We start from the raw sequence: 55,904 nt of genomic DNA, 5'->3' as shown, positions 1-55,904 counted from the left end.
GGGGTACGGCGACCTGAAGAAGGACCTCGCCGAGGCCGTCGTCGAGTTCGTGACCCCGTTCCGCGAGCGGACCCTGGAGCTGCTCGACGACCAGGCCCACCTCTCCACGGTGCTCAAGCAGGGCGCCGAGCAGGCGAACGCGGTGGCCGAGGCCACACTCAAGGACGTCTACCAGAGGGTCGGGTTCGTCGCCCCGGCTCAGTAGGGTCGGGGCATGCCGACCATCGGCGTGGCCGTGGCGATCCCCGAGCCCTGGGCCACGGAGCTCCAGGACTACCGCACCTCCGTCGGCGACACGACGGCGACGATGATCCCCACGCACATCACGCTGGTCCCGCCGACCGAGGTGCCCGACGACGAGCTCGGTGCGGTCGAGAAGCACCTGGCGGCGGTGGCCGACGACTTCCCCGGCTTCCCCGTGCACCTGCGCGGCACCGGCACCTTCCGGCCGGTCTCGCCGGTGGTGTTCGTGACTCTGGCCGAGGGCATCTCCCACTGCGAGCAGCTCGCCGCGGCGGTGCGGAGCGGCCCGCTCGACGTACCGCTCGACTTCCCGTACCACCCGCACGTCACGATCGCCCACCACCTCGACGACGACCGCCTCGACGAGGCGTTCGCCGGGCTGGCTACCTTCGAGTGCGAGTTCGACGTCGCGGCGTTCCACCTCTACGTGCATGACGCCGCCCTCGGCTGGCAACCCACCAGGGTGTTCACCCTCCACGAAGGACCTGACACGAGGCGGTAGCCCGGATGCCGGCGATCATCGACCGCGTCACCACGAAGGTCGACGACGTACGCCGGCGGCGTCCGTGGGTCGACCACGTCGTGCTGATGCAGGAGCACTTCGGCTCCGTGAAGGCCGCACAGCAGGCCGGGGCGGTCACGTACTTCGCGTTCTTGTCGTTCTTCCCGATCCTGGCGCTGGCGGTGTTCGCGCTCGGCCGTCTCTCGGCGCTCTACGACGGTCCCGACCCCGACCTGGCCCGCACCATCAACTCGGTGGTGCCGGGGATCGTCGGCAACCGGGACGACCAGGTGTCCCTCGAGGACATCCGCACCTACTCGGGCTGGGCCGCGCTCGTCGGCCTCGCCGGCGTCCTCTACACCGGGCTGGGCTGGATCTCGGCGCTCCGCGACGCGCTGCAGACGGTCTTCGTGACGCCCGCGGGCGAGCAGCCGGGCTTCGTCGGGGGCAAGCTGCGCGACCTGCTGACGCTGGTGGTGCTCGGCGTGGTGCTGCTGGTGGCGGTGGCCGCGACCGGGTTCATCGCCGGCTTCTCCGGTGACGTGCCGCGGTGGTTCGGGGTGGACGCCGACCTCGGCTGGCTGGTCAAGCTGGTGGGCGTCCTCCTCGGCCTCCCGGCGAACGCGCTGCTGTTCTACCTGATGTACCGGATGCTCGCGGAGCCGCACGTGCCGCGCCGGTCGCTGTGGTCCGGCGCGCTGCTGGGGGCGGTCGTCTTCGAGGCGCTCAAGCAGGCTTCCGGGCTGCTGCTGGAGTCGACCCGCAACCAGCCGGCGTTCCAGGCCTTCGGCATCGCGCTGGTCCTGGTGGTGTGGATCAACTACACCTCGCGCGTGATCCTCTACTCCGCGTCGTGGGCGTACACCACCGAGGAGGCGCGCGCCTCCCGGTGGGTCGAGCCCGCCGCCCCGGTGCAGGGGCCCCGGATGCCCTCGCAGGAGGAGCAGGAGGAGGCCTCCGACGACGCCCCCGGCGGCAGCAGGGCGGCGTTCGCCGCCGGCGCCGTCGCCGGCGCCGCAGCCGCCGCCATCGTCCGCAAGGTCACCGACGACGACTGAGCAGTACGCCGAGTCGGCGCTTGTGTCCGCGCTGCGCGGAGCCGGACGTCATGCGTGGTGGCTGCGGTAGCGACCACGGCGTACGACGTCCGACGCGCGGGCCTCGGGGAGACCAAGCGTCGAACCCCGAAATGCCCAGTCGGCGCTTGTGTCCGCGGACACAAGCGCCGACTCGGCGTACGACGGGTGGTGCGGGTGGGTCAGTGACCGTTGCGGAGAGCGGTGCGCAGGTCCCGGTTGAGCTGGGAGATCACGTCGAGCGGGATCTCCTTGGGGCAGGCGGCGGTGCACTCACCGATGTTGGTGCAGCCACCGAAGCCCTCGTGGTCGTGCTGGGCGACCATGTCGACGACGCGGGTGTCGCGCTCCGGCTGGCCCTGCGGCAGCTCACCGAGGTGGGTGATCTTGGCGCCGAGGAACAGCGAGGCCGAGCCGTTCGGGCACGCCGCCACGCACGCGCCGCAGGAGATGCAGGTCGCCGCGTTGAAGGCGCGCATGGCCTTGTCGCGGGGCGCCGGCACCGAGTTGGCCTCGGGGGCCGAGCCGGTGTTGGCGGAGATGAACCCACCGGCCTGGATGATCCGGTCGAAGGCGCCCCGGTCGGTGATCAGGTCCTTGAGCACCGGGAACGCGTCGGCGCGCCAGGGCTCGATGGTGATCGTGTCGCCGTCCTTGAACGAGCGCATGTGCAGCTGGCAGGTCGTGGTGACCTCCGGCCCGTGCGCCTCGCCGTTGATCATCAGGCTGCACGTGCCGCAGATGCCCTCGCGGCAGTCGGAGTCGAACGCGACCGGGTCCTCCCCGACGGCGTTCAGCTGCTCGTTGAGCACGTCGAGCATCTCGAGGAAGCTCATGTCGGAGGAGATGTCCTCGACCTGGTAGGTGTGCATGGCGCCGGCGGTCGCAGCGTCCGGCTGCCGCCAGATCTTCAGGGTGAGGTTCACTTGTAGCTCCGCTGCTTCATCTCGATGGCGGTGTAGAGGAGTTCTTCCTTGTGGAGCACGGGCTGGCCGTCGTCGCCGCCCCACTCCCAGGCGGCGACGTAGGCGAACTCCTCGTCCTGACGCAGCGCCTCGCCGTCCTCGGTCTGCGACTCGGCACGGAAGTGGCCGCCGCAGGACTCGCGACGGTTCAGCGCGTCGATGCACATCAGCTCGCCGAGCTCGATGAAGTCGGCCACCCGGCCGGCCTTCTCGAGGCTCTGGTTCAGGCTGTCAGCGGTGCCGAGCACCTTCAGGTCGCTCCAGAACGCCGCCTTGAGCTCGCGGATCATGTCGATCGCCTTGCGCAGGCCCTCCTCGGAGCGCTCCATGCCGCAGTACTCCCACATGATGTTGCCGAGCTCCTTGTGGAAGCTGTCGGCGCTGCGGGTGCCGTTGATCGTGAGGAAGCGGTGGACCCGCTCCTCGACCGACGTACGGGCCTCGACCACGGCCGGGTGCGACTCGTCGAGCTTCTCGAACGGCCCGTCGGCGAGGTAGTCGCGGATGGTGTTCGGCAGCACGAAGTAGCCGTCGGCCAGGCCCTGCATCAGCGCCGAGGCGCCGAGCCGGTTGGCGCCGTGGTCGGAGAAGTTCGCCTCGCCGGTCACGAACAGGCCGGGGATCGAGGACTGCAGGTGGTAGTCGACCCAGAGGCCGCCCATCACGTAGTGCACGGCGGGGTAGATGCGCATCGGCACCTGGTAGGGGTTCTCGCCCGTGATCCGCTCGTACATGTCGAAGAGGTTGTCGTACTTCTCGCGGACCGCGTCCTCGCCGAGGCGGGCGATCGCGTCGGTGAAGTCGAGGTAGACGCCGCGGCGGAAGTCGCCGACCAGCGGGCCGACGCCGCGGCCCTCGTCGCACATGTTCTTGGCCTGGCGGGAGGCGATGTCGCGGGGGACCAGGTTGCCGAAGGACGGGTAGATCCGCTCCAGGTAGTAGTCGCGGTCCTCCTCGGGGATGTCCCGCGGGTCCTTCTCGCAGTCCTCCTTCTTCTTCGGCACCCAGATGCGGCCGTCGTTGCGGAGGGACTCCGACATCAGCGTCAGCTTCGACTGGTGCTCGCCGGCGACCGGGATGCAGGTCGGGTGGATCTGCGTGTAGCAGGGGTTCGCCATGTAGGCGCCCTTGCGGTGCGCGCGCCAGGCGGCCGTCACGTTGGAGCCCATGGCGTTGGTGGAGAGGTAGAAGACGTTGCCGTAGCCGCCGTTGGCGAGCACGACGACGTCGGCGAGGTGGGTCTCGATCTCGCCGGTGACCAGGTCCCGGGCGATGATCCCGCGCGCCTTGCCGTCGGCGACGATCACCTCGAGCATCTCGTGGCGGGTGTACTGCGTGACCGTGCCGGCGGCGACCTGGCGCTCCATGGCCTGGTAGGCGCCGATGAGGAGCTGCTGGCCGGTCTGGCCGCGGGCGTAGAAGGTGCGCGAGACCTGCACGCCGCCGAAGGAGCGGTTGTCGAGCAGGCCGCCGTACTCGCGGGCGAACGGGACGCCCTGGGCGACGCACTGGTCGATGATGCTGGCGCTGACCTCGGCGAGGCGGTAGACGTTCGACTCCCGCGAGCGGTAGTCGCCGCCCTTGACGGTGTCGTAGAAGAGGCGGAACGTCGAGTCGCCGTCCTCCTTGTAGTTCTTCGCCGCGTTGATGCCGCCCTGGGCGGCGATCGAGTGCGCCCGGCGCGGGGAGTCCTGGTAGCAGAAGGACTTCACGTTGTAGCCGGCCTCGCCGAGCGTGGCGGCGGCGGCGCCACCGGCCAGGCCGGTGCCGACGATGATGATGTCGAGCTTGCGACGGTTGGCCGGGTTGACCAGCCGGTTGTCGAACTTGCGCTGGGTCCAGCGCTCGGAGATCGGCCCCGTGGGGGCGACCGGGTCGACGAGGGGCTCGCCCGGGACGTAGTACCCGCGGGCGTCGTCCGAGACCTGCTTCGAGGGCTGGTTCAGCGGCGTCGCGTGCGACGGGTCGGTGGCTGCCATGGAGGTGAGGCCTTCCCTTACTTGGTGATGACGCCGAAGAGCGTGAACAGCGGGACCAGCGAGAAGCCGACCCCGATGACGACCGCCAGCACCCAGCCGGCGGTGCGGGCCCGGGCCCGGGAGCTGGCGGTGTTGGTGAAGCCGAGGGTCTGCAGGGCGCTGAACGTGCCGTGGTGGATGTGCATGGCGAGGGCGAGCATCGCGGCCAGGTAGATGAGGGTCATCCACCAGGTGTCGAAGGTGTCGACCATCAGGTTGTACGGGTCCTCGCCACCGGTGTCGCCGTTGGCGGGGTTGATCTTGACGATCGTGAAGTTCAGCAGGTGCCAGATCAGGAACAGCAGCAGCGTCACCCCGCCCCACCGCATGGTGCGCGAGGACAGGGAGGAGCGGACGTTGCGCTTGACCTGGTACTTCACGGTGCGGGCCTGGCCCGCGCGGCGCCAGAGCGCGGCCGCCGCGGCGACGTGGACGACGAGCGCCACGATCAGCAGGAGCCGCATGATCCAGAGGAAGCCCTCGTGGGGGAGCATCGGCTCGCCGAGCTCGCGCAGGTGGTGGGCGTACTCGTTGAACGAGTCGTGCCCGCCGAAGGCCTTGAGGTTTCCGTACATGTGGGCCAGCAGGTAGCCCACGAAAATCAGGCCGCTGACCGCCATGGCCATCTTGAGGGCGATCGTGGAGCGCGTCGCGCGCGCTCCCTTGACGAGGGTCGGGGTTGCCACGGCGCCACGCTACCTGTCGGCACGGGTCACGGAGTCGACCGGGAGTGTGACAAATGCCTGGTTGCGGGGAGGGGGGAACTTCTGGGGTGTCACCGAATAGGTCACACCGGGTGGCCGCTGTCTCCCACGCGCTCCTATCCTTCGGCGCATGACGCAACCCGAAGGTGCGGTCGACGGCGGGCTCGACGAGCCGACCGACCTGGAGCCCGAGCAGGGCTCGCTCGACCTGGCGGCGCCGGAGGACCGGCACACCCGCGAGGAGTGGGAGGCGGCCACAGCGGCCGTGCTCCGCAAGACCCGCCGGCTCTCCGAGGACGACCCCGACGCGGCGGTGTGGGAGAAGCTCACCCGCACCACGCTCGACGGCATCGAGGTCACGCCGCTCGGCACGCCCGACCTGCTCGACGGCCTGGTGACCGCCGGCCGGCCCACCCGGGTCGGGGCCTGGGACGTCCGCGCCCACCTCGGCGCGGGAGCGGCCACCCTGCTCAACGAGGAGGCGCGGGTCGACCTCGAGGGCGGCGTCACCTCCCTGTGGGTCGGCACCGACGGCACCGACCTGGCCACGCTGCTCGACGGCGTCCTCCTCGACCTCGCTCCCGTCGTCCTCGACGCCCCGGACGCGCCGCTGGAGGCCGCCCGCGCGTTCCTGTCGTACGCCGGGGGGCGCGAGCTCGCCGTCGGCACCAACCTCGGTGTGCCCGCGACCGCCGCCGACGACGTCCTGGTCGAGGCGGCCGGGCTCGCCCGGGACGCCGGCACGCTGGCGTTCGTGGTCGACGGCACCGCCGTCCACGACCGCGGCGCGTCCGACGTCCAGGAGCTGGCGCAGTCGCTGGTGCTGGGGGTGCGGGTGCTGCGCGCGCTCGAGCTCGCCGGCGTGCCGGCCGACGAGGCCGCGCGTCTCGTGGAGTTCCGGTACGCCGCGACCGACGAGCAGTTCCCGACGATCGCCAAGCTCCGCGCCGCCCGCCGACTCTGGGCGCGGGTGCTCGAGCTGAGCTCGACCACCGGCGAGCCCGTCGACCAGCGGCAGCACGTGGTCACCAGCCGGCCGATGATGACCCGCTACGACCCCTACGTGAACATGCTGCGCACCACGGTCGCCGCGTTCGCCGCGGGCGTCGGCGGCGCGGACGCGGTCACGGTGCTGCCGTTCGACAGCCCGCTCGGTCGGCCGGACCTCTTCGGCCGCCGGATCGCGCGCAACACCTCGCACCTGCTCGTCGACGAGGCGCACGTCGCCAAGGTCGCCGACCCCGCCGGCGGCGCGTACGCCGTCGAGCGGCTCACCGACGACCTCGCCGTCGCCGCGTGGGAGCTGTTCGGCCGGCTCGAGGACGGGGCCGACCTGGACGCCGAGATCGCCGCCACGGTGGCCGCCCGCGAGAAGCAGGTCGCGCAGCGCAAGCGCCCGATCACCGGGCTCTCGGAGTTCCCGAACCTCGCCGAGACGCTGCCCGACCGCGAGCCGGACGGGAGGTGGGCCGAGGTCCGGTCCTACGGCGCGAGCTTCGAGGCGCTGCGGGACGAGCCGGCGGCTGCCCACGTCTTCCTCGCGACGATGGGCCCGGTGGCCGCGCACACGGCGCGCGCCACCTTCGCCACCAACCTCCTCGCCGCCGGCGGGGTCGCCGTCGACGTCGCGGGACCGACCGCCGACGCCGACGACCTGGTCGCGGCGTACGACGGCCAGCCGGTCGTCTGCCTCGCCGGCGCCGACCCGGCGTACGCCGCCTGGGGCGCCGCCGCCGCGGACGCCCTCCGCGCCGCCGGGGCGTCGTACGTCGTCGTGGCGGGCAAGCCGGCCGACCACGCCGACGACTCCTGCGCGATGGGCGTCGACGCCCTCGCCTTCCTCACCCGAGTCAGGGAGCAGCTCGCATGACGATCCCGAAGTCCTTCTCCGGCCTCCCGCTCGCGGGTGGTCCCGCCTCCCCGGCGGGAGCGACGGCTGCGCAGCCCTGGACCTCGCCCGAGGGCATCGAGATCAAGCCGTCGTACGGGCCCGAGGACCTCGCGGGCCTCGACGCCCTCGACACCTGGCCCGGGCTGAGCCCGTTCCTGCGCGGTCCGTACCCGACGATGTACACGACCCAGCCCTGGACGATCCGGCAGTACGCCGGGTTCTCGACGGCCGAGGAGTCCAACGCCTTCTACCGCCGCAACCTGGCCGCCGGCCAGAAGGGGCTGAGCGTCGCCTTCGACCTCGCCACCCACCGCGGCTACGACTCCGACCACCCGCGGGTGCGCGGCGACGTCGGCATGGCCGGCGTGGCGATCGACTCGATCTACGACGCCCGCACGCTCTTCGACGGCATCCCGCTCGACGAGATGTCGGTGTCGATGACGATGAACGGCGCGGTGCTGCCGGTGCTGGCGCTCTACATCGCGGCGGCCGAGGAGCAGGGGGTGAATCCGGAGCAGCTCGCGGGGACCATCCAGAACGACATCCTCAAGGAGTTCATGGTCCGCAACACCTACATCTACCCGCCGGCGCCGTCGATGCGGATCATCTCCGACATCTTCAGCTACACCTCGGCGAGGATGCCGCGCTTCAACTCGATCTCGATCTCCGGCTACCACATCCAGGAGGCCGGGGCGACGGCCGACCTCGAGCTCGCCTACACGTTGGCGGACGGCGTCGAGTACATCCGCGCCGGCCTCGAGACCGGCATGACGATCGACCAGTTCGCGCCGCGGCTCTCGTTCTTCTGGGCGATCGGCATGAACTTCTACATGGAGATCGCCAAGATGCGCGCCGCCCGCGCGCTCTGGTCGCGCCTGGTGCGCCAGTTCGACCCGCAGAACCCCAAGTCGCTCAGCCTGCGCACGCACAGCCAGACCAGCGGCTGGTCGCTCACCGCGCAGGACGTCTTCAACAACGTGGGCCGGACGGCGATCGAGGCGATGGCCGCCACCCAGGGCCACACCCAGTCGCTGCACACCAACGCCCTCGACGAGGCGATCGCGCTGCCGACCGACTTCTCGGCGCGGATCGCCCGCAACACCCAGCTGCTGCTCCAGCAGGAGAGCGGCACCACCGGCACCATCGACCCCTGGGCCGGCTCCTACTACATCGAGCGGCTCACCCACGACCTCGCCGAGCGGGCGTGGGCGCACATCCAGGAGGCCGAGCAGGCCGGCGGGATGGCGAAGGCGATCGAGCAGGGCATCCCGAAGCTCCGGATCGAGGAGGCGGCGGCCCGCACCCAGGCGCGCATCGACTCCGGCGCGCAGAAGGTCATCGGCGTCAACACCTTCCGCCTCGCGGCCGAGGACAAGCTCGACGTGCTGCGCGTCGACAACGACGACGTCTACCGCCAGCAGATCGCCAAGCTGGAGCGGCTGCGGGCCGAGCGCGACGACGACGAGGTACGTCGGACGCTGGAGGCGCTGACCAACAGCGCCGACCGCGGCGCCGAGCGGGGCTCCCTGGACGGCAACCTGCTCGCGCTGGCCGTCGACGCCGCCCGGGCCAAGGCCACCGTCGGCGAGATCTCCGACGCGCTGGAGAAGGTGTACGGCCGCCACCAGGCCGTGATCCGTACGATCAGCGGCGTGTACCGCGACACCGCCACCGAGGGTGACGGCACCCTGCTCCAGCAGGTGCTCGACGCCACCGAGGAGTTCGAGGAGGCCGAGGGCCGCCGGCCCCGCATCCTGGTCGCGAAGATGGGCCAGGACGGCCACGACCGCGGCCAGAAGGTCGTGGTCTCGGCCTTCGCCGACCTGGGCTTCGACGTCGACGTGGGGCCGCTGTTCTCCACGCCGGAGGAGGTCGCCCAGCAGGCCGTCGACGCTGACGTGCACATCGTCGGGGTGAGCTCGCTCGCGGCCGGCCACCTCGCGCTGCTGCCCGCGCTGCGCCAGGCGCTCGCCGACCAGGGACGCCCCGACATCATGGTCGTCATCGGCGGCGTCATCCCGCCGGACGACGTCCCGACGCTGCGGGAGATGGGCGCCGCGGCGGTGTTCCTGCCCGGCACCGTCATCGCCGAGTCGGCGCTCGACCTGCTGGCCGCGCTGCGCGAGCAGCTCGGGCACGATGCCGGCTCCTGACGTCGACGCCCTCCTCGAGGGCATCCGCGAGGGCCGGCGCGCGTCGGTCTCGCGGGCGATCACGCTCGTGGAGTCCTCCCGTCCGCAGCACCGCGAGCTGGCCCGCGACCTGCTGACCCGGCTCGCCGAGGGCGGGGGCGCCGGCGTGCGCTCACCGGCGGTCCGGGTCGGCATCTCCGGCGTGCCCGGCGTCGGCAAGTCGACGTTCATCGAGGCCCTCGGCGGCCGGCTGACCGCGGCCGGCCACCGGGTCGGCGTCCTCGCCGTCGACCCCTCGAGCGTGCGCACCGGCGGCTCGGTGCTCGGTGACAAGACCCGGATGGCCCGGCTCAGCGTCGACCCGGGCGCGTTCATCCGCCCCTCCCCGAGCGCGGGCACCCTCGGCGGTGTCGCGCGGGCGACCGTCCAGGCGATGGCGGTCCTCGAGTCCGCGGCGTACGACGTGGTGCTGGTCGAGACCGTCGGCGTCGGGCAGTCCGAGGTCACCGTCGCCGGGATGGTCGACACCTTCCTCTTCCTCACCCTGGCCCGCACCGGCGACCAGCTCCAGGGCATCAAGAAGGGCATCCTGGAGATCGCCGACGTGGTCGCGGTCAACAAGGCCGACGGCGACCGCGAGCAGGAGGCCCGCTCCGCGGCGCGCGAGCTCGCCGGCGCGCTCCGGCTGGTCCGGGGCAAGGACGAGTGGGCGCCGCCCGTCGTCACCTGCTCCGGCCTCACCGACGTCGGCGTGGCGGACCTGTGGGACCGGGTGCTGGCGCACCGCGACCACCTCGGCGCCGACGGCCTGGCCGCGAAGCGGGCGCGCCAGCAGCTGGACTTCACCTGGGCGCTGGTGCGCGACGAGCTGGACCAGCGGCTGCGGCACTCGCCCGGCGTGCGTGCGATCCGCGACCGGGTGCGCGAGCAGGTGCTGGCCGGCGAGCTGCCGGCGCCGGTCGCCGCCGACCAGGTCCTCGCGGCGTACGACGCCCGGTGAACTAACCTCGGGGGTGATGGCCCTCGACGACTCCCTCCCCTCGCTCCTGGCCGGCGTCGTGGACACGCACGAGGCCGAGCTGGTCGGCCTGCGGCGCGACCTGCACGCCCACCCCGAGCTCTCCTGGGCCGAGACCCGCACCACGGACGTGGTCGCGCGCCGCCTCGAGGAGATCGGCTGGCGGGTCACCCGGCTGCCCCGCACCGGCCTGGTGGCCGAGCTCGGCACCGGCGACCGCGTCGTCGGCCTGCGCGCCGACATCGACGCGCTGCCCGTGCAGGACGCCACCGACGACCCGTGGCGCAGCGTGACGCCGGGCGTCGCCCACGCCTGCGGCCACGACGTGCACACCACCGCCCTGGTGGGCGCCGCGCTCGCGCTGACCGAGGCGAGCCGCCGCGGCCGGCTCCCGGGCCGGGTGCGGCTGTTCTTCCAGCCCGCCGAGGAGGTCATGCCCGGGGGAGCGGTGCACCTGATGAAGCTCGGCTACCTCGACGACGTCGAGCGGATCTTCGCTCTGCACTGCGACCCGGGCGTCGACGTCGGCCGGGTCGGGCTGCGCCTCGGCCCGCTCACCAGCGCCGCCGACCGGGTCGAGGTCCGCCTGGAGGGCAGTGGCGGGCACACCTCCCGCCCGCACCTCACCGGCGACCTCACCTTCGCCCTCGCCAAGGTCACCACCGAGCTCCCCGCCGTCCTGTCGCGGCGGATGGACCCCCGGGCGGGCGTCAGCGTGGTGTGGGGGATCGTGCGCGCCGGCGCGGCGCCCAACGTCATCCCCGACCACGGCTCGCTCTCCGGCACCGTCCGGATCCTCGACGCGGTGGCCTGGGCGGACTGCGAGAAGCTGGTGCGCGAGGTCGTCCACGAGATCGTCCGGCCGTACGGCGTGCGCGCCCACGTCGACTACCAGCGCGGGGTGCCCCCGGTGGTCAACGAGTCGGTCTCGAACCGGATCCTGGCGCAGTCCGTGCTCGACGCGCTCGGCGACCGGGGCCAGGTCGTCGCGCCGCAGAGCCTCGGCGGCGAGGACTTCGGCTGGTACCTCGACCAGGTGCCGGGGGCGATGATGCGGCTCGGCACGCGCACGCCGGGCGGCACGACGTACGACCTGCACCAGGGGAACCTGCGCATCGACGAGCGGGCGATCGCCATCGGCGCCCGGCTGCTGGCCGGGGCCGCGGTGCTCGCGCTCCGCGAGGCCTGACCCTCCCTGGGCCACAGGAAGGTCACAACTTCGTCACGCCCGGTGCCGAGGATCGCGGTGCCCCCTAAGGTCAGGGGGTTCGCGCCCGACCGGGGGTGGGAGCCATCAGCAACCAAGGAGGCGTCTTGCGACGCAGCAACAAGCTGGCAGCACTGCTGACCGCCGGCATCCTCTCGCTCGCGGTCACCGCGTGCGGGAGCGATGACGAGGGCAGCGACGAGCCGAGCGGCGAGAACACGAGCAAGTCCGACATCAAGGTCGGCATGGCCTACGACGTGGGTGGCCGGGGCGACCAGTCGTTCAACGACTCCGCCGCCAAGGGCCTCGACCAGGCGGTCGAGGAGTTCGGCATGAAGTCCCAGGAGTCCGAGGCCGAGGACGGCGAGCCCGAGACGGCTCGCGAGGAGCGCCTGCGCACCTTCGCCGAGGCGGGCTACGACCCGATCATCGCCGTCGGCTTCGCCTACGCGGCCTCGGTCGGCAAGGTCTCCGAGGAGTACCCCGACGTCCACTTCGCGATCATCGACGACTCCAGCCTCGCCGACGCCGAGAACGTCGCGAGCCTGGTCTTCGCCGAGGAGCAGGGCTCGTTCCTCGCCGGTGCGGCCGCGGCCATGAAGTCGGAGACCGGCAACGTCGGCTTCGTCGGCGGCGTCGAGACCCCGCTCATCCAGAAGTTCGAGGCCGGCTACACCGCCGGTGCCAAGGCCGTCGACCCGGAGATCGAGGTCCAGTCGACCTACCTGACCCAGGTCCCCGACTTCTCCGGCTTCAACGACCCGGCCAAGGGCAAGACCGCGGCCGAGGGCATGTTCCAGAACGGTGCCGACATCGTCTACCACGCTGCCGGTGGTTCCGGTGGCGGCGTCTTCGAGGCGGCCTCCGAGGCCGGCGCGATGGCGATCGGGGTCGACTCCGACCAGTACAACACCGCGGAGCCGTCCCTCCAGGACGTCATCCTGACCTCGATGCTCAAGAACGTGGACGTCGCGGTCTACGAGTACCTCTCCGAGGTCGCGGACGGCACCTTCCCGGCCGGCGTCACCACCTACGACCTCTCGGTCGACGGTGTGGGCTACTCCGAGAGCGGCGGCAAGGTCGACGACATCAAGGCCGACCTCGACGAGTACAAGCAGCAGATCATCGACGGCGAGATCACGGTCCCGACCGCTCCCTGATCGAGTCCCAGCAGCACCCTGCAGCACCGGGACCGCGGGCACGCCACGAGCGTGTGCCCGCGGTCCCGTCTCACGTCCCGGGCGAGTAGCCTCTCCCGGAACCCGCCGTCCCAGGAGGTCACCGCGCCGTGTCCCACCCCGCTCCCGCCGTCCGCCTGCGCGGGATCGGCAAGCGCTTCCCCGGCGTGATCGCCAACCACGACATCGACATCGACGTCCAGCGCGGCACCATCCACGCGATCGTCGGGGAGAACGGTGCCGGCAAGTCCACGCTGATGAAGATCCTGTACGGCGTGCAGGCCCCCGACTCCGGCACCATCGAGATCGACGGCACCGAGGTCACGCTCTCCTCGCCGGCCGACGCGATCCGCCACGGCGTCGGGATGGTCTTCCAGCACTTCATGCTGGCCGACAACCTCACGGTCCTCGAGAACGTCGTCCTCGGCGCGGAGAAGCTGCACGGGATCGGCGCCGGCGCCCGGGCCGAGATCCGCAAGATCTCCGACCAGTACGGCCTCGGCATCGAGCCCGACCGCCTCGTCGAGGACCTCGGCGTCGGTGCCCGCCAGCGGGTCGAGATCCTCAAGGTCCTCTACCGCGGCGCCCGGATCATCATCCTCGACGAGCCCACCGCGGTGCTGGTGCCCCAGGAGGTCGACGAGCTGTTCGGCAACCTGCGCGAGCTCAAGGCCGAGGGCCTCTGCGTCATCTTCATCTCCCACAAGCTCGACGAGGTGCTCTCCGTCGCCGACGAGATCACCGTCGTCCGCCGCGGCACCACCGTCGCCACGGTCGAGCCGACGGGGGTCACCGCCCGGCAGCTGGCCGAGCTGATGGTCGGCTCCGAGCTGCCCTCGCCCAGCACCGAGACCTCCACGGTCACCGACGAGGTGCTGCTCTCCGTGCGGGGCCTCCACCTGTCCGGCGGCACCGGCCGTGCCGTGCTCGACGACGTCTCCTTCGACATCCACAAGGGCGAGGTGCTCGGCATCGCCGGCGTCGAGGGCAACGGCCAGGCCGAGCTCGTCGAGGCGATCATGGGCATGCGTCCCGGGGTCGGCGGCACGGTCGTGCTCGCCGGCCGCGACATCTCCCACGCCTCCACCCGGGACCGGCGCGAGAGCGGCATCGGCTACATCCCCGAGGACCGGCACCGCCACGGCCTGCTCCTCGACGCCCCGCTCTGGGAGAACCGGGTCCTGGGCCACCAGGGGCGGCCGCCCAGCAGCAAGCGCGGCCTGATCGACAAGCGCGGCGCCCGCGCCGACACCGAGCGGATCATCGGCGCGTACGACGTCCGCACGCCCGGGCCCGACGTCCTCGCCCGGGCGCTGTCCGGCGGCAACCAGCAGAAGCTGATCGTGGGGCGCGAGATGAGCGGCGACCCGGTGCTGCTGATCGCGGCGCACCCGACGCGCGGCGTCGACGTCGGCGCGCAGGCCGCCATCTGGGACCACATCAAGAACGCCCGCCGCGCCGGCCTCGCGGTGCTGCTGATCTCGGCCGACCTCGACGAGCTGATCGGCCTCTCCGACACCATCCAGGTGATCCTCCGCGGACGGCTGGTCTCGTCCTTCGACCCCGCCTCGGTCACCCCCGAGCAGCTCGGCTCCGCGATGACCGGCGCCACCCAGGAAGGGGAGGTCGCATGACCAGGGCCCGCATGATCCGGCTCGCGCTGGCGCTGGCCGCACCGGTGCTGGCGCTCGTCGCGGCGTTCGCGATCACCAGCCTCGTGCTCATCGTCGCCGGTGACCCGGTCGGCGAGGTGTGGAGCTCGATCCTCTCGGTGCCGGAGGAGCGCAACGTCGCCAACATCATCAAGAACGCGACGGTGCTCTACCTCTCCGGCCTCGCCGTCGCCGTCGCCTTCCGGATGAACCTGTTCAACATCGGCGTCGACGGCCAGTACCGCGTCGCGGCGTTCACCGCCGCCGTGGTCGCCGGCGAGGCCTGGCTCCCGGGCTACCTCAACACCGCGTTCGCGATCGTCTGCGCGATGGCCGTCGGCGCCCTGTGGGCGGGCATCGCGGGCGTGCTGCGCGCCTCCCGCGGCGTCAGCGAGGTGATCTCCACGATCATGCTCAACTTCATCGCCACCGGCCTGGTCGCGTACCTGCTGCGCAAGCTGGCCGTGCGCGAGGAGGGCAGCAACGAGATCGGCACCCGCGAGATCCCCGAGGGCAGCCGGATCCCCAACATCTCGATCGGCGAGGGGCCGACGTCCGAGATCTACGGCTTCATCGTGATCGCGGCCGCCGCCGGGTTCCTGTTCTGGTTCGTGCTCAACCGCACCCGGTTCGGCTTCGACCTGCGGGCCACCGGCCAGTCGACCACCGCCGCCGTCGCGAGCGGCATCAACGTCAAGCGGATGACGATCGCGGCCATGATGGTCTCCGGCGCGGTCGCGGGCCTGGTCGGTCTCCCGATCCTGTTCGGCGACTCCTACGCCTACGGCTCGACGTTCCAGTCCGGCCTCGGCTTCGCCGGGATCGCGGTGGCCCTGCTCGGCCGCAACAACCCGATCGGCATCGCGGTCGGCGCCCTGCTCTTCGCCTACCTCGACGAGCAGTCCAACCCGCTGCAGATCCTCGTCGGCGTCTCGCCCGACATCGTCGCCATCACCCAGGGCGTCATCGTGCTCACCGTGGTGATCTCCTACGAGCTGGTCCGGCGCTACGGCGTCCGGCTCGAGCAGCGTGAGGTCGCCCGCGCGCTGGAGAACCCGACCTCCCCCGACCGCCACGACGCCCAGGAGGCCTCGGTATGAGCGTCCCCGCCACCGCCTCCGGCACGACCGCCGGCACGGGCACCGAGACCGTGAAGGCCGGCCGCGGCCGCAAGCTGCCGCGGTACTGGGTCCTGCTCGCCGTCGTCGGCGTGGTCCTGGTGCTCTCGCTGCTGCGGGTGATCACCGGGGCCGAGGACCTGACCTCCTCCGGCACCATCATCGCGGCGCTGATCGCGATCGTCCCGATCATGCTGGCCGGTCTGGGCGGCCTCTGGTCCGAGCGGGCTGGTGTCGTGAACATCGGCCTCGAGGGGATGATGATCCTCGGCACCTGGGGTGCCGGGTACTTCGGCTACCACCACGGGGCGTACGCCGGCGTCGCCGGCGCGATCCTGATGGGCATGCTCGGCGGGCTCGTGCACGCCGTCGCGACCGTCATCTTCGGGGTCGACCACATCATCTCCGGTGTCGCGATCAACATCATCGCGCTCGGCGCCGTCCAGTACCTCGCCGCGCTGACCTTCATCGGTCTGCCCGGCGGCGGCCAGACGCAGTCGCCGAAGATCGGCGACGTGCCCACCGTGACGATCGGGCCACTGAGCGACGCGCTCAAGGACGTCGAGGACACCGACATCTTCTTCGTCGCCGACGTGGCCGCGATCCTGCGGGCGCTGTGCACCAACCTCTCCTCGCTCGTCATCGTGGCGATGCTGCTGCTGGTCGCGACCTGGTACATCTTGTGGCGGACGTCCTTCGGCCTCCGGCTGCGCTCGGTCGGCGAGAGCCCGGCCGCCGCGGAGTCGCTGGGCGTCAAGGTGATGCGCTACAAGTTCGCCGCGGTGCTGATCTCCGGCGGGCTCGCGGGACTCGCGGGCGGCTTCCTCGCGATGGTGGCGTCCTCGAACTACCGCGACGGCCAGACCGGCGGCCGCGGCTACATCGGCCTCGCCGCGATGATCTTCGGCAACTGGCGGCCCAGCGGGCTGCTCGCCGGCTCCGGCCTGTTCGGCTACACCGAGACCCTCGGGCTGCGGCAAGGCGGCACGTCCGTGCACGCGCTGCTGCTCGCGGTCGCCGTCCTCGCGCTCGCGGGCGGCGTCTGGCAGCTGCGCCGGGGCCAGGCGGTCAGCGGCGCGGTGATCGTCGGGGTCGGCGCCTTGGTGGGCGCGCTGTACTTCGCGATCGACGAGGTCCCGCGCGACTTCTCCTCGATGACGCCCTACGTCATCACGCTCCTGGTGCTCGCGTTCGCCTCGCAACGACTACGGATGCCGGCGGCCGACGGACAGGTCTACCGCAAGGGGAGTGCCGGGTAGTGGGCGTCGCCGAGGACGTCACCGGGGACACCACCGAGGACTTCGACTGGGAGTCGCTCAAGGCGGAGGCGGTCGCGGCGATGGAGCACGCCTACGCGCCGTACTCCCAGTACCGCGTGGGCGCCGCGGCCCGCGTCGACGACGGCCGGACCGTGACCGGCTGCAACGTCGAGAACGCGGCGTACGGCGTGGCGCTGTGCGCCGAGTGCGGGCTGGTCTCCCAGCTGCACCTCACCGGTGGCGGTCGGCTGACCCACTTCGTGTGCGTCGACGGCGCGGGGGAGATCATCATGCCGTGCGGCCGCTGCCGCCAGCTGCTCTGGGAGAACGGCGGCCCGTCGCTGGTGTGCTGGACGGTCTCCGGTCTCAAGACGATGAAAGAGGTTCTGCCCGATGCCTTCGGTCCCGACGACCTCGCTTGACCTGACCGCCCCCGAGGTCGTCGCCGACCCGTACCCGTTCTTCGCCGAGGAGCGGGCGCGGCACGGGGTCGCCTGGCACGAGGCGTCGGGGATGTACCTCACCTTCGCGCACGCCACCGTCGGCGCGGTGCAGCGCGACCGCCGGCTCGGCCGGCTGTGGCGCGACAAGGAGCCGCTCGACTACCTCGAGCCGTTCAACCTGCTGCACCGCAACCAGATGATGGAGAACGAGCCGCCGGAGCACGCCCGGCTGCGGCGTCCCGTCGCCTCGGCGTTCAGCCGCGGTCACGTCGAGCGGCTGCGCCCGCGCGTCCGCGAGCTCGCGGCGGGCCTGCTCGCCGAGGTCGACCCCGCGGGCTTCGACGTCGTCGGCGAGTACGCCGAGCCGCTGCCGGTGCTGGTGATCGCCGAGCTGCTCGGCGTCCCGGCGGTGCACGCCCCCGAGCTGCGGGACTGGTCGCAGGCGATCGTGCGGATGTACGAGGCGGCGCCGTCCGAGGCTGTCGTCGACGCCGCCGTCCGCGCCGCAACCGACTTCGCCGCGCTGGTGCGCGACCTGGTCACGCACCGCCGCGCGCACCCGGGCGACGACCTGGTGACCGACCTGGTGGCGACGGAGCTGACCGAGGACGAGGTGGTCGCGGCCGTCGTGCTGCTGCTGAACGCCGGCCACGAGGCCTCGGTCAACGTGTTCGGCAACGGCCTGGTCTCCATGCTGCAGCGCGGGCTGCGCCCGGGGCCCGACGTACCGGCGTGCGTGGAGGAGATGCTGCGCTTCGACTCGGCGCTGCAGCTCTTCGAGCGCACCGCCACCGAGGACGTCGAGGTCGGCGACGTGGTCGTCGAGAAGGGCCAGAAGATCGCGGCACTGCTCGGGGCGGCCAACCGCGACCCGGCCGTCTTCAAGGACCCCGACGACTTCGACGTCGCGCGGGCGGCGAACCCGCACCTCGCCTTCGGGGTGGGCGTGCACTTCTGCCTGGGCGCGCCGCTGGCCCGGATGGAGCTGGCCGAGTCGGTCGCGGCGCTGTGGGGCAGGTTCCCCGACCTCGCGCTGGCGGGGGAGCCGGTGAGCCGGGGGACGTTCGTGTTGCGGGGGTACCACTCGGTGCCGGTCGAAGGGAGTCTCGGATGAGCAGGCACGACGCGGTCGAGGTCATCGCCGCCAAGCGGGACGGCGGCCGGCTCTCCGACAGCCAGGTCGACTGGGTGATCGACGCCTATACCCGCGGTGAGGTCGCCGACGAGCAGATGTCGGCGCTGGCGATGGCGATCTTCCTCAACGGCATGGACCGCGCGGAGATCGCCCGCTGGACCGCGGCGATGATCGCCTCCGGCGAGCGGATGGACTTCGGGTCGCTGTCGCGCCCGACCGCCGACAAGCACTCCACCGGCGGCGTCGGCGACAAGATCACGCTGCCGCTCGCGCCGCTGGTCGCCGCGTGCGGGGTCGCCGTGCCCCAGCTCTCCGGGCGCGGCCTCGGCCACACCGGCGGCACCCTGGACAAGCTCGAGGCGATCCCCGGGTGGCGCGCGACGCTCTCGAACGCCGAGCTGATGGCGCAGCTGGAGTCGGTGGGGGCGGTCATCTGCGCGGCCGGCGACGGCCTCGCGCCCGCCGACAAGAAGCTCTACGCGCTGCGCGACGTCACCGGCACCGTCGAGGCGATCCCGCTGATCGCCTCCTCGATCATGTCCAAGAAGATCGCCGAGGGCACCGGTGCGCTGGTGCTCGACGTCAAGGTCGGCTCGGGCGCGTTCATGAAGGACCTCGACCGGGCCCGCGAGCTCGCCGAGACGATGGTCGCGCTCGGCACCGACGCCGGCGTCCGCACCGTCGCGCTGGTCACCGACATGGCCACGCCGCTGGGCCGCACCGCCGGCAACGCGATCGAGGTCGCCGAGTCGGTCGAGGTGCTGGCCGGCGGCGGTCCCGCCGACGTCGTGGAGCTGACCCTCGCCCTGGCCCGCGAGATGCTCGCCGGCGCCGGGGTCACCGACGTCGACCCGGCCGACAAGCTGGCCGACGGCTCGGCGATGGACGCATGGCGCGCGATGATCTCCGCCCAGGGCGGCGACCCCGCCGCGGACCTCCCGGTCGCGCGGGAGTCGCACGTCGTGACCGCTCCCAGCAGTGGCGTGCTCACCCGCCTCGACGCGATGGCCGTCGGTCTGGCCGCCTGGCGCCTCGGTGCGGGCCGCGCCCGCAAGGAGGACCCGGTGCAGGCCGGCGCCGGCGTCGTCTGGCACGCGCGGCCCGGCGACGAGGTCACCGAGGGCCAGCCGCTGTTCACGCTGCTCACCGACGAGCCCGAGCGCTTCGACCGCGCCCTGGCCTCCCTCGAGGGTGGGTACGACGTCGCGCCCGCGGGCACGGCGTACTCCCCGGACCCGCTGGTGATCGACCGGATCGGCTAGCTCCTCGCGACCGGGTCAGAAGCAGACGGGGCTCCGCCTGCGCTGAGCCGGACGGAAGACCACCTCACTCTCCAGGCCGGAGGCCTTGAGCACCACGCGGTCCTCGGATGTTCGTGTGGCGGGTCCGGTGGTCAGGTCGGTCCCCGTCGGGGACGACCCGCGGCCGCGTGGCCTGGTCTTCCAGAGCGCCCCGTCGATCGTGGCGTACCGGAGCCCGCAGTGGGTGTGGACCACCACCCGGGCTGTCTCGCCGACATCGAGCCTCCGGTTGCCCACGTCCGACCACGCCGTGACCTTGGAATTGACCACGGCGATGGTCGCGCCCTCAGGCAGGCACGGGTGCGGCACGGTGGCGCTGTGTCCCGCAGGCCAGAGCACGTGGGTCCGTCGGCCGCCGCCATCACCGAGGACGACGCAGCCGCTCTCGTCCAGGACCAGGGTTCCGGAGACCATCGCTCCCATGCTGATGTCGCCGGGCTTCCACGTGCTGGTGGGGAGGTCGAGGGGCTTCTCTTCGTCGTGGTCGACGACGGCGGCCGTGCCGAGGCCGATCGCGAGGACCGCGGCAGCCACGGCCGAGCGGGTCACCCAGCGCGCTCCTGCGGAGCGGGAGATGTCCTCGTCGATGTCCATCGGTGCTCCTGTCGCGGGTGGCACCCCGTACGACGTGGTGGCACCCGCTCGGGTTCCGACGACGGAGGCACGTCAGGCGTCAGGGCTGGACACCCAGGACGACGTTCGTGCGACGGGAGTCCTCGACGTCCACCTCGGCGTACAGGTTCACGGTGACCTCGTGACCGGCGACCGAGCAGGTGACTTCGTCGCCCCTCTCGTAGACGTGGACGGCGTCCTCGCTGCAGGTCCACGTCTGCGCGAGCACCGTCAGCGCCGCGGTGGGCTCGAGCGCCGAGTACGTGGAGACCGTCGGGGCGCCGGTGGTGCTGCAGGACTTCCCGGTCGTGAGCTCGACGCGTGCGGTGCGCTCGGGGACGTCTCGCGACGCGGCGGCCTGCACGCTGCGGGCCGTCTCGACAGAGGCACGCGTGCACCCGTTCCACTCGGCGAGGTGGAGCCGCCAGTCGACGGCCTGGCTGGCCACCGGGACCGAGACCAGGAGGGCGCTCGCCAGCACGACGAGGGGCGGGATCCAGCGGCGCCGCTTCCGGGCAGCAGCCGGGGTGTCATCGGTCGGCACCGCGTCAGTATGACCAGGCGACCCCACCCCGCGCCGTACCCTCGACCCGTGTCGGACCCCCTGAAGTACGCGGTGGTGGAGCGGGAGCGTCGCTATCTCCTGGCGCGCCTGCCGGACGGCGTCACCAGCACGAAGGAGATCGTCGACCGCTACGTCACGGGGACCCGGCTCCGCCTCCGCGAGGTGCGCGAGGGCGACGGCACCGTGATCCGCAAGCTCGGGCACAAGGTGCGCCTGACCGAGGGACCCGACGAGATCGCCTGCACGAACTTCTACCTCGACGACGAGGAGTGGGCGGTCCTGGTCGCGCTCCCCGCCCGGACGCTCCGCAAGAGGCGACACATGGTCGCCAGGGACGGTTGGCTCGTGGCGATCGACGAGCACGAGGACGGCACGCTCGTCGCGGAGATCGACGACCGCGACGAGCCCTCCGACCGGGTTCCGGACTGGCTCGACGTCGTGCGGGACGTGACCCGCGACGAGGCCTGGACCGGTGGGCGACTCGCGCGTTAGGGACGCACGGATCGGGCGATGGGACTACCTTGCCCGCATGCGATCGAGGCAGCAGGCGCGCGTGCTGGACCTCGCCGTCGTCATCGTGATCGCCACGTTCACGCTGACGACCGGCGCCGGGGCGGTCGTGGCCGCCGGCGACGGTGCTCTCCTGTCGTGCGGCTTCGGAGTCCTCGCGCTGCTGGTCTTCGCCGGGGTGCTGCGGGGACTCTGGGTCAGGCCCCGTTCGTACCCGCTGCAGGCGCTGGGGCTGGTGGGGTGCGTCGCCGTCGACGGGGCGGTGTCCGCAGCCGTCCTGCTCGTGGTGGTCTCGGCCCGCGAGGTCTTCGACCGCCACGGCGTCCGTGCCGCGCCACGAGCAACCCGCCAGCCGAGCCCGTCCCTCTGACGACAGGATCACTTCATGACCGAGGAATGGTCGAAGATCGCCAGCCTGTACGACGGGCCCCGAGCAGTCGGAGGCTCCCTCCAGGTCGGCGCAGGCCGTCTGCGGTTCCGGGCGCACGCCATCGACCGGGCCCTCAAGGGGCGGGAGATCGACGTGCCGCTCGACGCGATCTCACGGTTGACCCTCACGGACCGCTCGCTCCTCGCGCCCCGCCGCCACGTGCTGGTCGAGACGTACGACGGCGTGCGTGCCCGCTTCCTCGTCAACGGGGCGAAGAAGGTGATCCACCGCCTCTCGCGCGACGTGAGCGAGGCGACGGGCACTGCAGTCGAGGTCGTCGGGCTCGACTAGGGAGCACCGGCGAATTGCGTGAGATGGCGGCGAGGAGGCTGGCGCCGACCTACCGATCCGAGCTGGCAGAACTGCTGAAGGGCGCCGCGGCGGCCGTTCAGGTCGCGCTCGCGACTCCCGCGGCGATCAGGGCCTGGCCGGCGGTGTACGTCGTCATCACCACTGCCTCGAGGGCGGGCCGGGGCTCGGGGAGCAGGAACTTCTGGGCCGCGAGGACGGTGTCGGAGACGAGGAACAGCGCGGTGCCGGCCTGCAGGGTCCTTCGCGCATCCTGCGGCAACGCCGGGTCGAGCATCCGCGAGCTCGCGAACATCGCGGAGAGGATCGTCGCGTAGGCCGCGACCGGCACCCCGAGCGCCGGGTCCTTGCGCCCGGCCGCGACGCCCAGCACGGGAGCAGCGGTCAGCCAGAGGCCGAGCGCGACCTTGAGACCTGCCGTGTCGTAGTCCTTGCTCTCGCCGCGGACGGACAGGAACGCCGCGACGTACGCGACGTGGGCCCCGAAGAAGGACCCGACACCGGTCAGGAAGGACCGCTTGCTCGTGCCGAGCAGCGCGACGTCACCGCCCCAGGAGAACGCCTGGGCCACGGCCGTCGCGGTGTGGAGCAGCTGGGTATCGGGGCCGGCCCCGCGGTCCGCGGTGCGGCTGTGGAAGGCGGCCGCCAGGGTCGGCATCAACGCCGGCTTGAGGACGCGCCTCCACCGTCGGGCCCCGACGCTGGTGCTCTTCTTGCCGGCGGCGATGCTGTCGGCGATCGCGAGGGCGACGTAGGCAGCGCTGGGCAGCAACGTCCTGGCACGGGGCATGCCGCACATCCTGAAGGCTGCCGGTGGTGCTCGCCAATTCATCCCGGATCGCGGCGGAATCGGTCGACCGCGGACTGTCGGTGGTCACGTCTAGCGTGGGCACCACACCAGGAAGCACGTCACCCACGGGGATCCAGATGACCGACGCCACCGCGACGCCCACGCCGGGACCGGCTCTGGACGAGTGCGGTGCGCGGGCGGTGCTGGGCGCAGCGTCCGGGGCGCTGCGGGCGCGCCGGCTGGCCGAGGTGGCCGAGATGGAGATCGCCGCCCAGTGGGCGGTGCTGCACGGCCACCCCGATCCGGGCCGCGAGGGCCGGGACCCGATGGTCCAGCCCGGCGGGGACGGGACGCCGGAGGTGCGGGAGCACGCGCTGCCCGAGCTGGCGATGGCCCGCGAGACCCACCAGGCCACGACCCGCGCGCTCGTCGCGGACACCCTCGACCTCGTGCACCGGCTCCCACGCGTGTGGGCGGTCGTCCGGGCGGGGGAGTGCGAGCCCTGGGTGGCCCGCAAGGTCGCGACGCAGTCCCGCCATCTCTCGCAGGACCGGGTCGCCCTGGTCGATCGGGCGGTCGCCCGGATGATCCGTGGGCACGCGCCGGCCACGGTGCTGCAGGCCGCTGCTGCCCGCATCATCGAGGCCGACCCGGAGAGCCACGCGATGCGGCGCGAGATCGAGCGCCGCCGCCGCTACGTCACCCTGTCGCGCTCCGACGAGTACGGCTACCGCACCATCATCGCCAGGATCACTGCCGGCGACGCCGCCTGGATCGACGCGATGGTCGACCGGGTGGCCGACATCCTGGTCGCCGAGCACGGCCACGACCACCACCGCGACGAGCTCCGCTCCCGTGCCCTGGGCTGGCTCGCCCGACCGGCCGACCTACTCCGGCTGCTCCTCGACCACACCTTCCCGGCTGACGACCCCGGGGAGCCGGAGGAGCCGGACGGCGAGCCGTCGCGTCCGGTGTGGCAAACCGAGCACCTCGACCGGACCCTCGGCCGCCTCGCGGCGCTGAGCGTCCGGCAGCTCGCGGCCCTGCGCGGCAAGGGGACGGTCTACGTGCACCTCGCCGAGTCCGCCCTCCGCCGGCAGGCCGGGCTGGCCCGTGTCGAGGGTGACGGACCGATGCTCGTGCAGGCCCTCTCGGAGCTCCTCGGGCACGCCGATGTCCGCCTGATGCCGGTCCTCGACCTGCACCTGACCGGGCGCGGCGATGCCTACGAGCATCCGGAGCCGGTCAAGGACCAGGTGTGGCTCACCGCGGGAGGCGACGCCTTCCCGTTCAGCCCCGCCACCGCGACGAGGGCCGCGGTCGACTTCGACCATGCGGTGCCCTACCTGCCACCCGACCGCGGCGGCCCGCCCGGCCAGACCGGCACCCACAACTCCGCGCCGTTGCGCCGGCGACATCACCGGTGGAAGACCCACGGCGGCTACCGCGTCCGACCGGCCGGTCCGGGGCGCTACGTCTGGCAGACCCCGCACGGGCTCTGCCTCCTGCGCGACCACCACGGCACCCGCCGGCTCACCGACGGCGAGGCCGAGCTCATCCTCACCGCGCCGCCGGGCGTCGACATCTACCCGGGAGTCGAGCTCGCCTACGAGCCCGCCTAGCCCTGGACGGGTGCGCGCAACCGCGACCCGGCCCTGATCCGGTCGGGGTCGTCGATCGCGGGGTTGGCCTTCACGAGCTGGCTGACCGTGACCCGGGTGTACGGCTTGAGCGCGCGGGCGATCCCCGTGAGGGTGTCGCCGGCCTCGACCCGGTAGATCAGGTGCCCCTGGGAGTCAGGGAAGCAGATCACCTCGACCTCGCGGGTGTGGAAGCCGGGGCTGGGTCCCTCGTCGGGCAGCCCCGGGTTGTCGCCGAAGACCTGCACGGTCAGCCGGGTTCCGGCGCGGGGCGGGTCCGGCAGCCGCACCTCGGCGGAGAAGTCGCCGACGCCGATGCCACCCCCGCTGGACTGCGCGAACGCGGTGGTGAGCAGCTTGCCGCCCGGTCCCAGGACCCGGATGCCGATCGTCCCCTCGAACCCGCCGCCGATCCCTGCCACGACGAAGCGCCGGCCGACCAGGTCGTTCGCGCGGGGCTGTCGTACGCGCACGTCGGAGACCAGACCCATGGCCACATCCTGCTGGCGCGGCCGAGGCTTGTCGAGGATCAGATCGCGGGCCGCCGGTCCCACCACGGCGCGGCCTGCTCGAGCTCGGCCGCGAGGCGGAGCAGCCGTGCGTCGCTGCCCAGGGGACCGACCAGCTGCACGCCCATGGGCAGGCCGGCGGGGGTCCAGTGCAGCGGGACGCTCATCGCCGGGCGCCCGGTGAGGTTGGCGAGCTGGGTGTAGGGCACCCAGCCGAGGTTCTCGCTGATCAGCTGGTCGACGATCGGCGTGAACCGGAGCACGCTGCCGGCACGGGCCGCCAGGAGCACCCGCTGCGCGAGCGCGACCGGCGCGGGCAGGTCGAAGGCGCCGACCCGCGGGGGCGGGGTGGCGGTGGTCGGCGTGAGCAGCAGGTCGTGGTCGGCGTGGAAGGCGGCGAGCCGGCGTACGTGGTGGTGCCGCCCCTCGACGGCCCGCACGTAGTCGGTGGCGCTGGTGGCCCGGCCGAGGGCCGCCATCACCCGGGTGTCCGGCTCGAAGGCGTCCTCGCCGGCACCGGAGGCCTCGCGGGCCTCGGCCACCGCGACGGCGCAGTGCACGAACCAGGTGGTGAGGAACTCCTCCGCGAGCCGGGCGTCGTCGACCGGGCTGGCCACCTCGACGACCTCGTGGCCGAGCTCGGTGAGCAGGTCCGCGGCCCGTCGTACGGCGGCGCGCGCCTCCGGGTCGGGGTCCGCGTTGATGGCGCTGTCGGAGGTCACCCCGATCCGCAGCCGACCCGGGTCCCGGCCGACCTCTGCGGCGAACCCGTCTCCGGGGATCCCGCCGCCCAGGTAACCCGACACGTCGGTCGGGCCGGCGAGCACGTCGAGCATCGCCGCGGTGTCGCGGACGCTCCGGGAGACCACGCCGTCGGTCGCCGTGCCGCCCATCGGCTCGCCGTGGGCGGGACCGTGCGGGAGCAGGCCGCGGCTGGTCTTGAGCCCGAACAGGCCGCAGGCGGACGCCGGGATGCGGATCGAGCCGCCACCGTCGCTGGCCGCCGCGCATGGCACCACGCCCGCGGCCACCGCCGCGGCGCTGCCGCCCGAGGACCCGCCCGGGGTGTGCTCGGGGTTCCACGGGTTGCGTGCGGGCCCGAAGGCGTGCGGCTCGGTGATGCCCTTGGCGCCGAACTCCGGGGTGTTGGTCTTGCCGAAGATCACCAGCCCGGCCTCGACCCACCGCTCGACCACGGCGGCGGTCTCCGCGGCGGGGAGGTCCTTCAGGGATCGGCTGCCCCCACTGGTGGGCACGCCGCGCAGGTCCTGGTGGAGGTCCTTGAGCAGGAACGGCACGCCCTCGAAGGGCCGGCCGCCCTCGGGCGCAGGACCCTGGGGGGCCGGGGGGTCGACCTCCCGGATGATCGCGTTGAGGCGGGGGTTGACCTCCGCGGCTCGGGCTCGCGCGGCGGCGAGGAGCTCCTCCGGGGTGGTCTGCCCGCTGCGTACCAGCTCGGCCAGGCCGACGGCGTCGTGGTCTCGGTAGTCCTGCACGCCGCGAAGGGTAGCGGTGGCTACGAGAGCAGCAGGACGACGGTCTCGGCGACGCAGGCGGGCTTCGGCTCGCCCTCGATCTCGACGGTGTAGCGGATGATCAGCTGCGTGCCCGCGGGCACGTCGGTGACCTCGCCGAAGGCGACGTGGCCGCGGACCCGCTTGCCGACGAGCAGCGGGGCGGGGAAGCGCACCTTGTTGACGCCGTAGTTGAGCTTGGCGCCCGGGGTGTCGAGCTCGAAGACCTGGCTGCCGAGCCACGGCACGAGCGACAGCGTGAGGTAGCCGTGGGCGATGGTGCCGCCGAACGGCCCGTCCTTCGCGCGCTCCACGTCGACGTGGATCCACTGGTGGTCGCCGGTCGCCTCGGCGAAGCGGTCGACCCGCTCCTGGTCGATCTCGATCCAGTCGGTGCTGCCGAGGTCCTGCCCGGCGGCCGCCGCCACCTCGTCCAGGCTGGTGAAGACGCGCATCGTGGGGTTGCCCTCCGCTTCGGTGGTCTGTGGTGGGATGACGCCATGAGCGCCACCGCCGCCGAACCTACCGCTCTCTCCCGCGACCTGGTCCTGCGGGCGCCGAAGGTGCTCCTGCACGACCACCTCGACGGTGGACTGCGTCCGCAGACCATCGTGGAGCTGGCCGCCGACTGCGGGCACGAGCTGCCGGCGGCCGACGCCGAGTCGCTCGGCAGGTGGTTCCGGGAGTCCGCCGACTCGGGCTCGCTCGAGCGCTACCTGGAGACCTTCGACCACACCGTCGCGGTGATGCAGAGCGGTCCGGCCATCACCCGCGTGGCGCGGGAGTGCGTCGAGGACCTCGCCGCCGACGGGGTCGTGTACGCCGAGGTCCGCTACGCGCCCGAGCAGCACGTCGCCGGCGGGCTGACGCTCGACGAGGTCGTCGCCGCGGTCCAGGAGGGCTTCGACCAGGCCACCGAGGCGGCCGGGGGCCGGATCGCCGTACGGCAGCTGCTCACCGCGATGCGCCACCAGGCCCGCTCCATGGAGATCGCCCAGCTCGCCGTCGCCTGGCGCGAGCGCGGCGTGGCCGGCTTCGACATCGCGGGCGCGGAGGCGGGCTACCCGCCCACCCGCCACCTCGACGCGTTCGAGTACCTCCAGCGCGAGAACTCCCACTTCACCATCCACGCCGGCGAGGCCTTCGGGCTCCCGTCGATCTGGCAGGCGATCCAGTGGTGCGGCGCCGACCGGCTCGGCCACGGCGTCCGGATCATCGACGACATCACGGTCGGCGACGACGGCGAGGTGGTCCTGGGCCGGCTCGCGGCGTACGTCCGCGACAAGCGGATCCCGCTCGAGATGTGCCCGGCCTCCAACGTGCAGACCGGGGCCGCCGCCTCCATCGCCGAGCACCCGATCGGGCTGCTCCGGCGGCTCCGCTTCCGGGTCACGGTGAACACCGACAACCGGCTGATGAGCGGCACCTCGATGACCGACGAGCTCTGGTCGCTGGTCGAGGCCTTCGGGTACGGCGTGGGCGACCTGGAGTGGTTCACGGTCAATGCGATGAAGTCGGCGTTCCTGCCCTTCGACGAGCGCTTCGACCTGATCCGCCGCGTCCTCAAGCCGGCGTACGCCTCGCTGGCCGCCGAGCTCGACTAGCGGGGAGTCGCCGCCGCGGCCAGCTCGCGGGAGGCGGCCAGCGCCTCCTCGGGAGTCACCGGCACGCAGCCGAGCGCGACCGCGTGGTCCACGACGCGCCGCTGGTCGCGCAGCAGCGCCAGGCCCCGGCGTACCAGGACCAGCGGCGGCTTGCGGTGCTCGCGCAGGTCGCGGGTGAGCCGTCGCCAGAAGGTGACCAGCGGGTGCTGGCGGACGCAGTACGCCGCGGCCAGCAGCCCGGCCTCCCGGGCGACGGGCACGACCTCCTGGGCGAAGATCCCCTCCGCCACGAACAACGGGCCGCCGGCGAGGTCGAGCGTGCGGACCCCGCACCGGCCGTCGTGGGCGATGTCGTAGATCGGGACCTCCGCGTGCCCGGTCCGGCACAGCTCGGTCATCGCGGCCACGGCGTCCTCGAGCACCCAGGACCGCGGGTCGTCCCAGTCGACGAGCCCGGCATTGGCGCCCTCGCGGATGAGGGGGAGGGTCGGGTCGCCCGCGCTCTTGTAGAAGTCGTCGAGGCGGAGGATCGGCAGCCCGATCCGCTCGGCGAGCCGGGACTTGCCGGCGCCCGAGGGGCCGGCGAGGACGATCACACGGGCGCGCACCGGGACAGTCTGCCCGAGCGCGCCCGCGCGTCGTCGGGGGCCCTCAGGCGGGCTGGGGGACCCAGGCGCCGCCGTCGTTCATGGTGTCGCTGGCGCCCTCGGAGATCAGCGGCCACTCGTTGTTCGCGACGCCTCCGGAGGTGTTGGCCAGCGCCTGCCAGTTGATCGTGTCGGTGGTCGCCTGGGCGTTCATGAACTCCAGGAGGAGGTCGGTGATGTTGACGACCTTCTGCCACACCTTGGCAACCGCCTCGATGATCGTCGGCACCTCGAAGGAGATGATCTTCGAGGCGTCGGTCGCGCTGGCGAGGATGTCGAGGATGTCGGTGCCGAACGACGCGAACTCGTAGATCAGCTTGCGCCACAGCTCGAGGATCTTGTTGGCGGCCGCGCTGGTCAGCTTGCCGCCCTCCTCCAGCGCCTCGCCGAGCTTCTCGAGGTGGGAGTGCTGGACGTCGGAGACGGCCTTGTACTTGTCGTACGCCGCGCCGGACCACGCCCCCTCGACGTCGCTGGCGATCTCGACCTCGTTGCGCTGCTTGAAGATCATGCCCTGGGCGTCGACGTAGTTCTGGGCCCAGATCTGGAGGTTCCCGGGGTTGCCGGCGAGCCTGTTCACCGCGTCCTCGAGCTTCTCCTGGATCTCGCGCATCCCCTTCGTGAGCGCGGGCTCGATCTCGTCGTTCCACTTCTTGATCGCGTGCTCGACCTCGTTCTTCCCGGGAAGGATGTCGTCGAGGAACTGGCCGAAGGAGGCGGCGGCGCCGTTGAGCATGTCGATGATCTTGTTGTAGGAGTCCCAGAACTGGTCCTGGAAGTCGCCGTACTTCTCGTTGAACTGCTCGAGGAGGTCGGCGAAGGTCTTCGGGTCGCCGCTCACTGCTCGATCATCCTGTCCAGGGTCTGCATGTCGGCGGCGACGGTGCTGTCGGTGCCGTCGTAGTCGTTCGCCGTGGAGACCAGCGCGGCGTCGAGGTACTCGAAGTTGCTCTTGCCGGTCTGCAGCGCCTTCTGCATCTCCCTGCTCCACTCGTCGTAGTGCCCCGAGACGCCGGAGGACCCCGCGAGGACGCCGAACGAGTCGCCGCCCCCCACCCCCGGCCCGATCTCGGTGAGGGCCTTGCCCATGTCGGTGGCGGCGGTGGCCCACATCGCCGCGGCGCGGCGCAGCGCCTCGCTCTGGACGTTGAAGGATCCCCGGTCGGTCATCGGTCGTCTCGCTTCCGGTAGGCCTGGTCGAATGCCTGCAGCACGGCGCGCTCGAGGTGGGAGGTGCGGGCGTTGGCGAGCCAGCCCGGGTCGGCGGTGACGATGCCCCCGGCGCTCGCGAGGCCGAGGGTGACGCTGACGCAGTCGTTGTCGGAGACGCCGGTGGTCGGCCCGAGGTCGTCGGTGTCGTAGTGGTGGGGGACCAGGTCGGCCGGGTCGGGCCGCCAGCCGGTGCCCATCCAGTTCTGCACCGCCACGACCGGCTGGTGCGTGGCGCGCACGGCCTCGGGCATGCCGCTCCCGACCGCGACGTCGGGCCGCCCGGCGTCGCGCCGCGCGACCCGCGCCGCGCGCGCCGCCTCGTCGACGGCGGCCCGGAGGCCGTCGGGCCGTCGGAGACGGGGCGCGTCGGTCACGACGTGGACCTCGACGACGCGGTCGGCGCCGTCGACGGTCACCGACAGGCAGCCCTCGTCGTCGAGACCGCTCGCGGTCTGCTGGTCAGGGATCGTGTCGCCGGGCACGAGTGCCTTCCTACCGCCGTCGTCCCCAGGTCAAACGCCCCGGCGTCCAGGTTTCCGCGGGAGAGGCGCCGGGTACGCCGGAGCCATGGTCCGGACCCCTGCCCTCGCCCTGGCCACGCTGCTCGGCGCCCTCGCGCTCACCGGCTGCGGCGACGACACGGACGCCGGCGCGACCCCGGGCACCGACACGGTCGAGTCGGCCGACCCGACGCCGGTCTCCTCCGAGACGTGCGACCAGCTCGTCGACGACGAGGTGGTCACGGCCCTCGGGTGGACGCCCGGCGGGACGGCGGGGGAGTCGGTCGGCCGCTGCGAGTGGTCGGGCGGTGGCGACGTGCTCACCGTCGGCGAGCGGCAGGACCTCGCGGCCGGCTACGACGAGGACTCGCGGACGGCGTACCGGGAGGCCTGCTCCGGCCTCGAGCAGGAGTCCGGCGGCGTCCTCGACGAGGAGACCACGTGGCTCGGCGAGACCGAGGCGTGCCTCCTGGAGCTCGAGGAGGGCTCCGAGACCGGCGTCGCGCGGATGTACGTGCTGACCGACGACCTCGCGCTCGTGGAGGTGCAGGTCGTCGCCTCGACGCCGACCCCGGTCGAGTCCCTGCGTGCGGGCCTCACGATGCTGACGGAGCGGGTCGAGCAGACCTGGTGAGGTTCAGCCGGGACCGTGCTGGGTAGGTCCGCACGCGTGAGTCCTGCAATGTTCCGCCACGCGGTCGCGACGGCGGCCACCCTGACCCTCCTCCTGGGCGGGTGCTCCGACGAGGCCGACGAGCCCACCGCCCCGACCGACGACCCGACGAGTGCCGCCGACTGCACCGATCTGGTGCCCCCCGCGGCACTGGACGCGGTCGGCTGGAGCGCGAGCGGCGGTCCGCTCGTCGAGGACGGGACCTGTCGGCAGGAGACGGACGGCGGGGCGGTCACCGTGCAGCGGCGTCCCGTCCCGGCGACCAGCGAGGACGAGGTCCCCGCCTCCGCCACCGAGCAGTTCGACAAGCGGTGCGCCGTGCTCGGCAGCATCGTCGACGACGTGCCGGGCGAGGAGGTCGACTGGCTCGGGCCGGAGCGCCGGGCGTGCGCAGCGCTCCCGGACGACGGCGCCGCCGGCACCAGCTCGATGGTCGCGCTGGTGTCGGAGTCCGTGCTGATGGAGTTCCGGCTCGAGTCCGACGCGCCGCTGGCCGCGGGCGACGTGCAGGCCGCCATGACCGAGCTGGCGGACGCCGCAGCGTGGCGCTAGACCCCGATCGGGTGCCAGACGGTCTTGGTCTCGAGGAACGCGGTCATCGAGCCCAGTCCGGGCTCCACGGCCCAGTCCGGCTCGGCGGCCGGCGCGCGGCGTACCCGCTTGAGGTTGTCGGCGGCCGCGACCTCGAGCTCGGCGGCCAGCGCCGGGTCGCCGGCGACGCCGACGAGGTCGATCGCGTTGACGTCCATGTGCGAGGCGAGCCACGGACCGATCGTCGCCGCGGAGCCGGTGAGGATGTTGACCACGCCGCCGGGGACGTCGGAGGTCGCGAGGACCTCCGCGAAGGTGACCGCCGGGAGCGGGCGCTCGAAGGAGGAGACGACCACCGCGGTGTTGCCGGTGACGACCACGGGCGCGATCACGCTGACCAGCCCGAGCAGTGAGGACGCCTGCGGCGCCAGCACGGCGACGACGCCGGTCGGCTCGGGGGTGGAGAGGTTGAAGTACGGCCCCGCGACCGGGTTGGCGCCGCCGACGACCTGGGTGACCTTGTCGGCCCACCCGGCGAACCAGACCAGCCGGTCGACGGCCTCGTCGACGACGCGGTCGGCGTCCTTGGCCCGCAGCCCCTCGGACTGCTGGACCGCCTGCACGAACTGCGGGCGGCGGTCCTCCATCACCTCGGCGACGCGGTAGAGCACCTGCGCGCGGTTGTACGCCGTGCGGCCCGACCAGCCGCCGAACGCCTTGCGGGCGGCGACGACCGCGTCGCGGCCGTCCTTGCGGGAGGCGAGCGCGGCGTTCGCCACGAACGCGCCGCCGGCGTCGCGCACCTCGTAGGAGTGCCCGGACTCCGAGCGGGGGAAGGCCCCGCCGATGTAGAGCTTGTAGGTCTTGCGGACGTCGATGCGGTCGCTCACGCCTCGGCTCCCTTCAGGTACGCCGCGAGGCCGTGCCGGCCGCCCTCGCGACCGTGGCCGGACTCCTTGTAGCCACCGAAGGGGCTGGTGGGGTCGAACTTGTTGAACGTGTTGGCCCACACGACGCCGGCCCGCAGCTGATTGGCGATCGAGAGGATCAGCGAGCCCTTGTCGCTCCACACGCCGGCGGAGAGGCCGTACGGCGTGTTGTTGGCCTTCTCGACCGCCTCGGCGGGGGTGCGGAAGGTGAGCACCGAGAGCACCGGGCCGAAGATCTCCTCGCGGGCGATCCGGTGGGCCTGGGAGACGCCGGTGAACAGCGTCGGCGGGAACCAGAAACCCTTCTCGGGGAGGTCGCACGGGGGCGCCCAACGGCCCGCGCCCTCGGCCTCGCCCACCGCGGAGAGCTCGTGGATGCGAGCCAGCTGCTCGGCGGAGTTGATGGCGCCGAGGTCGGTGTTCTTGTCCAGCGGGTCGCCGACGCGCAGCGTCGTCATCCGGCGCTTGAGGCGGGCCAGCAGCTCCTCGGCGATCGACTCCTGCACCAGCAGCCGCGAGCCCGCGCAGCACACGTGGCCCTGGTTGAAGAAGATGCCGTTGACGATGCCCTCGACGGCCTGGTCGAGCGGGGCGTCGTCGAAGACGATGTTGGCGGCCTTGCCGCCGAGCTCGAGGGTGACCCGCTTGTCGGTGCCCGCCACGGTGCGGGCGATCGCCTTGCCGACCTCGGTGGAGCCGGTGAACGCGACCTTGTCGATGCCGGGGTGCGCCACCAGGGCCTGCCCGGTCGCGCCGGCGCCCGTGACGATGTTGACGACGCCCGGCGGGAGGTCGGCCTGCTGGCAGATCTCGGCGAACAGCAGCGCGGTGAGCGGCGTGGTCTCGGCCGGCTTGAGCACGACGGTGTTGCCGCACGCGAGCGCGGGCGCGACCTTCCAGGCCAGCATCAGCAGCGGGAAGTTCCAGGGGATGATCTGCCCGGCGACCCCGAGCGGCGTGCTGCCGTACCCGGCGTACTCGAGCTTGTCGGCCCAGCCGGCGTAGTAGAAGAAGTGCGCCGCCACCGTCGGCACGTCGACGTCGCGCGCCTCGCGGATCGGCTTGCCGTTGTCGAGCGACTCCAGGACCGCGAGCTCGCGGCTGCGCTCCTGGATGATCCGGGCGATCCGGTAGAGGTACTTCGCGCGCTCGCGCCCCGACATCCGCGACCAGACCTTGTCGTACGCCGTACGGGCGGCGCGCACCGCGCGGTCGACGTCGGCCTCGTCGGCCTCCGCGACCTCGGCGAGCACCTCCTCGGTGGCCGGGTTGATCGTCTTGAACGCCGTGCCGCCGCCGTCGACGAACTCGCCGCCGACGAACAGGCCGTACGACGGCTTGATGTCGACGACCGAGCGGGACTCGAGGGCGGGGGCGTAGGTGAACGGGGTGGTCATCGCGATCAGTCCAGGGTGACGTAGTCGGGGCCGGAGTAGCGGCCGGTGCGCATCTTGGTGCGCTGCATGAGCAGGTCGTTGAGGAGCGTGGAGGCGCCGAACCGGAACCAGTCCGGGTCGAGCCAGTCGTCGCCGCAGACCTCGTTGACCATCACGAGGTACTTGATGGCGTCCTTGGTGGTGCGGATGCCGCCGGCGGGCTTGACGCCCACCATCTGGCCGGTCGCGTCGCGGAAGTCGCGGACCGCCTCCAGCATCACCAGCGTGACGGGGAGGGTGGCGGCCGGCTGCACCTTGCCGGTCGAGGTCTTGATGAAGTGTGCGCCGGCCAGCATCGCCAGCCAGCTGGCCCGCCGTACGTTGTCGTAGGTCTGCAGCTCGCCGGTCTCGAAGATCACCTTGAGGTGGGCCGGGCCGCACGCCTCGCGGACCGCGACGATCTCCTCGAAGACCTGCAGGTAGCGGCCGGAGAGGAAGGCGCCGCGGTCGATGACCATGTCGATCTCGTCGGCCCCGGCCTCGACGGCGTCGCGGGTGTCGGCGAGCTTGACGGGGAGGGCGGCGCGGCCGCTCGGGAACGCCGTGGCGACGGAGGCGACGTGCACGCCGCTGTCGCCGAGCGTCTCCCGGGCGACGCCGACCATGTCGGGGTAGACGCAGACGGCGGCGGTCGGGGGACAGTCGGGATCGGTGGGATCGGGGCGCATCGCCTTGCTGGCGAGCGCGCGCACCTTGCCGTGGGTGTCCTGGCCCTCCAGCGTGGTGAGGTCGACCATCCGGATCGCCAGGTCGATCGCGAACGCCTTCGCGGTGGTCTTGATCGACCGGGTGCCGAGGGTGGCGGCGCGGGCCTCGGCGCCGACCTGGTCGACGCCGGGCAGGCCGTGGAGGAATCGTCGCAGGCTCGCGTCGGACCCGGTGAGGTCGGCGAAGTCGGAGGCACCCGCGACGCTGGGGGTGGCTGTCACCCGCCCAGCATAGGGTTGGCCCCGATGGGGACCGAAACGCGAAGGGAGCCGCTGGTGGCAGGGCACGAGGGGCCGGTTGAGCGGTTCCGGCCGACGAGCGGACGGGTCATGGGCGTGCTCGGCCTGCTGGTGGCCCTGGTGTTGGCGGTGGCGGGCGCGGTCGACGGCCCCGACGGTCTCCCGGCCGAGGTCGTGGCCGCCGCGCTGGTGGGCGCCGTCCTGGTCTGGGCCACGATGCTCAAGCCGGGAGTCGCCGTCGAGGGGCGGCTGCTGGTGCTGCGCAACTCGTTCGAGACGGTGCGGATCCCGCTCGCCGCCGTCGAGGAGCTCGCCGTCCGCCAGGTGCTGGCGGTCCGGGTGGGCAAGCGGCGGTTCGTCTCGCCGGCGCTGGGCCGGTCCCTGCGCCAGGTCGTCAAGGGCGGCTCGGCGCCGCGGCCCGACGCGGCCGGCGCCGCGGCGCTGGCCACCAAGTCCTACCCCGACTACGTCGAGGACCGGCTGCGGCGGCTGGTCGACGACGCCCGGGCGATGGAGGGGGTCGCCCGGTTCTCCCCCGAGCAGGAGGACCTGGCCCGGCAGGTACGCCGGGAGCCGGCGTGGCTGGAGATCGGGCTGCTCACCGGCACGGTCGTGGCGTTCGTGGCGGCGCTGGTCCTCTAGATGCCGGCCGCGGCGGCGATGTCGGTGCGCACGGCGTCCAGCCGGCCGGTGGCCGAGATCCGGGCGGCGTCCACGTCGCCGTCCGCCTCGACCGGCACCACGACCTCCAGGTAGCACTTCAGCTTCGGCTCGGTGCCGCTCGGGCGGACGACCACCCGGGCGCCCTCCGCGAGCACGAAGCGGAGGCCCTCGGTCGGGGGCAGCCCCGCGCCGCCGAGGGACAGGTCGTCGACGCGCTCGACGGCGAGGCCGCCCAGCACCGCCGGCGGGGCGCTGCGGAGCCGCTCCATCGCCGCGCCGATCTGCGCGAGGTCCGTGACCCGCACCGAGAGCTGGTCGGTGGCGTGCAGCCCGTGGGTGCGGGCGAGGTCGTCGAGCAGGTCGACGAGCCCGCGCCCCTCGGCCTTGGCGCCCGCGGCCAGCTCGCAGAGCAACAACAGGGCCGAGATGCCGTCCTTGTCGCGGACGTGCTCGGGGTCCACGCAGTAGCCGAGCGCCTCCTCGTAGCCGAAGGCCAGGTCCTCGACCCGGCCGATCCACTTGAAGCCGGTGAGCGTCTCGGCGTACGGCTGGCCGGCGGCCGCGGCCATGGTGCGGAGCAGGCTCGAGGAGACGATCGTGGTGGCGTAGGTGCCCTGCTTGCCCGAGGAGAGCAGCGCGTGCGCGAGCAGCGCCCCCACCTCGTCGCCGCGCAGCATCCGCCAGCCGTGCGGGCCCGGGACGGCGGCGGCGCACCGGTCGGCGTCCGGGTCGTTGGCGACCACCAGGTCCGCGCCGTACTGCTCGGCGAGGTCCATCGCGAGGTCCATCGCGCCCGGCTCCTCGGGGTTGGGGAACGCGACCGTCGGGAAGTCCGGGTCGGGCTGCTCCTGCTGGGCGACCACGCGCAGCGGCGAGAACCCGGCCGTCTCCAGCACCTGCACCACCGCGGTGCCGCCGACGCCGTGCAGCGGGGTGTAGACGATGTTCAGGTCGCGGGGCCCGTCGACGGCGAGGTCGGCGACCGTGTCGAGGTAGCGGTCCAGGACGGTCTCGTCGAGCACCCGCCCGGCGCGCCCGCGCGGGATGTCGGCGTACCGCCCGACGGCCGCGATCCGCTCGGCGATGCCGGTGTCGGCGGGCGGCACGATCTGGCTGCCGTCGCCGAGGTAGACCTTGTAGCCGTTGTCCTCCGGCGGGTTGTGGCTCGCGGTGACCATCACGCCGGCCGCGCACCCGAGCTCGCGGATCGCGTAGGCCAGGATCGGGGTGGGCAGCGGCCGGGGGAGCAGCAGCGCGTCGTACCCGGCTCCGGTCATCACCTCGGCGGTGTCGCGGGCGAAGACGTCGGAGTTGTGGCGGGCGTCGTACCCGATGACGACGGAGCCGCGCGCGCCGGTGTCGCGGAGGTACGCCGCCAGCCCGGCCGCGGCGCGGGCGACCACGACCCGGTTCATCCGGTTGGACCCCGCGCCCAGCGGCCCGCGCAGGCCGGCGGTGCCGAACTCCAAGGTGCCGTCGAACCGGTCCGCGAGGTCGGCGAGGGCCGTCTCGTCGCCCGCCTCCGCCCCGGCGAGGACCTGCTCGAGCTCCGCGCGCGTCCGCTCGTCGGGGTCGTCGGCGATCCAGGCCCGGGCGGTCTCGAGCAGGGCGGGCAGGTCGGCGGACGTCATGGAGGGCACCTTACGAGGGGGCCCGCCGGGCTCGACGTCAGGCGTCGATCGAGCTCATGTCGCCGTAGCGCTCGCCCACGACGGCGTCCCGCGGGACCGCCTCGTCGAGCGCGGACAGGTCGTCGGGGGTGAGCTCGACGTCGGCGGCGCCGACGTTCTCCTCGAGGTAGCGGACCCGCTTGGTGCCGGGGATCGGCGCGACGTCCTCGCCCTGCGCGAGCACCCACGCGAGCGCCAGCTGGCCCGGGGTGCAGCCCTTCTGCTCGGCCAGCGCGCGCACCCGGTCGACGAGCACGAGGTTGGCGCGGAGCCCCTCGCCGTTGAGCCGGGGGAAGTACGCCGAGCGGCGCGAGTCGTTCTCGTCCAGGTCGGACTCGGCGGTGATCGCGCCGGTGAGGATGCCGCGGCCGAGCGGGGAGTACGGCACCAGCCCGATCCCGAGCTCGCGCAGCGTCGGCAGCACCTCGTCCTCGAGGTCGCGGGTGAACAGCGAGTACTCCGACTGCAGCGCGGTGATCGGGTGCGTCGCGTGGGCGCGCCGGACGGTGGCGGCGGACGCCTCCGAGAGCCCGAGGTGGCGGACCTTGCCGGCGGCGACCAGCTCGGCCATCGCGCCGACGGTCTCCTCGATCGGGACGGTCTTGTCGACGCGGTGCTGGTAGTAGAGGTCGACGTGGTCGACGCCGAGCCGCTGGAGGGAGGCGTCGCAGGCGCGGTGGACGTACTCCGGTCGGCCGTTGACGCCGACGCGGGTGCCGTCGGGGAGCCGCTCGTTGCCGAACTTGGTCGCGAGGACGACGTCCTCGCGCCGACCGGCGACCGCCTTCCCGACCAGCTGCTCGTTGGTGAACGGGCCGTACATGTCGGCGGTGTCCAGGAAGGTGACGCCCAGGTCGAGCGCGCGGTGGATCGTGGCGATCGCCTCGTCCTCGTCGCTGCGGCCGTAGAACTCCGACATGCCCATGCAGCCGAGGCCGAGGGCGGAGACGGCGAGCGGGAAGGCGGTCCCGAGGGTGCGCTGCTGGAGGCTCATGGGACCAGTGAACCCCACCTGCGGTCAGGCGAGGCGGTCCAGCGCCGGGCGGTAGTACGTCGGGGTCGCGAACGGTCCGCCGACGTGCGCGGCCTCCTCGTCGTCCTGGGCGGCGGGCGCCACCGTGTCGGCGAACTGCTCGGCGTCGTCGAGGGGCTCGTAGCCGAGCGCGCGACCCGGCTCGAGGTCCCACCAGGCGCGGGTGTTGGCCGAGATGCCGTAGAGGACCGCGAAGCCGGGCGCGGTCGCGGTGAGGGCCGCCTCGACCATCCGCACCCCGTCGTCGGGGGAGAGCCAGGTCGAGAGGTGCCGGACGGTCTCGGGGCGCGGCAGGAACGACCCGATCCGGCAGGAGACGACGTCGAGGCCGTAGCGGTCGGCGTACAGGCTGAGCAGCGCCTCGGCCGCGACCTTGCCGACGCCGTAGAAGGTGTCCGGCCGGGGGCGGGCGTCGACGGTGAGCAGCTCGCGGCGCGGCGTCCGGCCGACGGCGTGGTTGGAGGAGGCGTAGACGAGCCGGGGCACGTCGTGCTCGACCATCGCGTCGAGCAGTGCGGCGGTGGTGAGGACGTGGGAGGCCAGCGAGTCGGGCAGGTTGGCCTCGTCGGGGTGCCCGGCGAGGTGGACGACGCCGTCGAGGGACTCCTCGGCGAAGACCGCCGCGACGGCGTCGGCGTCGGCGCAGTCGACGGTGTGGAACGGCGTCTCGTTGCCGTCGGGCTCCGGCACCCGGTCGAGCGAGACGACCTCGTGGCCGCGGTCGAGGAGCCCGAGCGTCACGGCGCGCCCGATCGTGCCGGCCGCGCCGGTGACCAGGACCCTCACGTCGGGAGGGGAGCGGTCAGCATGGCGGTGACCATGGCGAGCAGGTTCTCGATGAAGTCCTCCGTCGGGAGCTGGGGCCGGCCCGGGATCTCGCGGTCCTCGCTGCGGGCGCGGTCGGCGACGGCGCGCAGCAGGAACGTCGTGACCAGCGCGAGCCGCTCGTCGCGGAAGGCGTCCGGCATCGCCGGGAGCCGCTCCTGGAGCAGCTGGAACACGTCGTACCCGCCGGTGCGGCTGAGCACGTCGTGGACCTCCGCGGGGATCCGGGGCCCGCCGTCGTCGACGAGCTGGGCGACGATCTGCAGGTAGCAGCGGCCGCGCCACCCGGTCTCGGCGAGCTCGATCGCGGGGCGGACGACCGCCGCGAGGACGCTTGCGAGGTCGTCGTCGGGGGTCTCCCGGGCCAGGGCGAGCAGCTCGCGCTCGCGCGGGCCGAGGAAGTCGACCTCGCGCTCGATGACCGCGGCGAGCATCCCCTCCCGGGAGCCGAAGTGGTAGTGCACCGCGCCCCGGTTGCGCTGGCCGGCCTGGCGGGTGATCTCGAGGAGGGAGGCGTTGTGGACGCCGTGCTCGGCGAAGGCGCGGGTGGCGGCGTCGACCAGCAGCTGCCGGGTGTCGCTGGCGGTCATGACGTTCCCCCCGTGCCTCGGTCAGATCCTCGGGACGAGATCCCCGAGGAGCGCGCCCATCCGGGACGCAGCGGAGCGGCCGGCCTCGAGGACCTCGGCGTGGTCGAGCGGCGCGCCGCTGATGCCGGCGGCCAGGTTGGTGACCAGGCTGATGCCCAGCACCTCCATCCCCGCCTCCCGGGCGGCGATCGCCTCGAGCGTGGTGCTCATCCCGACGAGGTGCCCGCCGATGGCGCGCACCATCCCGATCTCCGCCGGGGTCTCGTAGTGCGGCCCGGGGAACTGCACGTAGACGCCCTCGTCGAGCGACGGGTCGACCTCGCGGCACAGGCCGCGCAGGCGGGGGGAGTACAGGTCGGTCAGGTCCACGAAGTTGGCCCCGTGGATGGGGGAGCGGCCGGTGAGGTTGATGTGGTCGCTGATCAGCACCGGGGTGCCGGGCGTCCAGGTCTCCTTCAGGCCGCCGCAGCCGTTGGTCAGCACGATCGCGCGGCAGCCGGCCGCGGCCGCCGTACGCACCCCGTGGACGACGGCGTCGACGCCCCTGCCCTCGTAGTAGTGGGTGCGGCTGAGGAACACCAGCAGCTGCCGTCCGCCCGCCTCGATCGACCGGATCTTGCCCGAGTGGCCCGCCACCGCCGCCGCCGAGAACCCCGGCAGGTCGGTCGTGTCGATCTCCGCCGTCGCCGTGCCCAGCGCGTCGACCGCCGGCAGCCAGCCCGAGCCCAGCACCAGCGCCACGTCGTGCTGCGCCACCCCGGTCAGCTCCGCCAGGCGCGCCGCAGCCCGCCCGGCCAGCTCGTACGCGCTCTCTGCCTCAGTCACTCGCCGGACTCTAGTCCGGTGGGCGGGCCGGGTGCGTGTTTCCCCGGTGATCCGGGGAAACCTGATGTTCTCGGCCGTCGCGATGGCCGAGAACATCAGGGAATCCCTGAGAAGTGCGCGGCCGGCAGGGCCAGGAGGCGTGCACAGGCCGGGCGGAGGGCGCCGCCCCTCCACAGACGACGCAGCCGAGGGTGAGCCGAGGTTCGCGGCGGGCAGCCGGTCTCCATGATGCTTCCGCCGAGAGACCCTGATGACCCCCGCAACGGGCCGATCCTGCTGCGCCCTGACCTCCTCGCCGAGGGCTGGCACGACCGCGCCATCGCCCGCATGCTCAGCCGGAAGGCGTGGGTCAGGCTCCGCAACGGCGCCTACGTGCCGGCGTCGGCCTGGGAGAGCCTCACCGACGCCGAGCGCCACGGGCTGCGCGCGCGAGCCGTTCAGCGCCAGGCGCGGACCCGGGTCGTGCTCTCGCACGTCTCCGGACTCGTCGAGTACGACACGCCGACCTGGGGGCTGGACCTCAGCGACGTCCACGTGACCCGCCTCGACGGCAGGGCGGGACGTCGCGAGGCAGGTGTCGTCCAGCACTGCGGCGTGGTCGAGGAAGAGGACGTCGTATGCCGGAACGGGGTCGACGTCATGACCGCGACGAGACTCGCGCTGGAGGTGACGACGGTGACCGACGTCGAGGCGAGCCTGGCGGTCGTCAACCACCTCCTCCACTGCGGCGCGACGACGAGGCTCGCGCTCGAGCAGCGTTACGCCGGGATGGAGCGTTGGCCGCGCACCTTGTCGACCGACCTCGTGCTGAGGCTGGCGGACGGTCGTGCGGAGTCGGTCGGCGAGTCCCGGTGCTTCCACTTCTTCTTCCGGCAAGGCTTCCCCATGCCCGAGCTGCAGCACGAGGTCCGGGACTCGTCCGGGGAGGTCGTCGCGCGCGTCGACTTCGCCTGGCCCGAGCTCGGGGTGTACCTCGAGTTCGACGGCAAGGTGAAGTACGAGAAGCACCTCCGCCCCGGCGAGCGTGCGAGCGACGTCGTGGTGCGGGAGAAGCGGCGCGAGGAGATGATCTACCGCCTCACCGGTTGGCGCTGCATCCGGCTGACCTGGGCCGACCTGGAGCGCCCGGAGCGGACGGCCGCGTGGATCAGGGCGGTGCTGTTTCCCCCGCTCGCGGCGGCCTGACCGCCGTACTTCTCAGGGAGAACCTGACGTTCTCTGGCATCGCGATGGCCCAGAACATCAGGATTCCCCGGATCACCGGGGAAACCTGACGACGCCCTACAGCCCCGTCGACCGGCAGGGCCGGCGGCGGAGTGCGGCGACGTAGTCGGCGGGGGCGTCGGCGGCCTCGGCGGCGTCGGCGAGGACGCCGAGGTGCAGCGCGGAGGGCAGGCCGCCCTCGTAGGCGTCGAGCACGTAGGTCCAGGCGACCAGCTCGCCGGTGAGCGTGGCGACGCGGACCTTGGTCTTGCGGTAGAGCCCCGAGTCGGCGGACTCCCAGCCGTCGAGGTGCGCCTCGTCCTCACGGGTCACGTCGTAGACCGCGACGAAGACCTGCTCGAAGGGGTCCTGGACGATCGTGGTGAGGGCGCCGTCCCAGCCGTGCTCCTCGCCGCCGAAGGTCAGTCGCCAGCCCTCGAGCCAGCCGGTGGTGTGCAGCGGGGAGTGGGGGCAGCGCTCGCCCATGCGCGCGGGGTCCATGTTGGTCCCGTAGGCGGCGTACAACGTCACGGGGAGCAGGCTACTGGTGGAACCCGGTCCGGCTTGGGGTGACCTGTACGACGGTCCTAGGCTGACTGCCGTGAGCACCCACTTCGATGTCCTCGTCCTCGGCGCCGGCCCCGGTGGCTACGTCGCCGCCATCCGCGCTGCCCAGCTCGGCAAGAGCGTCGGGATCGTGGAGGAGAAGTACTGGGGCGGGGTCTGCCTCAACGTCGGGTGCATCCCGTCGAAGGCGCTGCTGCGCAACGCCGAGATCGCGCACATCATCACGCACGAGAAGAAGACCTTCGGGATCGAGGGCGACGCCACGATGGCCTTCGGCCCGACCCACCAGCGCAGCCGCAAGGTGGCCGAGGCCAGCGCCAAGGGCGTGCACTACCTGATGAAGAAGAACAAGATCACCGAGATCGACGGCTGGGGCACGTTCACCGGCGCCAAGACCGTCGAGGTCAAGGACAAGGACGGCGGCGCCACGTCGTACACCGCCGACGACGTCATCATCGCCACCGGCGCGCGGGTGCGGATGCTGCCGGGCATGGAGAAGAGCGCGAACGTCGTCACCTACGAGGAGCAGATCCTCGACGAGGAGCTGCCGGGCTCGATCATCATCGGCGGCTCGGGCGCGATCGGCGTGGAGTTCGCCTACGTGATGACGAACTTCGGCGTCGACGTCACCATCGTGGAGTTCCTCGACCGGATGGTGCCCACCGAGGACGCCGACGTGTCCAAGGAGCTGCTCAAGCAGTACAAGAAGCTCGGCGTGAAGGTGCTGCTCTCCACCAAGGTCGAGAACGTCGAGGACACCGGCAGCGGCGTCAAGGTCACCGTGAGCCCCGCCGACGGCGGCGACTCGCAGGTGCTCGAGGCCGACAAGATGCTGGCCGCCTTCGGGTTCGCCCCGCGCGTCGAGGGCTACGGCCTGGACCAGGCGGGCGTGGAGCTGACCGAGCGCGGGGCGATCGCGGTCGACGAGCGCGGCCGCACCAACGTCGACGGCGTGTACGCGATCGGCGACGTCACCGGCAAGCTGATGCTCGCCCACACCGCGGAGGCGATGGGCGTCGTGGCGGCGGAGACGATCGCGGGCGCGGAGACCATCGAGATCAACTTCGACATGATCCCGCGGGCGACGTTCTGCCAGCCGCAGATCGCGTCCTTCGGCTACACCCAGGCGCAGGCCGAGGAGAAGGGGTACGACGTCAAGGTCGCGCAGTTCCCGTTCTCGGCCAACGGCAAGGCCCGCGGCATGGCCGAGGGCGTGGGCTTCGTGAAGATCGTCGCCGACGCCGCGCACAACGAGATCATCGGCGCCCACATGATCGGCCCCGAGGTCACCGAGCTGCTCCCGGCGCTGACGCTGGCCCAGCAGTGGGACCTCACCGCAGACGAGGTCGCCCGCAACGTCTTCGCGCACCCGACGCTCTCGGAGGCCGTCAAGGAGGCCGTCGAGGGCATCGCCGGCCACATGATCAACCTCTGAGCCGGGCGACTCGATGAGCAGCGACCGTGTGGTCATCATCGGCGGCGGTCCGGGCGGGTACGAGGCCGCCCACGTCGCCGCCCAGCTCGGCGCGGAGGTGACGATCGTCGACTCCGACGGCGTCGGGGGCTCCGCGGTCCTCACCGACTGCGTGCCCAGCAAGACGCTGATCGCCACCGCCGAGGTGATGAGCGAGCTGTCCGGCGCCGCCGAGCTCGGCGTGGCCTTCCAGGACCACGAGGGCGACGCGGCGGAGACGATCCGCGTCGACCTCGCCCGGGTCAACGCGCGGGTCAAGCAGCTCGCGGCCGACCAGTCCTCCGATATCGGCCGCCGGCTGGTCCGCGACGGCGTCCGCATCCTCCCCGGCCGCGGCCGCCTCGACGGGCCCGGCCGGGTGGTCGCGGCGCTGCCCGACGGCGGCGAGGAGACCCTCGAGGCGGACGCCGTCCTGGTGGCCACCGGCGCCGCGCCGCGCACCCTGCCCACCGCGCAGCCCGACGGCGAGCGGATCCTCACCTGGGAGCAGGTCTACGACCTCACCGAGGTGCCGACCGAGCTGGTCGTGGTCGGGTCCGGCGTGACGGGCGCGGAGTTCGCCAGCGCCTACATGAACCTCGGCATCCCCGTCACCCTGGTCTCCTCGCGCGACCGGGTGCTGCCCGGCGAGGACGCCGACGCGGCGACCGTGCTCGAGGAGGTCCTCAAGCGGCGCGGCATGACCGTGCTGTCGAAGTCGCGGATGGAGTCGGTGACCCGCGACGGCGACATCGTCACCGTGACGCTCACCGACGGCCGCACCATCGAGGCGTCCCACTGCATCCTCGCGCTCGGCTCGGTGCCGAACACCGCCGACATCGGCCTCGAGGAGGCGGGCGTCGTGCTCAAGGACGGCGGGTTCGTCAACGTCGACCGCGTCTCGCGTACGTCGGCGCGCGGCGTCTACTCCGCCGGCGACTGCACCGGCGTGCTGATGCTGGCCTCGGTCGCGGCGATGCAGGGCCGGATCGCGATGTGGCACTTCCTCGGCGACACCGTGCACCCGCTGGACCTCAAGAAGGTCTCCTCCAACGTCTTCACCGCCCCGGAGATCGCCACCGTCGGCTGGTCGCAGCAGGCCGTCGACGCCGGCGAGATGCAGGCCGAGGTCGTCTCGCTCCCGCTCTCGGGCAACCCGCGGGCCAAGATGCAGGGCGTCCGCGACGGGTTCGTGAAGCTCTTCTGCCGCCCCGGCACCGGCATCGTCGTCGGCGGCGTGGTCGTCGGGCCGCGCGCCAGCGAGCTGATCCACCCGGTCTCGGTCGCGGTCGCGGAGTCGCTCACCGCCGACCAGCTCGCCCAGGCGTTCACGGTCTACCCGTCGATGAGCGGCTCGATCGCCGAGGCCGCCCGGAGGCTGCACCGCTTCTAGGTGAGGAACCCCGGCGAGCTGCCCTGGTTGATCGTGGCCTGCGCCTCGGCGTGCCGCTGCCGGCGGTCCGACCTGCGGCGCCCGTCGAGCGACCGGCCCTGGTCGCCCACCGCCCACCACGGCACGAGCCGGTCACCGACGGCCACCATCCGCACCTGCGGCAGCATCCCGGTGGTCAGCCGCACCTCGTCGGTCCGGCACACCGGCACCGACCGCTCCACACCGCCGGACGGCGTCCACGGCAGGTCCGTGACCGCCGGACCGTGGCGCGGGTCGAAGAAGCACGGGTCGCGGCGCGCCGGCAGCGGCTCGCCGTCACGTCGCGCGAGCACGCGGGCGACGCGGAACCGGCCCTCGTCCAGCAGCGTCCCGAGGGCGCCGTCGTCCCTCCCCTCGTCGGCGAGCGTCAGGACGGACTTCGCCTCCTCGTAGGCGTCCAGCGCGGCCTGGTAGTCGGCGCGCATCGCCTCGTCGAGGGTGGTGGTCAGGGTCTCGACGTGCAGGTCGGCGACCTGCTCACCGAGCGTGGTCACGTCCTCGCGCGCCATGCGTCGTCGTACGCGCTCCTGCTCGGCGGCGACCAGCCGCCGGTCGCGTCGCGCCGTGAGGATCCAGACCATGCCGCAGCGTAGAGCGGACTCAGCGCAGCGAGGCCAGGATTCGCTGCATCCGGTCGATCTCGACGCCCTGGCCGACGCGGACGTCGGCGGCGATCTCGGCGACCCGCGGGTCGATGCCAGTGGCGAGCACGTCGTCGGCCATCTCGACCGCGCCGCGGTGGTGGCGGACCATGCCCTCGAGGAAGAGCCGGTCGAACGCCGTCCCGGACGCCGCGGCGAGCTCGGCCAGCTCCTCGTCGCTGAGCAGCCCGACCATCGGGTGGTGGCCGTGCTCGCTGTGGTCGTAGTCGTGCGGGTCCTCCTGCGGCGACGGTACGTCGATGCGCCGCTCGGCGAGCCAGCCGGCCATCACCCAGATCTCCGGCCCCTGCGCGGCCTCGATGCGGCCCGCGAGCGACCGTACCCGCGGGTCGGCCGCGCGGGTCTCGGCGAGCTCGGTCAGGTCGAGGGCCTGCCCGTGGTGCGGGATCATCATCTGCAGGTAGGAGACGTCGTCGTGGTTCCACGGCGGCGGGGCCAGGACCTCGTCGGGGGCCAGCGTGGTGGCCGGCTCGCCGGGTCCGCCGGGCTGCACCTGGGGGACGTCCGCCTCGGGGACCGCCGCGGAGGGAGCCGCGGAGGAGGGGGCGTCGTGGGTGTGGTCGGCCTCCCCGGGCAGGTGCTCGTGCTCCGCGGGCGGCTCGGTCCGGGCGTCCCCGCCGCAGCCGGTGGGCAGCACGAGCACGCAGGACAGGAGCAGCGCAGCGAGACGGGAGGGACGCACCTGCCCAGCACATCACGCCAGCTGATGACGACTGTGGCGCAGGCCTCACCCGGACCACTAGGTTGAGCGTCGTGACCACGTCGACGCGCACCCGCGCACTCCTCGCCGCCGCGACCGCCGCCCTCACCGTCGGGCTGGGCGTCGCGCTGCTCCCGGGCGTGGCGTCCGGTGAGCGCACGACCACCGGGCCAGGCCCCTGCACCCCCGCCGAGCGGGCCGCCCTCGAGGCCGCCGGGGACAACTTCCTCGGCCGGTGCCTGCTGCCCGGCCAGGACTGGGCCGAGCTGGAGGGGCTCCGGGCGGCCGCCGCCCCGGGCGACGTCGACCGGTCGCGCAACATCACGCGGGTGGCGCGGAAGCCCCGCACCGGAGCGTTCGCCGCCGACGACGCGTACGGCACCGACCTCGCCTTCCAGGGCCGCTACGCCTACGGCGGCAACTACAACGGGTTCACCGTCTACGACATCCGCAAGCCGGGGAAGCCGAAGCGGGCCGCCCAGGTCGTCTGCCCCGGCGGCCAGAACGACATCTCGGTGCACCGGAACCTGCTGGTCCTCAGCGTGGACTCCAGCCGCAGCGACGCCAGCTGCCGGAGCACCCCGCAGGAGGCGACGAAGAAGTCGTCGTGGGAGGGGCTGCGGGTCTTCGACATCAGCAACCCCCGCCGGCCGCGGTACGTCGCGGCGGTCGAGACCGACTGCGGCTCGCACACCCACACCCTCGCGCCGTCGCGGAACGGGCGGAAGGTGTTCGTCTACGTCTCCTCCTACGGCCCCAGCCAGGACACCCCCGACTGCCGGCCGCCGCACGACCGGATCAGCGTGGTGAAGGTGCCGGTCCGCAGGCCCGCCCGGGCCCGGGTGGTGTCCCGGCCGGTGCTCTTCCCCGACGGCGGCAACCCCGGCTCCGGCGTCCCGATGCTCGGCATCAGCGAGACGAGCGGCTGCCACGACCTCACGGCGTACCCCGCCAAGGACCTGGCCGCGGGCGCCTGCATGGGCGACGGCATCCTCCTCGACATCGCGAAGCGTGCGAAGCCCCGCGTCATCGAGCGGGTCACGGACGACGTCAACTTCGCCTTCTGGCACTCCGCGACCTTCAACAACCGCGGCACCAAGGTGGTCTTCACCGACGAGCTGGGCGGCGGCTCGCTGCCGACCTGCAACCCGCTCGTCGGCAGCACCCGCGGCGCGGACGGGATCTACGACATCGTGGGTCGCGACCTGGAGTTCCGCAGCTACTACAAGATCCCGCGCACCCAGGGGTCCACCGAGAACTGCGTGGCCCACAACGGCTCGCTGATCCCTGTCAAGGGCCGCGACATCATGGTGCAGGCCTGGTACCAGGGCGGCTTCTCGGTCTTCGACTTCACCGACTCGGCGAACCCGCAGGAGATCGCGCACTGGGACCGCGGCGCGATCTCGGAGACCGAGCTGGTGCTCGGCGGGGCGTGGTCGACCTACTGGTACAACGGCCGGATCTACAGCAACGACATCACCCGCGGGCTCGAGGTCTTCCGGATGAAGGACAAGCGGATCGCCAGCGCGATGAAGGTGCGGATGGGTCGCTTCAACGCCCAGTCGCAGCCTTCGTACAACGGCTAGCCTGATCCGATGCGCCGCACCGTCCTGACCGCCCTGCTCTCGGGGGTGCTCGGCCTCGCCCTGGCGACCGCCCCCACGTCGTACGCCGACCCCGCGGCCGCCCGCGCCCAGGACCGGCTGGTCCTCCAGGGGCACGGGTACGGCCACGGCCACGGGATGTCGCAGTGGGGCGCCGAGGGCGCGGCGCGCGAGGGCCGGTCCTACCGCCAGATCCTGCGGTTCTACTACCCGGGCACGCGGTGGGGCCGGGCCCAGGGTGCGGTCAAGGTGCTGATCTCGGGCGACACCACCGACGACCTCAAGGTGCGCCACCGGTCCGGCCTGGTCGCGAAGTCGCTCGGCAACGGGCGGAAGGTGCGCCTGGACCGGGCCCGGCCGCAGGCACGCACCTGGCGGATCACGGCCGCGTCACCGACCCGCAGCAAGGTCTCCTGGCGCGGCGGGAGCGGGGGGTGGCGCACGCTCACCGTGCTCCGCGGGGACGCCCAGCTCCAGGCGCGCGGCCCGATCCGGCTCGTGACGCCCACCGGCACCGTCGCCTACCGCGGCGCGCTCCGCTCGGCGTCCGCGACACCGGGGCGCACCACCCGCGACACGGTCAACGTGCTGCCGCTCGACCAGTACCTCCGCGGCGTCGTCCCGTCCGAGGTGATCGCGTCCTCCTGGCACCCGCAGACGCTGCGCGCCCAGGCCGTCGCCGCCCGCACGTACGCCGCGTACGAGCGCGGCGAGCCGCTCGCCCGGCACTACCAGATCTGCGACACCGCCCAGTGCCAGGTGTACACCGGCGCCGCGCAGGAGTACCCCACCACCGACGAGGCGATCCGGGCGACCCGGGGAGAGGTGCTCGAGAAGGGCGGGAAGCCGGCGTTCACGCAGTTCTCCGCCAGCAACGGCGGCTGGACCGCCGCCGGCTCCTTCGGCTACCTGCCCGCCAAGCAGGACCCGTACGACGGGTGGGCGGGCAACCCGTACCACTCCTGGACGACGACCCTGGACGCCGCGACCATCGAGGCCGCCTGGCCCGCGATCGGCGACTTCACCGGCATCGAGGTGCTCGAGCGGGACGGCAACGGCGACTGGGGCGGCCGGGTCGACCGGGTCCGGGTGTCCGGCACGGACGCCTCGACGACCGTCTCCGGCGACACGTTCCGCTCCTACTTCGGCCTGCGCTCGGACTGGTTCCGCGAGCGCCCCTAGGGCGGATCGAGGTGCGCGGACCGGTCGCGCACCAGCGGCCGGACGACGAGCGCGACCAGCAGTGCCCAGAACGCCGCGCCGACGCCCAGCACGGTGACTCCCGACGCGGCGACCAGGAAGCACACGAGCGCGGCCTCGCGCCCGTCCTCGTCGGCGAGCGCGCCGGCGAGCGCGGCGCCGCAGGTGCCGAGGAGCGCGAGACCGGCCGCGGCCGGGACGACCTGGGCCGGCGCGGCGACGACCAGCGCGGCGAGCGCGGCGGAGCCGAGCGCGAGCACCAGGTAGGTGACCGCAGCGCTCACGGACGCCAGCCAGCGTCGACCGCGGTCGGCCCCCGCCATCGGCCCCGCAGCCATCGCGGCGGTGATCGCCGCGAGGTTGACCGCGTGACCGCCGAGCGGCGCGGCCAGGACGGTGCCGAGGCCGGTGAGCGTCATCGCCGACCGCCACGGCACGGCGTACCCGTAGGTCGACATGACCGCCACGCCGGGCACGTTCTGGGAGGCCATCGTGACGACGTACAGCGGGACGGCGATGCCGACGACTGCGGGAAGGGTCCACGTCGGCGTCGTCCAGGCGAGGGTCGGCACCAGGTCGGCGGCCGCGACCGCGCCGGTCCCGGCGACGTCGAGAACGACGACCGCGAGCGCGACGGCGAGGGCGGCCGGGACCGCCCAGCGGCGGGCGACCACGTGCATCCCCAGCCAGGCCAGGACGACGGGCGCGACCTGGAGCGGCGCCTCGACCAGTCCGGTCACGGGCTCCAGGCAGATCGGCAGCAGCACCCCGGCCAGCATCGCGCGGGCCAGCGACGCCGGGATCCGGGCGACCAGCGCGCCGAGCCACGGGACCAGCCCGGTGAGCACGATCAGCACGCCGGTCAGCACGAAGGCCCCCACCGCCGCCGGCCAGCCGCCCTCGACGCTCCCGGTCGACAGCAGCAGGGCCGCGCCCGGCGTGGACCACGCGAGCGTGAGCGGCGTGCGGTGGCGCAGGCTGAGCCAGAGCATGCCGACCGCCTGCGCCGCGCAGAGCACCAGGAGCCCGGACGAGGCCTGGGCCGGGGTCGCGCCGACCGCGCCCAGCCCGGCGAGCACCACGACGAACGAGCTGCTGAACCCGACGACCGCGAGGACCACGCCCGTCACGACGGGCGTGCTGTTGGCGCTCAGCCGAGCACCAGCACCAGGTCGCCGCCGTCGACCGCCTGGGTGCCCGAGAGCGCGAGCCGCTGCACGGTGCCCTCGACGGGGGCGGTGATCGAGGCCTCCATCTTCATCGCCTCGATGGTGGCGACGGTGTCGCCGGCGGCGACCTTGTCGCCCTCCGCGACCACGATCGTCACGACGCCCTGGAACGGCGCGGCGACGTGGCCCGGCTGGCCGGCCTCCGCCTTCTCGGCGGCCGCGACGTCGGACGAGACGCCCTTGTCGCGCACGCTGACCGGCCGCATCTGGCCGTTGAGCAGCGCCATCACGATGCGGAAGCCGCGCTCGTCGGGCTCGCTGACCGACTGCAGCCCGAGCAGCAGCGTCTTGCCCTCGTCGAGCTCGACCTCGTGCTCCTCGCCGCGCTGGAGCCCGTAGAGGTAGTTCATCGTCGGCAGCACCGAGAGGTCGCCGTACTTCGCGCAGGACTCGGCGTAGCTCGTCGTCGGGCCGGGGAACAGCAGCTCGTTGAGCGTGCGGCGCCGCGCCGGGTTGGCGGTGCCGGGCTCGCCGGCGAGCCCGGCGGCCTGCTCGTCGGTGAGCTCCTCGGCGGGGGGCTTCCAGGTGCGGCCCTCGAGCGCCTTGGTGCGGAACGGCTCGGGCCAGCCGCCCGGGGGGTCCCCGAGCTCGCCGTGGAGGAACCCGACCACGGAGTCGGGGACGTCGAAGTCCTGCGGGTTCTCGGCGAACTCCGCGGGGTCGGCGCCGACGGCCACCAGGTGCAGCGCCAGGTCGCCGATCACCTTCGAGGACGGGGTCACCTTCGGGACCCGGCCGAGGATGTCGTTGGCGGCGGCGTACATGTCCTCGATCTGCTCGAACTTCTCGCCGAGGCCGAGCGCGATCGCCTGCTGGCGCAGGTTGGAGAGCTGGCCGCCGGGGATCTCGTGGCGGTAGACCCGGCCGGTCGGCGAGGCCAGGCCGGACTCGAACGGCGCGTAGACGCGGCGCACGGCCTCCCAGTAGGGCTCGAGCGCGTTGACCGCGGCCAGCGACAGCCCGGTCTCGCGCTCGGCGTGGTCGGTCGCGGAGACCAGGGCCGAGAGCGGCGGCTGCGAGGTGGTGCCGGCCATCGAGGCGGTCGCCGCGTCGACGGCGTCCACCCCGGCCTCGATCGCGGCGGTCAGCGTCGCGAGCTGGCCGCCGGCGGTGTCGTGGGTGTGCAGGTGCACCGGCAGGTCGAACTCCGAGCGCAGCGCGGTGACGAGCCTGCGGGCGGCCGGGGCGCGCAGCAGCCCGGCCATGTCCTTGACCGCGAGCACGTGCGCGCCGGCGTCGACGATCCGCTCGGCGAGGCGCAGGTAGTAGTCGAGGGTGTAGAGCTCCTCGCCCGGGTCGGAGAGGTCGCCGGAGTAGCACAGCGCCACCTCCGCGACCGCGGTGCCGGTGGCCCGCACGGCGTCGATCGCGGGGCGCATCTGCTCGACGTCGTTGAGCGCGTCGAAGATGCGGAACACGTCGAGGCCGCTCGCGGCCGCCTCCTCGACGAAGGCGTCGGTCACCTTCGTCGGGTACGGCGTGTAGCCGACCGTGTTGCGGCCGCGCAGCAGCATCTGCAGGCAGATGTTCGGGACCGCCTGCCGCAGCGCGGCGAGCCGCTCCCAGGGGTCCTCGGCGAGGAAGCGCAGCGCCACGTCGTACGTCGCGCCGCCCCACGCCTCCAGCGACCAGAGCTCGGGCGTGGTGCGGGCGACGTGGGGGGCGACGGCGAGCAGGTCCTTGGTGCGCACGCGGGTGGCGAGCAGCGACTGGTGGGCGTCGCGGAACGTGGTGTCGGTGACCGCGACCCGGTCCTGGGCGCGCAGCCGGCGGGCGAACTCCTCGGGGCCGACCTCCAGCAGCAGCTGGCGGGACCCGGACGGCGCCGGCACCTCGAGGTTGGTCGGCGGCAGCTTGGTCGCGGGGTCCAGGCTGACCGGGGCCGCGCCGTACGGCTGGTTCACCGTGACCTCGGCGAGGTACGTCAGCAGCTTGCTGCCGCGGTCGCCGGACCCGCGCGCCTGGAGCAGCTGCGGGTGGGTCTCGATGAACGCGGTGGTGACGTGGCCCGAGGCGAAGTCGGGGTCGTCGAGCACGGCCTGGAGGAACGGGATGTTCGTGGAGACGCCGCGGATGCGGAACTCCGCGACCGCGCGACGGGCCTTCTCGACGGCCTTGTCGAAGGTGCGGCCCCGGCAGGTGAGCTTGGCCAGCATCGAGTCGAAGTGCGCGGAGACCTCGGCGCCGGTGTAGACGGTGCCGCCGTCGAGGCGGACCCCGCCGCCGCCGGGGGAGCGGTAGGTCGTGATCACGCCGGTGTCGGGGCGGAAGTTGTTGGCCGGGTCCTCGGTGGTGATCCGGCACTGGAGCGCCGCGCCGCGCAGCACGATCGAGTCCTGGGAGAGCCCGAGGTCGGCGAGCGTCTCGCCGCTCGCGATCCGCAGCTGCGACTGCACCAGGTCGACGTCGGTGACTTCCTCGGTCACCGTGTGCTCGACCTGGATGCGGGGGTTCATCTCGATGAAGACGTAGTTGCCCTCGGGGTCGAGCAGGAACTCCACGGTGCCGGCGTTGCGGTAGCCGATCTCGGTGGCGAACCGCACCGCGTCGGCGCACATCCGGTCCCGGATCGCCGGGTCGAGGTTGGGCGCGGGCGCGATCTCCACGACCTTCTGGTGCCGGCGCTGCACCGAGCAGTCCCGCTCGAAGAGGTGGATCACGTTGCCCTCGGCGTCCGCGAGGATCTGCACCTCGATGTGGCGGGGGTCCACGACGGCCTGCTCGATGAAGACCGTCGGGTCGCCGAACGCGGCCTCGCCCTCGCGCATGCAGGTCTCGACCGCCTCGCGCAGGTCCTTCGGGTCGTCGACGCGCCGCATGCCGCGGCCGCCGCCGCCGGCGACGGCCTTGACGAAGAGCGGGTACGGCAGCGCCGATGCCGATTCGACCAGCGCGTCGACGTCGGTGGAGGGCTCGACGCTGGCCAGCGTCGGCACGCCCGCGGCCTTGGCCGCCGCGATCGCGCGGGCCTTGTTGCCGGTCAGCTCCAGGACCGCGGAGGTCGGCCCGACGAAGGTGATGCCGGCGTTCGCGCACGCCTCGGCGAGCGCGGGGTTCTCGGAGAGGAAGCCGTAGCCGGGGTAGACCGCGTCGGCGCCCGCCCGGACGGCGACGGCGACGATCGCCTCGGGGTCGAGGTAGGCCCGCACGGGGTGGCCGCGCTCGCCGATCTCGTAGGCCTCGTCGGCCTTGAGGCGGTGCTCGGACCACCGGTCCTCGTGGGGGAAGACGGCGACCGTGCGGGCCCCGACCTCGTACGCCGCGCGGAACGCCCGGACCGCGATCTCGCCGCGGTTCGCCACCAGCACCTTGTTGAACATGGGCGTCACGCTAGCGGGACGCCCGGCGTTACCGACCGGTCCTGCGGGGCGTCTCACGAGGCGTGCAGGTCTGCGCCAGGAGGAACGGGGCGACCAGCCCGGGCGTCGCGCGGTCGGCCAGCCGCACCGCCTCCGCGAGGGGTACGTCGGGCACCGTGACCGCCTGCCGCCCGCCCGCCGTCGTGGCGACGAGGGTGGTCAGCCCGGCCCGGCGCTGGAACCAGGAGTCGCGGAAGGTCCAGCCGATCACGTGGGAGGTGCCCAGGGCCTCGCGCCGGCGGCCCAGGCTGCCCGAGCGCGCGACCAGGTGGCCGTCGGCGAGTGCGTGGCCCAGCGCGCGCGACCGGTCGGCGGCCAGCAGCGCCGCCGCGGGCAGGGCGAGGGCGCCGGGCGCCAGCAGCCAGGGCGAGCCGCCGGTCGCGACCGCGAGCAGCCCGGCGGCGAGCACCGCCAGCGCCGGGCCGAGCGCGCGGGTCCAGCGCCGGCGTACCGCCTGCGGACCGTGGGGGACGAGCGGGCCGGTGACCGGGGCGTCGGTGCCGAGCACCCGGCCGGCGACCCCGGCGACGACGTCGTGCGGCGCCGGGGGGACCAGCAGGGCGCTGCCCTGCTCGTCGCGGTCGACGCCGGTCACGACGGCGTCCAGCCGGGCCCCGCCGGCGAGCCGGAGCCCGAGCGGCTCCCCGAGGCTCACCCCGGCGACCCGGTCGTCGGCGAGGGTGGTCTCGCGGGTGGTGAGCAGCCCGCGGCGCAGGTGCCAGGCCCGGCGCTCGTGGCGCAGGGTGAGGTCCCAGTTGCTCACCAGGTAGCCGCCGACCGCGAGCGCGGACGTCGCGACCAGCCCGCTCAGGACGAGGGCGGGCACGGCGATCCACACCGAGGCGCGGAGGGCGCTCGCGACGAGGTCGTCGGCGCGCAGCGTCCGGGCCAGCCCGAGGGTGGTCGTCGCCTGGAGGGCCAGCCCCAGGACGCCCGCGCCCAGCGCCAGGCCGGTGCTGGTGAACGGCGCGAGGCGGGCCCACCGCGGGTCGAGGTGCAGCGTGTCGGGCGGCGGCTCGGTGACCTGGTCCGGCACCTCGCGGAGCAGCTCGGCGCGCAGCCGCCGGGCCGCGGCCACCGACAGGCCGTCGAGGACCAGGGCCTCGTCGTCCCCGGTCCCGGTGCCGATCCGCAGCCGGGTGAGGCCCAGCACCCGGTGGGTCAGCGGGGAGGTGAGGTCGACGGTGCGGACCCGGTCGAGCGGCGTGGCGCGCAGGTGCCGGTTGAGCAGCCCGGTGCGCAGCTCGACGCGTCCCTGGCCGACGCGGAAGCGGGTCGTGAGGTAGCGCAGCACGCCGAGCGCGACCGGCACCAGCACCCCGAGGTACTGCCAGGCCTCGCCGGTCGCGGTGCCGGCGACCACGACGGCCGCCATCGCGGGCAGGAACCGGACCACCTCCCGGAGCGGGTGCACCAGCAGCATCCGGCGGTCCAGGCGCTGCCAGGCCTCGGTGGTGGTCACGGTGGTGCTCACGTGGCGTCGCCCTCGACCGCGTCGGCCTTGAGCGTCAGCTCGCGGACCAGGGCACGCGCCCGCTCCGCGTCGAGGCCGGCGATCTCGAGGGCGCCCGCGGCCGAGGCGGTGGTGACCGTGACCGTCGCCAGCCCGAGCAGGCGGGCCAGCGCGCCCTCCACCTGGTCGACGGTCTGGATCCGCGACATCGGCGCGATCCGCCGCTCGCGCACCCA

Annotated in this window: 55 protein-coding genes (2 of these 55 cut by a window edge); 27 read left to right on the top strand and 28 right to left on the bottom strand. The window is 73.0% G+C overall.

Annotated features, from left to right (window positions below; translation table 11 throughout):
- The 3 genes in view from trpS to H4O22_RS16325 are tightly spaced (at most 9 nt apart) and all read left to right on the top strand, a layout consistent with a single transcriptional unit that may run on beyond the window.
- Positions 1-205: the 3' end of a tryptophan--tRNA ligase gene (trpS, locus tag H4O22_RS16335; RefSeq protein ID WP_182524397.1), read on the top strand. Its footprint begins 854 nt before the window's first position; the window shows 205 of its 1,059 coding nt (coding positions 855-1,059); the start codon falls outside the window, past its left edge; its stop codon occupies positions 203-205.
- A 9-nt stretch (positions 206-214) separates the two neighbouring features.
- Positions 215-745 carry a 2'-5' RNA ligase family protein gene (locus tag H4O22_RS16330; RefSeq protein ID WP_182524396.1) on the top strand — a complete coding sequence of 177 codons (531 nt, stop codon included), beginning with the start codon at positions 215-217 and terminating at the stop codon, positions 743-745.
- A 5-nt stretch (positions 746-750) separates the two neighbouring features.
- Entirely contained in the window at positions 751-1,803 is a 1,053-nt protein-coding gene (locus H4O22_RS16325; protein ID WP_182524395.1) for a YihY/virulence factor BrkB family protein, read from the top strand.
- Between the two features lie 200 nt (positions 1,804-2,003).
- Here the strand turns inward: H4O22_RS16325 and H4O22_RS16320 are convergent, their stop codons facing one another.
- Genes H4O22_RS16320 through H4O22_RS16310 form a run of 3 tightly spaced genes read right to left on the bottom strand, consistent with a single transcriptional unit; the run spans position 2,004 to position 5,490 of the window.
- Positions 2,004-2,747 carry a succinate dehydrogenase/fumarate reductase iron-sulfur subunit gene (locus H4O22_RS16320; RefSeq protein WP_182524394.1) on the bottom strand — a complete coding sequence of 248 codons (744 nt, stop codon included), beginning with the start codon at positions 2,745-2,747 and terminating at the stop codon, positions 2,004-2,006.
- A complete protein-coding gene (locus H4O22_RS16315; RefSeq protein WP_182524393.1) occupies positions 2,744-4,765 on the bottom strand; it encodes a fumarate reductase/succinate dehydrogenase flavoprotein subunit in 2,022 nt (673 codons plus the stop codon). The genes H4O22_RS16320 and H4O22_RS16315 overlap by 4 nt, the downstream gene beginning before the upstream one ends.
- Before the next feature lie 17 nt (positions 4,766-4,782).
- A complete protein-coding gene (locus tag H4O22_RS16310; protein ID WP_182524392.1) occupies positions 4,783-5,490 on the bottom strand; it encodes a succinate dehydrogenase cytochrome b subunit in 708 nt (235 codons plus the stop codon).
- Positions 5,491-5,638: 148 nt separating this feature from the next.
- On the opposite strand from H4O22_RS16310, the gene H4O22_RS16305 reads away from it, so the two are divergent.
- The 11 genes from H4O22_RS16305 (at position 5,639) to H4O22_RS16260 (ending at position 19,803) form a co-directional block, all read left to right on the top strand.
- Positions 5,639-7,378 (top strand): methylmalonyl-CoA mutase family protein, encoded by a 1,740-nt coding sequence (locus tag H4O22_RS16305; protein ID WP_182524391.1) that lies wholly within the window; start codon positions 5,639-5,641, stop codon positions 7,376-7,378.
- Positions 7,375-9,552 (top strand): methylmalonyl-CoA mutase, encoded by a 2,178-nt coding sequence (gene scpA / locus H4O22_RS16300; RefSeq protein WP_182524390.1) that lies wholly within the window; start codon positions 7,375-7,377, stop codon positions 9,550-9,552. The genes H4O22_RS16305 and scpA overlap by 4 nt, the downstream gene beginning before the upstream one ends.
- Positions 9,539-10,531 carry a methylmalonyl Co-A mutase-associated GTPase MeaB gene (meaB, locus tag H4O22_RS16295; RefSeq protein ID WP_182524389.1) on the top strand — a complete coding sequence of 331 codons (993 nt, stop codon included), beginning with the start codon at positions 9,539-9,541 and terminating at the stop codon, positions 10,529-10,531. The genes scpA and meaB overlap by 14 nt, the downstream gene beginning before the upstream one ends.
- 16 nt (positions 10,532-10,547) lie before the next feature.
- Positions 10,548-11,738: an amidohydrolase gene (locus H4O22_RS16290; RefSeq protein ID WP_182524388.1), complete on the top strand. Its 1,191-nt coding sequence runs from the start codon at positions 10,548-10,550 to the stop codon at positions 11,736-11,738.
- A gap of 125 nt (positions 11,739-11,863) precedes the next feature.
- A complete protein-coding gene (locus tag H4O22_RS16285; RefSeq protein WP_182524387.1) occupies positions 11,864-12,916 on the top strand; it encodes a BMP family lipoprotein in 1,053 nt (350 codons plus the stop codon).
- A gap of 128 nt (positions 12,917-13,044) precedes the next feature.
- Positions 13,045-14,568 carry an ABC transporter ATP-binding protein gene (locus H4O22_RS16280; RefSeq protein WP_182524386.1) on the top strand — a complete coding sequence of 508 codons (1,524 nt, stop codon included), beginning with the start codon at positions 13,045-13,047 and terminating at the stop codon, positions 14,566-14,568.
- A complete protein-coding gene (locus H4O22_RS16275; RefSeq protein WP_182524385.1) occupies positions 14,565-15,686 on the top strand; it encodes an ABC transporter permease in 1,122 nt (373 codons plus the stop codon). The genes H4O22_RS16280 and H4O22_RS16275 overlap by 4 nt, the downstream gene beginning before the upstream one ends.
- Positions 15,683-16,963: an ABC transporter permease gene (locus tag H4O22_RS20445; RefSeq protein ID WP_220451190.1), complete on the top strand. Its 1,281-nt coding sequence runs from the start codon at positions 15,683-15,685 to the stop codon at positions 16,961-16,963. Before H4O22_RS16275 ends, H4O22_RS20445 begins: the two co-directional genes overlap by 4 nt.
- Positions 16,963-17,385, top strand: coding sequence for a cytidine deaminase (locus H4O22_RS20440; protein ID WP_280530166.1), 423 nt, complete (start codon positions 16,963-16,965; stop codon positions 17,383-17,385). Before H4O22_RS20445 ends, H4O22_RS20440 begins: the two co-directional genes overlap by 1 nt.
- A complete protein-coding gene (locus H4O22_RS16265) occupies positions 17,357-18,520 on the top strand; it encodes a cytochrome P450 (RefSeq protein WP_182524384.1) in 1,164 nt (387 codons plus the stop codon). The genes H4O22_RS20440 and H4O22_RS16265 overlap by 29 nt, the downstream gene beginning before the upstream one ends.
- Positions 18,517-19,803 carry a thymidine phosphorylase gene (locus H4O22_RS16260; protein ID WP_182524383.1) on the top strand — a complete coding sequence of 429 codons (1,287 nt, stop codon included), beginning with the start codon at positions 18,517-18,519 and terminating at the stop codon, positions 19,801-19,803. Before H4O22_RS16265 ends, H4O22_RS16260 begins: the two co-directional genes overlap by 4 nt.
- 15 nt (positions 19,804-19,818) lie before the next feature.
- On the opposite strand, the gene H4O22_RS16255 is transcribed toward H4O22_RS16260, so the two are convergent.
- Complete coding sequence (locus H4O22_RS16255; RefSeq protein ID WP_182524382.1) at positions 19,819-20,436, bottom strand: hypothetical protein; 618 nt, start codon at positions 20,434-20,436, stop codon at positions 19,819-19,821.
- Between the two features lie 79 nt (positions 20,437-20,515).
- Positions 20,516-20,998: a hypothetical protein gene (locus H4O22_RS16250; RefSeq protein WP_182524381.1), complete on the bottom strand. Its 483-nt coding sequence runs from the start codon at positions 20,996-20,998 to the stop codon at positions 20,516-20,518.
- 48 nt (positions 20,999-21,046) lie between these two features.
- Here H4O22_RS16250 and H4O22_RS16245 point away from each other — a divergent pair, with 48 nt between their 5' ends.
- From H4O22_RS16245 to H4O22_RS16235, 3 genes are read left to right on the top strand one after another with little or no spacing between them, the layout of a single operon-like run.
- The gene (locus H4O22_RS16245) at positions 21,047-21,511 is read left to right on the top strand and encodes a CYTH domain-containing protein (RefSeq protein ID WP_182524380.1); all 465 of its coding nucleotides are present in this window, start codon (positions 21,047-21,049) and stop codon (positions 21,509-21,511) included.
- 37 nt (positions 21,512-21,548) lie between these two features.
- On the top strand, positions 21,549-21,899 hold the full coding sequence (locus H4O22_RS16240; protein WP_182524379.1) for a hypothetical protein: 351 nt from the start codon (positions 21,549-21,551) through the stop codon (positions 21,897-21,899).
- A 15-nt stretch (positions 21,900-21,914) separates the two neighbouring features.
- Positions 21,915-22,250, top strand: coding sequence for a hypothetical protein (locus tag H4O22_RS16235; RefSeq protein WP_182524378.1), 336 nt, complete (start codon positions 21,915-21,917; stop codon positions 22,248-22,250).
- Between the two features lie 97 nt (positions 22,251-22,347).
- On the opposite strand, the gene H4O22_RS16230 is transcribed toward H4O22_RS16235, so the two are convergent.
- The gene (locus H4O22_RS16230) at positions 22,348-23,058 is read right to left on the bottom strand and encodes a lysoplasmalogenase (RefSeq protein ID WP_182524377.1); all 711 of its coding nucleotides are present in this window, start codon (positions 23,056-23,058) and stop codon (positions 22,348-22,350) included.
- A gap of 137 nt (positions 23,059-23,195) precedes the next feature.
- On the opposite strand from H4O22_RS16230, the gene H4O22_RS16225 reads away from it, so the two are divergent.
- Positions 23,196-24,680, top strand: coding sequence for a DUF222 domain-containing protein (locus tag H4O22_RS16225; RefSeq protein WP_182524376.1), 1,485 nt, complete (start codon positions 23,196-23,198; stop codon positions 24,678-24,680).
- Here the strand turns inward: H4O22_RS16225 and H4O22_RS16220 are convergent.
- The 3 genes from H4O22_RS16220 to H4O22_RS16210 are packed head-to-tail and all read right to left on the bottom strand — an operon-like array spanning position 24,677 to position 27,176.
- On the bottom strand, positions 24,677-25,189 hold the full coding sequence (locus H4O22_RS16220) for a Gmad2 immunoglobulin-like domain-containing protein (protein WP_182524375.1): 513 nt from the start codon (positions 25,187-25,189) through the stop codon (positions 24,677-24,679). The two genes, H4O22_RS16225 and H4O22_RS16220, sit on opposite strands and share 4 nt — an antisense overlap.
- 38 nt (positions 25,190-25,227) lie before the next feature.
- Positions 25,228-26,703: an amidase gene (locus H4O22_RS16215; RefSeq protein ID WP_182524374.1), complete on the bottom strand. Its 1,476-nt coding sequence runs from the start codon at positions 26,701-26,703 to the stop codon at positions 25,228-25,230.
- Positions 26,704-26,723: 20 nt separating this feature from the next.
- Positions 26,724-27,176, bottom strand: coding sequence for a MaoC family dehydratase (locus H4O22_RS16210; protein WP_182524373.1), 453 nt, complete (start codon positions 27,174-27,176; stop codon positions 26,724-26,726).
- Between the two features lie 45 nt (positions 27,177-27,221).
- On the opposite strand from H4O22_RS16210, the gene H4O22_RS16205 reads away from it, so the two are divergent.
- Complete coding sequence (locus H4O22_RS16205) at positions 27,222-28,325, top strand: adenosine deaminase (RefSeq protein WP_182524372.1); 1,104 nt, start codon at positions 27,222-27,224, stop codon at positions 28,323-28,325.
- Here H4O22_RS16205 and H4O22_RS16200 read toward each other — a convergent pair.
- Genes H4O22_RS16200 through H4O22_RS16185 form a run of 4 tightly spaced genes read right to left on the bottom strand, consistent with a single transcriptional unit; the run spans position 28,322 to position 30,666 of the window.
- The gene (locus H4O22_RS16200; protein WP_182524371.1) at positions 28,322-28,933 is read right to left on the bottom strand and encodes an ATP-binding protein; all 612 of its coding nucleotides are present in this window, start codon (positions 28,931-28,933) and stop codon (positions 28,322-28,324) included. The two genes, H4O22_RS16205 and H4O22_RS16200, sit on opposite strands and share 4 nt — an antisense overlap.
- Positions 28,934-28,976: 43 nt before the next feature.
- Entirely contained in the window at positions 28,977-29,813 is an 837-nt protein-coding gene (locus tag H4O22_RS16195; RefSeq protein WP_182524370.1) for a hypothetical protein, read from the bottom strand.
- Entirely contained in the window at positions 29,810-30,142 is a 333-nt protein-coding gene (locus H4O22_RS16190) for a hypothetical protein (RefSeq protein ID WP_182524369.1), read from the bottom strand. The genes H4O22_RS16195 and H4O22_RS16190 overlap by 4 nt, the downstream gene beginning before the upstream one ends.
- Positions 30,139-30,666 (bottom strand): hypothetical protein, encoded by a 528-nt coding sequence (locus tag H4O22_RS16185; RefSeq protein ID WP_182524368.1) that lies wholly within the window; start codon positions 30,664-30,666, stop codon positions 30,139-30,141. The genes H4O22_RS16190 and H4O22_RS16185 overlap by 4 nt, the downstream gene beginning before the upstream one ends.
- Before the next feature lie 85 nt (positions 30,667-30,751).
- On the opposite strand from H4O22_RS16185, the gene H4O22_RS16180 reads away from it, so the two are divergent.
- Entirely contained in the window at positions 30,752-31,318 is a 567-nt protein-coding gene (locus H4O22_RS16180) for a hypothetical protein (RefSeq protein WP_182524367.1), read from the top strand.
- A 36-nt stretch (positions 31,319-31,354) separates the two neighbouring features.
- The gene (locus H4O22_RS16175; protein WP_182524366.1) at positions 31,355-31,909 is read left to right on the top strand and encodes a hypothetical protein; all 555 of its coding nucleotides are present in this window, start codon (positions 31,355-31,357) and stop codon (positions 31,907-31,909) included.
- Here H4O22_RS16175 and H4O22_RS16170 read toward each other — a convergent pair.
- From H4O22_RS16170 to deoC, 3 genes are read right to left on the bottom strand one after another with little or no spacing between them, the layout of a single operon-like run.
- Positions 31,906-32,778 (bottom strand): aldehyde dehydrogenase family protein, encoded by an 873-nt coding sequence (locus tag H4O22_RS16170; protein ID WP_182524365.1) that lies wholly within the window; start codon positions 32,776-32,778, stop codon positions 31,906-31,908. The two genes, H4O22_RS16175 and H4O22_RS16170, sit on opposite strands and share 4 nt — an antisense overlap.
- Positions 32,775-34,214 (bottom strand): aldehyde dehydrogenase family protein, encoded by a 1,440-nt coding sequence (locus H4O22_RS16165; RefSeq protein ID WP_182524364.1) that lies wholly within the window; start codon positions 34,212-34,214, stop codon positions 32,775-32,777. Before H4O22_RS16165 ends, H4O22_RS16170 begins: the two co-directional genes overlap by 4 nt.
- A gap of 5 nt (positions 34,215-34,219) precedes the next feature.
- A complete protein-coding gene (deoC, locus tag H4O22_RS16160) occupies positions 34,220-35,182 on the bottom strand; it encodes a deoxyribose-phosphate aldolase (protein ID WP_182524363.1) in 963 nt (320 codons plus the stop codon).
- A gap of 108 nt (positions 35,183-35,290) precedes the next feature.
- Between deoC and H4O22_RS16155 the strand changes: the two genes are divergently transcribed.
- Positions 35,291-35,842: a hypothetical protein gene (locus tag H4O22_RS16155; protein ID WP_182524362.1), complete on the top strand. Its 552-nt coding sequence runs from the start codon at positions 35,291-35,293 to the stop codon at positions 35,840-35,842.
- Here the strand turns inward: H4O22_RS16155 and H4O22_RS16150 are convergent.
- The 5 genes from H4O22_RS16150 to H4O22_RS16130 are packed head-to-tail and all read right to left on the bottom strand — an operon-like array spanning position 35,839 to position 40,806.
- Entirely contained in the window at positions 35,839-37,494 is a 1,656-nt protein-coding gene (locus tag H4O22_RS16150) for a phospho-sugar mutase (protein WP_182524361.1), read from the bottom strand. The two genes, H4O22_RS16155 and H4O22_RS16150, sit on opposite strands and share 4 nt — an antisense overlap.
- 37 nt (positions 37,495-37,531) lie before the next feature.
- The gene (locus H4O22_RS16145; protein ID WP_182524360.1) at positions 37,532-38,527 is read right to left on the bottom strand and encodes an aldo/keto reductase; all 996 of its coding nucleotides are present in this window, start codon (positions 38,525-38,527) and stop codon (positions 37,532-37,534) included.
- Positions 38,528-38,551: 24 nt separating this feature from the next.
- Positions 38,552-39,352 carry an NAD-dependent epimerase/dehydratase family protein gene (locus H4O22_RS16140; protein ID WP_182524359.1) on the bottom strand — a complete coding sequence of 267 codons (801 nt, stop codon included), beginning with the start codon at positions 39,350-39,352 and terminating at the stop codon, positions 38,552-38,554.
- Complete coding sequence (locus tag H4O22_RS16135) at positions 39,349-39,981, bottom strand: TetR/AcrR family transcriptional regulator (RefSeq protein WP_182524358.1); 633 nt, start codon at positions 39,979-39,981, stop codon at positions 39,349-39,351. The genes H4O22_RS16140 and H4O22_RS16135 overlap by 4 nt, the downstream gene beginning before the upstream one ends.
- Positions 39,982-40,002: 21 nt before the next feature.
- Positions 40,003-40,806: a purine-nucleoside phosphorylase gene (locus H4O22_RS16130; protein WP_244963000.1), complete on the bottom strand. Its 804-nt coding sequence runs from the start codon at positions 40,804-40,806 to the stop codon at positions 40,003-40,005.
- A 225-nt stretch (positions 40,807-41,031) separates the two neighbouring features.
- Between H4O22_RS16130 and H4O22_RS16125 the strand changes: the two genes are divergently transcribed.
- Complete coding sequence (locus H4O22_RS16125; RefSeq protein WP_182524356.1) at positions 41,032-41,991, top strand: hypothetical protein; 960 nt, start codon at positions 41,032-41,034, stop codon at positions 41,989-41,991.
- Positions 41,992-42,087: 96 nt separating this feature from the next.
- Here H4O22_RS16125 and H4O22_RS16120 read toward each other — a convergent pair whose 3' ends face one another.
- Positions 42,088-42,540, bottom strand: coding sequence for a gamma-glutamylcyclotransferase family protein (locus tag H4O22_RS16120; RefSeq protein WP_182524355.1), 453 nt, complete (start codon positions 42,538-42,540; stop codon positions 42,088-42,090).
- A gap of 70 nt (positions 42,541-42,610) precedes the next feature.
- Between H4O22_RS16120 and lpdA the strand changes: the two genes are divergently transcribed.
- Positions 42,611-44,011 carry a dihydrolipoyl dehydrogenase gene (gene lpdA / locus H4O22_RS16115; RefSeq protein ID WP_182524354.1) on the top strand — a complete coding sequence of 467 codons (1,401 nt, stop codon included), beginning with the start codon at positions 42,611-42,613 and terminating at the stop codon, positions 44,009-44,011.
- 13 nt (positions 44,012-44,024) lie between these two features.
- Positions 44,025-45,422, top strand: coding sequence for an NAD(P)H-quinone dehydrogenase (locus tag H4O22_RS16110; RefSeq protein ID WP_182524353.1), 1,398 nt, complete (start codon positions 44,025-44,027; stop codon positions 45,420-45,422).
- Here H4O22_RS16110 and H4O22_RS16105 read toward each other — a convergent pair.
- Both H4O22_RS16105 and H4O22_RS16100 read right to left on the bottom strand, forming a co-directional pair.
- Complete coding sequence (locus tag H4O22_RS16105; RefSeq protein ID WP_182524352.1) at positions 45,419-46,042, bottom strand: hypothetical protein; 624 nt, start codon at positions 46,040-46,042, stop codon at positions 45,419-45,421. The genes H4O22_RS16110 and H4O22_RS16105 overlap by 4 nt on opposite strands.
- Positions 46,043-46,061: 19 nt before the next feature.
- The gene (locus H4O22_RS16100; RefSeq protein ID WP_220451189.1) at positions 46,062-46,805 is read right to left on the bottom strand and encodes a DUF305 domain-containing protein; all 744 of its coding nucleotides are present in this window, start codon (positions 46,803-46,805) and stop codon (positions 46,062-46,064) included.
- Between the two features lie 71 nt (positions 46,806-46,876).
- On the opposite strand from H4O22_RS16100, the gene H4O22_RS16095 reads away from it, so the two are divergent.
- Together H4O22_RS16095 and H4O22_RS16090 are read left to right on the top strand one after the other, a co-directional pair.
- On the top strand, positions 46,877-48,409 hold the full coding sequence (locus H4O22_RS16095) for an LVIVD repeat-containing protein (RefSeq protein WP_182524351.1): 1,533 nt from the start codon (positions 46,877-46,879) through the stop codon (positions 48,407-48,409).
- A gap of 9 nt (positions 48,410-48,418) precedes the next feature.
- Positions 48,419-49,609: a SpoIID/LytB domain-containing protein gene (locus tag H4O22_RS16090; protein WP_182524350.1), complete on the top strand. Its 1,191-nt coding sequence runs from the start codon at positions 48,419-48,421 to the stop codon at positions 49,607-49,609.
- On the opposite strand, the gene H4O22_RS16085 is transcribed toward H4O22_RS16090, so the two are convergent.
- The 4 genes in view from H4O22_RS16085 to H4O22_RS16070 are tightly spaced (at most 28 nt apart) and all read right to left on the bottom strand, a layout consistent with a single transcriptional unit that may run on beyond the window.
- Positions 49,606-50,757 (bottom strand): benzoate/H(+) symporter BenE family transporter, encoded by a 1,152-nt coding sequence (locus H4O22_RS16085; RefSeq protein ID WP_244962999.1) that lies wholly within the window; start codon positions 50,755-50,757, stop codon positions 49,606-49,608. The two genes, H4O22_RS16090 and H4O22_RS16085, sit on opposite strands and share 4 nt — an antisense overlap.
- A 20-nt stretch (positions 50,758-50,777) precedes the next feature.
- Complete coding sequence (locus H4O22_RS16080; protein ID WP_182524349.1) at positions 50,778-54,176, bottom strand: pyruvate carboxylase; 3,399 nt, start codon at positions 54,174-54,176, stop codon at positions 50,778-50,780.
- Between the two features lie 28 nt (positions 54,177-54,204).
- Positions 54,205-55,689: a PH domain-containing protein gene (locus H4O22_RS16075; RefSeq protein ID WP_220451188.1), complete on the bottom strand. Its 1,485-nt coding sequence runs from the start codon at positions 55,687-55,689 to the stop codon at positions 54,205-54,207.
- Positions 55,686-55,904 carry the 3' end of a PH domain-containing protein gene (locus H4O22_RS16070; RefSeq protein ID WP_182524348.1) on the bottom strand. Its footprint extends 258 nt past the window's final position, so the window shows 219 of its 477 coding nt (coding positions 259-477); its start codon lies beyond the right edge, outside the window; the stop codon is at positions 55,686-55,688. Before H4O22_RS16070 ends, H4O22_RS16075 begins: the two co-directional genes overlap by 4 nt.

The sequence above is a fragment of the Nocardioides dongkuii genome (genome assembly GCF_014127485.1).
Taxonomy (GTDB): domain Bacteria; phylum Actinomycetota; class Actinomycetes; order Propionibacteriales; family Nocardioidaceae; genus Nocardioides; species Nocardioides dongkuii.
This window is presented reverse-complemented; position numbering and strand designations above follow the sequence as displayed.

Bases quoted from the DNA above. Each gene is read 5' to 3' on its own strand.
- H4O22_RS16265 (WP_182524384.1), top strand. From the start codon at position 17,357: ATGCCTTCGGTCCCGACGACCTCGCTTGACCTGACCGCCCCCGAGGTC.
- H4O22_RS16145 (WP_182524360.1), bottom strand. From the start codon at position 38,527: ATGAGCCTCCAGCAGCGCACCCTCGGGACCGCCTTCCCGCTCGCCGTC.
- meaB (WP_182524389.1), top strand. From the start codon at position 9,539: ATGCCGGCTCCTGACGTCGACGCCCTCCTCGAGGGCATCCGCGAGGGC.
- H4O22_RS16105 (WP_182524352.1), bottom strand. From the start codon at position 46,042: ATGGTCTGGATCCTCACGGCGCGACGCGACCGGCGGCTGGTCGCCGCC.
- H4O22_RS16210 (WP_182524373.1), bottom strand. From the start codon at position 27,176: ATGCGCGTCTTCACCAGCCTGGACGAGGTGGCGGCGGCCGCCGGGCAG.
- H4O22_RS16110 (WP_182524353.1), top strand. From the start codon at position 44,025: ATGAGCAGCGACCGTGTGGTCATCATCGGCGGCGGTCCGGGCGGGTAC.
- H4O22_RS16225 (WP_182524376.1), top strand. From the start codon at position 23,196: ATGACCGACGCCACCGCGACGCCCACGCCGGGACCGGCTCTGGACGAG.
- H4O22_RS16325 (WP_182524395.1), top strand. From the start codon at position 751: ATGCCGGCGATCATCGACCGCGTCACCACGAAGGTCGACGACGTACGC.
- H4O22_RS16305 (WP_182524391.1), top strand. From the start codon at position 5,639: ATGACGCAACCCGAAGGTGCGGTCGACGGCGGGCTCGACGAGCCGACC.
- H4O22_RS16275 (WP_182524385.1), top strand. From the start codon at position 14,565: ATGACCAGGGCCCGCATGATCCGGCTCGCGCTGGCGCTGGCCGCACCG.
- H4O22_RS16155 (WP_182524362.1), top strand. From the start codon at position 35,291: ATGGGCGTGCTCGGCCTGCTGGTGGCCCTGGTGTTGGCGGTGGCGGGC.
- H4O22_RS16150 (WP_182524361.1), bottom strand. From the start codon at position 37,494: ATGACGTCCGCCGACCTGCCCGCCCTGCTCGAGACCGCCCGGGCCTGG.
- H4O22_RS16125 (WP_182524356.1), top strand. From the start codon at position 41,032: ATGATGCTTCCGCCGAGAGACCCTGATGACCCCCGCAACGGGCCGATC.
- H4O22_RS16165 (WP_182524364.1), bottom strand. From the start codon at position 34,214: ATGACCACCCCGTTCACCTACGCCCCCGCCCTCGAGTCCCGCTCGGTC.
- H4O22_RS16230 (WP_182524377.1), bottom strand. From the start codon at position 23,058: ATGCCCCGTGCCAGGACGTTGCTGCCCAGCGCTGCCTACGTCGCCCTC.
- H4O22_RS16315 (WP_182524393.1), bottom strand. From the start codon at position 4,765: ATGGCAGCCACCGACCCGTCGCACGCGACGCCGCTGAACCAGCCCTCG.
- H4O22_RS16220 (WP_182524375.1), bottom strand. From the start codon at position 25,189: ATGGGTCTGGTCTCCGACGTGCGCGTACGACAGCCCCGCGCGAACGAC.
- H4O22_RS16260 (WP_182524383.1), top strand. From the start codon at position 18,517: ATGAGCAGGCACGACGCGGTCGAGGTCATCGCCGCCAAGCGGGACGGC.
- H4O22_RS16235 (WP_182524378.1), top strand. From the start codon at position 21,915: ATGACCGAGGAATGGTCGAAGATCGCCAGCCTGTACGACGGGCCCCGA.
- H4O22_RS16240 (WP_182524379.1), top strand. From the start codon at position 21,549: ATGCGATCGAGGCAGCAGGCGCGCGTGCTGGACCTCGCCGTCGTCATC.
- H4O22_RS16090 (WP_182524350.1), top strand. From the start codon at position 48,419: ATGCGCCGCACCGTCCTGACCGCCCTGCTCTCGGGGGTGCTCGGCCTC.
- H4O22_RS16205 (WP_182524372.1), top strand. From the start codon at position 27,222: ATGAGCGCCACCGCCGCCGAACCTACCGCTCTCTCCCGCGACCTGGTC.
- H4O22_RS16330 (WP_182524396.1), top strand. From the start codon at position 215: ATGCCGACCATCGGCGTGGCCGTGGCGATCCCCGAGCCCTGGGCCACG.
- H4O22_RS16255 (WP_182524382.1), bottom strand. From the start codon at position 20,436: ATGGACATCGACGAGGACATCTCCCGCTCCGCAGGAGCGCGCTGGGTG.
- H4O22_RS16290 (WP_182524388.1), top strand. From the start codon at position 10,548: ATGGCCCTCGACGACTCCCTCCCCTCGCTCCTGGCCGGCGTCGTGGAC.
- H4O22_RS16180 (WP_182524367.1), top strand. From the start codon at position 30,752: ATGGTCCGGACCCCTGCCCTCGCCCTGGCCACGCTGCTCGGCGCCCTC.
- H4O22_RS16190 (WP_182524369.1), bottom strand. From the start codon at position 30,142: ATGACCGACCGGGGATCCTTCAACGTCCAGAGCGAGGCGCTGCGCCGC.
- H4O22_RS20445 (WP_220451190.1), top strand. From the start codon at position 15,683: ATGAGCGTCCCCGCCACCGCCTCCGGCACGACCGCCGGCACGGGCACC.
- H4O22_RS16080 (WP_182524349.1), bottom strand. From the start codon at position 54,176: ATGTTCAACAAGGTGCTGGTGGCGAACCGCGGCGAGATCGCGGTCCGG.
- scpA (WP_182524390.1), top strand. From the start codon at position 7,375: ATGACGATCCCGAAGTCCTTCTCCGGCCTCCCGCTCGCGGGTGGTCCC.
- H4O22_RS16135 (WP_182524358.1), bottom strand. From the start codon at position 39,981: ATGACCGCCAGCGACACCCGGCAGCTGCTGGTCGACGCCGCCACCCGC.